General features: G+C 67.5%; 56 protein-coding genes (1 of these 56 cut by a window edge). 24 read left to right on the top strand and 32 right to left on the bottom strand.

Translation table 11 applies throughout. The features are described 5' to 3' along the window. On the top strand, positions 1-855 hold the 3' portion of the coding sequence (locus tag OCH239_RS14945; protein WP_037264351.1) for a tripartite tricarboxylate transporter permease. Its footprint begins 636 nt before the window's first position; the window shows 855 of its 1,491 coding nt (coding positions 637-1,491); the start codon falls outside the window, past its left edge; its stop codon occupies positions 853-855. Further along, positions 852-2,051, top strand: a complete 1,200-nt coding sequence (gene argE / locus OCH239_RS14940; protein ID WP_037264344.1) for an acetylornithine deacetylase — start codon at positions 852-854, stop codon at positions 2,049-2,051. The genes OCH239_RS14945 and argE overlap by 4 nt, the downstream gene beginning before the upstream one ends. Before the next feature lie 395 nt (positions 2,052-2,446). On the opposite strand, the gene OCH239_RS14935 is transcribed toward argE, so the two are convergent. From OCH239_RS14935 to mdoH, 8 genes are all read right to left on the bottom strand, one after another. Continuing rightward, on the bottom strand, positions 2,447-3,085 hold the full coding sequence (locus OCH239_RS14935) for a DUF1523 family protein (protein ID WP_037264343.1): 639 nt from the start codon (positions 3,083-3,085) through the stop codon (positions 2,447-2,449). Positions 3,086-3,151: 66 nt separating this feature from the next. After that, on the bottom strand, positions 3,152-3,595 hold the full coding sequence (locus OCH239_RS14930) for a MarR family winged helix-turn-helix transcriptional regulator (protein ID WP_037264342.1): 444 nt from the start codon (positions 3,593-3,595) through the stop codon (positions 3,152-3,154). Positions 3,596-3,746: 151 nt separating this feature from the next. Then, positions 3,747-4,391: an ATP-binding cassette domain-containing protein gene (locus OCH239_RS14925; RefSeq protein ID WP_037264340.1), complete on the bottom strand. Its 645-nt coding sequence runs from the start codon at positions 4,389-4,391 to the stop codon at positions 3,747-3,749. Continuing rightward, positions 4,384-6,027, bottom strand: a complete 1,644-nt coding sequence (locus OCH239_RS14920; protein WP_051489509.1) for an ABC transporter permease — start codon at positions 6,025-6,027, stop codon at positions 4,384-4,386. Before OCH239_RS14920 ends, OCH239_RS14925 begins: the two co-directional genes overlap by 8 nt. Positions 6,028-6,087: 60 nt before the next feature. Continuing rightward, positions 6,088-7,299, bottom strand: a complete 1,212-nt coding sequence (locus tag OCH239_RS14915; RefSeq protein ID WP_037264338.1) for an ABC transporter substrate-binding protein — start codon at positions 7,297-7,299, stop codon at positions 6,088-6,090. Further along, the gene (locus OCH239_RS14910) at positions 7,296-7,919 is read right to left on the bottom strand and encodes a CDP-alcohol phosphatidyltransferase family protein (RefSeq protein WP_037264335.1); all 624 of its coding nucleotides are present in this window, start codon (positions 7,917-7,919) and stop codon (positions 7,296-7,298) included. The genes OCH239_RS14915 and OCH239_RS14910 overlap by 4 nt, the downstream gene beginning before the upstream one ends. 104 nt (positions 7,920-8,023) lie before the next feature. Further along, positions 8,024-9,535 (bottom strand): OpgD/OpgG family glucan biosynthesis protein, encoded by a 1,512-nt coding sequence (locus OCH239_RS14905; protein ID WP_037264333.1) that lies wholly within the window; start codon positions 9,533-9,535, stop codon positions 8,024-8,026. Next, complete coding sequence (gene mdoH / locus OCH239_RS14900) at positions 9,514-11,127, bottom strand: glucans biosynthesis glucosyltransferase MdoH (protein ID WP_084782505.1); 1,614 nt, start codon at positions 11,125-11,127, stop codon at positions 9,514-9,516. The genes OCH239_RS14905 and mdoH overlap by 22 nt, the downstream gene beginning before the upstream one ends. A 325-nt stretch (positions 11,128-11,452) precedes the next feature. On the opposite strand from mdoH, the gene OCH239_RS14895 reads away from it, so the two are divergent. Further along, entirely contained in the window at positions 11,453-12,415 is a 963-nt protein-coding gene (locus OCH239_RS14895) for a lysylphosphatidylglycerol synthase transmembrane domain-containing protein (protein WP_051489507.1), read from the top strand. On the opposite strand, the gene OCH239_RS14890 is transcribed toward OCH239_RS14895, so the two are convergent. Next, on the bottom strand, positions 12,412-12,987 hold the full coding sequence (locus OCH239_RS14890) for an HD domain-containing protein (protein ID WP_037264331.1): 576 nt from the start codon (positions 12,985-12,987) through the stop codon (positions 12,412-12,414). The two genes, OCH239_RS14895 and OCH239_RS14890, sit on opposite strands and share 4 nt — an antisense overlap. 223 nt (positions 12,988-13,210) lie before the next feature. On the opposite strand from OCH239_RS14890, the gene OCH239_RS14885 reads away from it, so the two are divergent. Together OCH239_RS14885 and OCH239_RS14880 are read left to right on the top strand one after the other, a co-directional pair. Then, positions 13,211-14,449 carry an aromatic ring-hydroxylating oxygenase subunit alpha gene (locus OCH239_RS14885; RefSeq protein WP_037264329.1) on the top strand — a complete coding sequence of 413 codons (1,239 nt, stop codon included), beginning with the start codon at positions 13,211-13,213 and terminating at the stop codon, positions 14,447-14,449. Between the two features lie 120 nt (positions 14,450-14,569). Next, positions 14,570-15,634 (top strand): FAD-binding oxidoreductase, encoded by a 1,065-nt coding sequence (locus tag OCH239_RS14880; protein WP_211241991.1) that lies wholly within the window; start codon positions 14,570-14,572, stop codon positions 15,632-15,634. A 3-nt stretch (positions 15,635-15,637) separates the two neighbouring features. On the opposite strand, the gene OCH239_RS14875 is transcribed toward OCH239_RS14880, so the two are convergent. Continuing rightward, positions 15,638-16,279: a TetR/AcrR family transcriptional regulator gene (locus OCH239_RS14875; protein WP_051489506.1), complete on the bottom strand. Its 642-nt coding sequence runs from the start codon at positions 16,277-16,279 to the stop codon at positions 15,638-15,640. Between the two features lie 159 nt (positions 16,280-16,438). Between OCH239_RS14875 and OCH239_RS14870 the strand changes: the two genes are divergently transcribed. The 7 genes from OCH239_RS14870 (at position 16,439) to OCH239_RS14840 (ending at position 24,531) form a co-directional block, all read left to right on the top strand. Next, a complete protein-coding gene (locus tag OCH239_RS14870; RefSeq protein ID WP_244430363.1) occupies positions 16,439-17,842 on the top strand; it encodes an alkaline phosphatase D family protein in 1,404 nt (467 codons plus the stop codon). Continuing rightward, positions 17,827-18,540 (top strand): 4'-phosphopantetheinyl transferase family protein, encoded by a 714-nt coding sequence (locus tag OCH239_RS14865; RefSeq protein WP_051489505.1) that lies wholly within the window; start codon positions 17,827-17,829, stop codon positions 18,538-18,540. Before OCH239_RS14870 ends, OCH239_RS14865 begins: the two co-directional genes overlap by 16 nt. Positions 18,541-18,638: 98 nt before the next feature. Continuing rightward, complete coding sequence (locus OCH239_RS14860; RefSeq protein WP_037264323.1) at positions 18,639-19,781, top strand: lytic murein transglycosylase; 1,143 nt, start codon at positions 18,639-18,641, stop codon at positions 19,779-19,781. A 91-nt stretch (positions 19,782-19,872) separates the two neighbouring features. Next, the gene (gpmI, locus tag OCH239_RS14855) at positions 19,873-21,384 is read left to right on the top strand and encodes a 2,3-bisphosphoglycerate-independent phosphoglycerate mutase (protein WP_037264321.1); all 1,512 of its coding nucleotides are present in this window, start codon (positions 19,873-19,875) and stop codon (positions 21,382-21,384) included. Continuing rightward, positions 21,381-22,496 (top strand): murein hydrolase activator EnvC family protein, encoded by a 1,116-nt coding sequence (locus OCH239_RS14850; protein ID WP_037264319.1) that lies wholly within the window; start codon positions 21,381-21,383, stop codon positions 22,494-22,496. Before gpmI ends, OCH239_RS14850 begins: the two co-directional genes overlap by 4 nt. Before the next feature lie 7 nt (positions 22,497-22,503). After that, positions 22,504-23,922: a S41 family peptidase gene (locus tag OCH239_RS14845; protein ID WP_051489504.1), complete on the top strand. Its 1,419-nt coding sequence runs from the start codon at positions 22,504-22,506 to the stop codon at positions 23,920-23,922. 126 nt (positions 23,923-24,048) lie between these two features. Then, the gene (locus OCH239_RS14840) at positions 24,049-24,531 is read left to right on the top strand and encodes an RNA pyrophosphohydrolase (protein ID WP_037264315.1); all 483 of its coding nucleotides are present in this window, start codon (positions 24,049-24,051) and stop codon (positions 24,529-24,531) included. Positions 24,532-24,662: 131 nt separating this feature from the next. On the opposite strand, the gene OCH239_RS14835 is transcribed toward OCH239_RS14840, so the two are convergent. The 7 genes from OCH239_RS14835 to dapD form a co-directional block, all read right to left on the bottom strand. After that, positions 24,663-25,949, bottom strand: a complete 1,287-nt coding sequence (locus OCH239_RS14835; protein WP_037264312.1) for a lytic murein transglycosylase — start codon at positions 25,947-25,949, stop codon at positions 24,663-24,665. Positions 25,950-26,080: 131 nt separating this feature from the next. Next, positions 26,081-28,390: a ribonuclease R gene (gene rnr / locus OCH239_RS14830; RefSeq protein WP_037264363.1), complete on the bottom strand. Its 2,310-nt coding sequence runs from the start codon at positions 28,388-28,390 to the stop codon at positions 26,081-26,083. Positions 28,391-28,460: 70 nt separating this feature from the next. Beyond that, positions 28,461-29,606 carry a succinyl-diaminopimelate desuccinylase gene (gene dapE / locus OCH239_RS14825; protein WP_037264309.1) on the bottom strand — a complete coding sequence of 382 codons (1,146 nt, stop codon included), beginning with the start codon at positions 29,604-29,606 and terminating at the stop codon, positions 28,461-28,463. Between the two features lie 82 nt (positions 29,607-29,688). After that, entirely contained in the window at positions 29,689-30,021 is a 333-nt protein-coding gene (locus tag OCH239_RS14820; RefSeq protein WP_051489503.1) for a hypothetical protein, read from the bottom strand. A gap of 121 nt (positions 30,022-30,142) precedes the next feature. Further along, entirely contained in the window at positions 30,143-30,385 is a 243-nt protein-coding gene (locus OCH239_RS14815) for a GlsB/YeaQ/YmgE family stress response membrane protein (RefSeq protein ID WP_037264304.1), read from the bottom strand. Between the two features lie 74 nt (positions 30,386-30,459). Further along, the gene (locus OCH239_RS14810) at positions 30,460-31,488 is read right to left on the bottom strand and encodes a sodium:calcium antiporter (RefSeq protein WP_037264300.1); all 1,029 of its coding nucleotides are present in this window, start codon (positions 31,486-31,488) and stop codon (positions 30,460-30,462) included. Positions 31,489-31,754: 266 nt separating this feature from the next. Beyond that, the gene (gene dapD / locus OCH239_RS14805) at positions 31,755-32,582 is read right to left on the bottom strand and encodes a 2,3,4,5-tetrahydropyridine-2,6-dicarboxylate N-succinyltransferase (protein WP_037264297.1); all 828 of its coding nucleotides are present in this window, start codon (positions 32,580-32,582) and stop codon (positions 31,755-31,757) included. A gap of 129 nt (positions 32,583-32,711) precedes the next feature. Here dapD and OCH239_RS14800 point away from each other — a divergent pair, with 129 nt between their 5' ends. Both OCH239_RS14800 and OCH239_RS14795 read left to right on the top strand, forming a co-directional pair. Then, positions 32,712-33,554 carry an LOG family protein gene (locus OCH239_RS14800; protein WP_037264294.1) on the top strand — a complete coding sequence of 281 codons (843 nt, stop codon included), beginning with the start codon at positions 32,712-32,714 and terminating at the stop codon, positions 33,552-33,554. Between the two features lie 85 nt (positions 33,555-33,639). Next, complete coding sequence (locus OCH239_RS14795) at positions 33,640-34,239, top strand: exopolysaccharide biosynthesis protein (RefSeq protein ID WP_037264291.1); 600 nt, start codon at positions 33,640-33,642, stop codon at positions 34,237-34,239. A 10-nt stretch (positions 34,240-34,249) separates the two neighbouring features. Here the strand turns inward: OCH239_RS14795 and OCH239_RS14790 are convergent, their stop codons facing one another. After that, positions 34,250-36,130, bottom strand: a complete 1,881-nt coding sequence (locus OCH239_RS14790) for a nucleoside-diphosphate sugar epimerase/dehydratase (protein ID WP_037264360.1) — start codon at positions 36,128-36,130, stop codon at positions 34,250-34,252. Between the two features lie 383 nt (positions 36,131-36,513). Between OCH239_RS14790 and OCH239_RS14785 the strand changes: the two genes are divergently transcribed. The 3 genes from OCH239_RS14785 to OCH239_RS14775 all read left to right on the top strand — a co-directional run bounded on the left by OCH239_RS14785 (position 36,514) and on the right by OCH239_RS14775 (position 38,348). Next, the gene (locus tag OCH239_RS14785; protein WP_037264288.1) at positions 36,514-37,536 is read left to right on the top strand and encodes an aspartate-semialdehyde dehydrogenase; all 1,023 of its coding nucleotides are present in this window, start codon (positions 36,514-36,516) and stop codon (positions 37,534-37,536) included. Between the two features lie 204 nt (positions 37,537-37,740). Continuing rightward, positions 37,741-37,926 (top strand): hypothetical protein, encoded by a 186-nt coding sequence (locus OCH239_RS14780; RefSeq protein ID WP_037264285.1) that lies wholly within the window; start codon positions 37,741-37,743, stop codon positions 37,924-37,926. Positions 37,927-38,048: 122 nt separating this feature from the next. Beyond that, a complete protein-coding gene (locus OCH239_RS14775) occupies positions 38,049-38,348 on the top strand; it encodes a hypothetical protein (protein ID WP_037264282.1) in 300 nt (99 codons plus the stop codon). 4 nt (positions 38,349-38,352) lie between these two features. Here the strand turns inward: OCH239_RS14775 and OCH239_RS14770 are convergent, their stop codons facing one another. Beyond that, positions 38,353-39,006: a carbonic anhydrase gene (locus OCH239_RS14770; protein WP_037264279.1), complete on the bottom strand. Its 654-nt coding sequence runs from the start codon at positions 39,004-39,006 to the stop codon at positions 38,353-38,355. Positions 39,007-39,158: 152 nt separating this feature from the next. On the opposite strand from OCH239_RS14770, the gene OCH239_RS14765 reads away from it, so the two are divergent. The 3 genes from OCH239_RS14765 (at position 39,159) to OCH239_RS14755 (ending at position 41,850) form a co-directional block, all read left to right on the top strand. Further along, on the top strand, positions 39,159-39,542 hold the full coding sequence (locus tag OCH239_RS14765; RefSeq protein ID WP_037264277.1) for a hypothetical protein: 384 nt from the start codon (positions 39,159-39,161) through the stop codon (positions 39,540-39,542). Between the two features lie 95 nt (positions 39,543-39,637). Continuing rightward, entirely contained in the window at positions 39,638-41,023 is a 1,386-nt protein-coding gene (locus OCH239_RS14760) for a leucyl aminopeptidase family protein (RefSeq protein ID WP_037264274.1), read from the top strand. Continuing rightward, complete coding sequence (locus OCH239_RS14755; protein ID WP_244430364.1) at positions 41,020-41,850, top strand: C40 family peptidase; 831 nt, start codon at positions 41,020-41,022, stop codon at positions 41,848-41,850. The genes OCH239_RS14760 and OCH239_RS14755 overlap by 4 nt, the downstream gene beginning before the upstream one ends. Before the next feature lie 6 nt (positions 41,851-41,856). Here the strand turns inward: OCH239_RS14755 and OCH239_RS14750 are convergent, their stop codons facing one another. From OCH239_RS14750 to OCH239_RS14740, 3 genes are all read right to left on the bottom strand, one after another. Next, complete coding sequence (locus OCH239_RS14750; protein WP_051489502.1) at positions 41,857-42,195, bottom strand: DUF2794 domain-containing protein; 339 nt, start codon at positions 42,193-42,195, stop codon at positions 41,857-41,859. A 51-nt stretch (positions 42,196-42,246) separates the two neighbouring features. Then, on the bottom strand, positions 42,247-43,905 hold the full coding sequence (locus OCH239_RS14745) for a Y-family DNA polymerase (protein ID WP_037264265.1): 1,659 nt from the start codon (positions 43,903-43,905) through the stop codon (positions 42,247-42,249). Positions 43,906-44,038: 133 nt separating this feature from the next. Continuing rightward, the gene (locus OCH239_RS14740) at positions 44,039-44,449 is read right to left on the bottom strand and encodes a DUF4864 domain-containing protein (RefSeq protein ID WP_037264263.1); all 411 of its coding nucleotides are present in this window, start codon (positions 44,447-44,449) and stop codon (positions 44,039-44,041) included. 102 nt (positions 44,450-44,551) lie between these two features. Here OCH239_RS14740 and OCH239_RS14735 point away from each other — a divergent pair, with 102 nt between their 5' ends. Further along, complete coding sequence (locus OCH239_RS14735; protein WP_037264260.1) at positions 44,552-45,448, top strand: CHAD domain-containing protein; 897 nt, start codon at positions 44,552-44,554, stop codon at positions 45,446-45,448. Between the two features lie 111 nt (positions 45,449-45,559). On the opposite strand, the gene OCH239_RS14730 is transcribed toward OCH239_RS14735, so the two are convergent. Then, a complete protein-coding gene (locus tag OCH239_RS14730; protein ID WP_037264259.1) occupies positions 45,560-47,137 on the bottom strand; it encodes a lysine--tRNA ligase in 1,578 nt (525 codons plus the stop codon). Between the two features lie 128 nt (positions 47,138-47,265). On the opposite strand from OCH239_RS14730, the gene OCH239_RS14725 reads away from it, so the two are divergent. Further along, complete coding sequence (locus OCH239_RS14725; protein ID WP_037264257.1) at positions 47,266-47,691, top strand: tellurite resistance TerB family protein; 426 nt, start codon at positions 47,266-47,268, stop codon at positions 47,689-47,691. A gap of 85 nt (positions 47,692-47,776) precedes the next feature. Here the strand turns inward: OCH239_RS14725 and OCH239_RS14720 are convergent, their stop codons facing one another. The 5 genes from OCH239_RS14720 to mbfA form a co-directional block, all read right to left on the bottom strand. Continuing rightward, a complete protein-coding gene (locus OCH239_RS14720) occupies positions 47,777-48,397 on the bottom strand; it encodes an HAD family hydrolase (RefSeq protein ID WP_037264254.1) in 621 nt (206 codons plus the stop codon). Further along, positions 48,394-48,864: a YaiI/YqxD family protein gene (locus tag OCH239_RS14715; RefSeq protein WP_037264251.1), complete on the bottom strand. Its 471-nt coding sequence runs from the start codon at positions 48,862-48,864 to the stop codon at positions 48,394-48,396. The genes OCH239_RS14720 and OCH239_RS14715 overlap by 4 nt, the downstream gene beginning before the upstream one ends. Further along, complete coding sequence (gene fghA / locus OCH239_RS14710; protein ID WP_037264248.1) at positions 48,861-49,691, bottom strand: S-formylglutathione hydrolase; 831 nt, start codon at positions 49,689-49,691, stop codon at positions 48,861-48,863. Before fghA ends, OCH239_RS14715 begins: the two co-directional genes overlap by 4 nt. Before the next feature lie 62 nt (positions 49,692-49,753). Then, complete coding sequence (locus tag OCH239_RS14705; RefSeq protein WP_037264244.1) at positions 49,754-50,680, bottom strand: AEC family transporter; 927 nt, start codon at positions 50,678-50,680, stop codon at positions 49,754-49,756. Between the two features lie 113 nt (positions 50,681-50,793). After that, positions 50,794-51,768, bottom strand: a complete 975-nt coding sequence (mbfA, locus tag OCH239_RS14700; protein WP_037264243.1) for an iron exporter MbfA — start codon at positions 51,766-51,768, stop codon at positions 50,794-50,796. A 167-nt stretch (positions 51,769-51,935) separates the two neighbouring features. On the opposite strand from mbfA, the gene OCH239_RS22720 reads away from it, so the two are divergent. Then, positions 51,936-52,094 carry a hypothetical protein gene (locus tag OCH239_RS22720; protein ID WP_157577884.1) on the top strand — a complete coding sequence of 53 codons (159 nt, stop codon included), beginning with the start codon at positions 51,936-51,938 and terminating at the stop codon, positions 52,092-52,094. A 65-nt stretch (positions 52,095-52,159) separates the two neighbouring features. Then, positions 52,160-52,777: a TetR/AcrR family transcriptional regulator gene (locus tag OCH239_RS14695; RefSeq protein WP_037264242.1), complete on the top strand. Its 618-nt coding sequence runs from the start codon at positions 52,160-52,162 to the stop codon at positions 52,775-52,777. Between the two features lie 13 nt (positions 52,778-52,790). On the opposite strand, the gene OCH239_RS14690 is transcribed toward OCH239_RS14695, so the two are convergent. From OCH239_RS14690 to OCH239_RS14675, 4 genes are all read right to left on the bottom strand, one after another. After that, positions 52,791-53,504 carry an NYN domain-containing protein gene (locus OCH239_RS14690; protein WP_037264241.1) on the bottom strand — a complete coding sequence of 238 codons (714 nt, stop codon included), beginning with the start codon at positions 53,502-53,504 and terminating at the stop codon, positions 52,791-52,793. A 15-nt stretch (positions 53,505-53,519) separates the two neighbouring features. After that, complete coding sequence (locus tag OCH239_RS14685) at positions 53,520-54,011, bottom strand: GNAT family N-acetyltransferase (protein WP_037264240.1); 492 nt, start codon at positions 54,009-54,011, stop codon at positions 53,520-53,522. Further along, positions 54,004-54,405, bottom strand: a complete 402-nt coding sequence (locus OCH239_RS14680) for an ACT domain-containing protein (RefSeq protein ID WP_037264239.1) — start codon at positions 54,403-54,405, stop codon at positions 54,004-54,006. Before OCH239_RS14680 ends, OCH239_RS14685 begins: the two co-directional genes overlap by 8 nt. A gap of 4 nt (positions 54,406-54,409) precedes the next feature. Further along, positions 54,410-54,883, bottom strand: a 474-nt coding sequence (locus tag OCH239_RS14675; RefSeq protein WP_037264238.1) for a zinc-binding dehydrogenase, incomplete at its 5' end; no start/stop codon positions are given.

Here is a 54,883-nt window from a genome sequence, read left to right as displayed (position 1 = left end):
CCCGAACTCATCAAGCTGATCGTTTTCCGCAACCCGCCTAAGGCGCGCGCGATGGCGCTCGGTGACGACCGGGTCAGCGGAAAGGAATTCCGCGGCGTCGCGAAAACGCTCTTCCGCGGCAGCTTCATCGGGGTGATCCTCGGTGCGATCCCCGGCATCGGCCCCTCGGCCGCCGCGTTCTTCTCCTACGGCTCGGCGCAGCGCTCCTCGCCGCGGGGGCAGAATTTCGGCAAGGGAGAGATCGAGGGCGTCGCGGCCTCGGAATCGGCCAATAACGGCGCCTGCGGCGCGACGATGATCCCGCTTCTCGCGCTCGGCGTGCCCGGCGACGTGATCACCGGCGTGATGCTCGGGGCGTTCATGATCCAGGGACTGACGCCCGGACCGCTCCTTTTCGAGACGAACATCCACGAGGTCTACATGCTGTTCATCGGCATGCTGCTGTCCTCGGTGCTGCTGCTGTTTGCGGGCAAGTTCACGATGCGGATCTTCACCACCATCGCGAAGATCCCGCCGACGCTGCTCAGCCCCGTGGTGCTGCTCCTCTGCCTCTTCGGCATCTATGCCATCGGCAACAGCATGTTCGACGTGGTGGTGCTGCTCGCGCTCGGGCTCGTCGGCTTCGGCATGTACCTTCTCGACATCCCCACCGCGCCGTTCCTGATCGCGTTCATCCTCGGCCCGATGATCGAGGAGAACCTGCGGCGGGCGCTGGCGACCTCCCGCGGCGATCCGATGGTGCTGCTCTCCTCGCCCATCACCTGGATCTTCGCGGCCCTCATCCTCTTCGTGGTCGCGCTCACCGCGCGGCGCGAGATCGGCAAGGCAAATCAAAGAAAGGCGGAAGCCCAATGAAGGACGCATCGAGCAGAGACACCGCCCATGCGCGGCTCGGCGATGCCAAGGCGCATCTGAAGGACCTGATCGCGTTCGACACGGTCAGCAAGAACTCGAACCGCGCCCTGATCGACCACATGGCTGCGCATTTCGAGGCTCTGGGCGGTGAGATCACCGTCCTGCCGGACGAGACCGGCGAGAAGGCGAACCTCGTCGCGCGCTTCGGGCCGGCGGACAAGCCGGGCGTCGTGCTCTCGGGCCATACCGACGTCGTCCCGGCGCGGCCTCAGAACTGGTCGACCCCGCCCTTTGCCATGGACGAGCGCGAGGGCCGTCTCTACGGGCGCGGCAGCTGCGACATGAAGGGGTTTGCCGCCTGCGTGATGGCGGCGATGCGGGACATTGGATCGGTGGATCTCAAGCGCCCGCTCTACCTCTGCTTCTCCTACGACGAGGAGGTCGGCTGCCTTGGCGCTCCTGCCATCGCCCGGCATCTCGCGGCGCTCGACGTGCCGCCGGCCCTCGCCATCATCGGCGAGCCGAGCGACATGACCCTCGTCACCGGGCAGAAGGGCAAGATCGCGATGCGCGCCACCGTGCAGGGCACGAGCGGACATTCCTCCTTCGCCCCGAACCACGTCAACGCGGTCCACTACGCCTCCCGCGCCATCGCGATGATCGAGGACCGCGCCCGCCGCTACGAGGCCGAGGGCCCGTTCGACCGCGACTTCACGGTGCCGCATGCCACGACCCTCGTCACGATGATCGAGGGCGGCGTCGCGACCAACGTGACCCCCGATCGCTGCAGCTTCACCTTCGAGTTGCGGTCGATAGACGAGGCGGCGGCGCGCACGGATATCGAGGCGCTTCTCGCGGAGATCACGCAGGGGCTCGAGCCGAAGATGAAGGACAGGCATCCCGAGGCCGGCATCACCTTCGAGCGCATCTTCGCCTACCCGGCGATGGGGGATGCGAGCGGAACCGAGGCCTTCGCCGGGCTGCGCGGCATCATGCCGGAATGGTCGGGCAAGGTCTCCTACGGCTCGGAAGGCGGGGTCTTCGAGGTCGAGGGCGGCATTCCCTCCGTCATCGTCGGGCCCGGCTCGATCAGGCAGGCTCACAAGGCCGACGAGTTCGTCGAGATCGACCAGATCGACGCCTGCTTGGGCTTTCTCGATCGTCTCTTCGATGAGGTCGGTGTCCAGACCGACTGAGGCCTGCCGGCCGTCTGTCCCGGTTCGAATTCGGCGCACTGTCGCTCTATACCGCGTCTGTGGAGCGGCATGGGCTCCGGCCGGGATGATCGGGCGGCACCCGCTGATCGGCCGAGTCCCGTGAGGTTGCCTGAAAACTGCCTTCCGCTTTGCGGCGCGGAAGGCAGGCACTCGCAAACATCACCGGATCCATAATTTACCCGGGGCACACTCACTGATCACGCCTGGCGCCTCTGCGCCAGGACGTGATGTATTATAACGATTGAATATGGCAAGTATTTGGCGCCGACCCGAGCCAGGTTTGGCGGCCCGATACTCAGGAGCAACGTTTCTGGAGCGCGAGCGAACGCATTGCGAACCGCTCGTCGCGGCATCCGGCGGCGCGCTGGACGGCGTCAGCTGCCGCCGCCCCGCCACCAGCTCGACAGGCGCTTGCGGCGGCGGGAAAGGCCCTGGCTCGCGCCGTCGAAGCTGTCGCCCACATCCTCGAGCATCGGATCGATCCGGCGGGCGCGGAAGCGGCGCCAGCGCACCCAGAGCGCCCAGACGATCGCGGCGAGCAGGACGAGGATGACGATCGAGGTCCACGGGATGAGTCGCACGTCCGGTCCCTCGACCGGCCGGATCGACATGACGTTGGGATAGATCGACATGAACTCGATCCGCCAGCCGTAATGCGTGACGGCGACCCAGCGCGGGTTGTCGGCGGTCGAGCTGAGGTCCGAAGCGATCGCCTGCACGTTCGAGCTGTCGAACTTGAAATAGGGCGGCCAGCCCCAGCCGGTATCCTCGTTGCGATAGACCATGACGTCGCCATCGGGCTGGCGGGTCTGTACGAAGAACACGTCGCGGGTCGCCGGGGTCGCGTCGGAGCCGTCCGCCCCGGTCCAGAACCAGCGGTTCGCGCCGAAATCGACGCGCTTCTCGTAAGTGTCGGTGATCCGTGCGAGATCGTTCTGCGGCAACGTGTAATGCAGGAAGGCCAGCACAACGATCCAGAAGAGCGCCACAAGCACCGGTTTCACGTATCGCATCGCCGTCTCCTCGTCCCGCGCAGACCCGAGATAATGGATCGGGGTGCCCGCGGAAAGGCCCGAGGTCTAGGAGACTGCGGTGATCGAGGCGGTCAGGCGCCGGAGCCGCTCCTGCAGCTCACGGATCTCGGGGGCCGACAGCCCGGTCGCAGCGGCGATCCTGTTCGGAATGTCCCGGGCCTCGGCTTCGAGGGCCGCCCCCGCCTCGGTCAGTGTCACCACGACGCGCCGCTCGTCGACCGGGTCGCGGGACCGGCTGACGCGGCCCTGCGCCTCGAGCCGCTTGAGGAGCGGGGTCAGCGTGTTGGTCTCGAGCTTGAGGCGCTTGCCGATCTCTCCGACGCTCTGCGGTGCGCCGGCCCAGAGCGTCCGCATGACGAGATATTGCGGGTAGGTCAGGTCGAGCGGTCCGAGCAACGGCTTGTAGAGCCGCCCGAAGGCATGCTGCGCCGCATAAAGGTCGAAGCACAGCAACTCTTCGAGCGCGGGATCGCTTTGGGTCTCGGTCATTGGTTGCGGGATACATGCTGCGTCGGGATGTCGCAATGGTGCTGAACGCGGTGGGCGCAGACTCGCGGCAGAGACGTCAACCTCGCTGCTTGCTTAAGCGTAGCGGGATGGGGCCCCGAGCTGTCGGGAGCATGTCAGGACCGTCCGGGTCTCAGCCAGCGTAGCGCTCGAGCTCGTAGACGGGGCCGCCCGCGGCGCACGCGTCCTCGGCGTCGTGGGTGACCATGACGACCGGCAATCCGCGGGCGCGGGCGCGGCCGAAGACGAGATCGCGGATCTGCTGGCGGAGCGCTGCGTCGAGGCCCGAGAATGCCTCGTCGAGAAGGAGTGCCCGTGGCTCCGAGAGGAGCATGCGCACGAGCGAGACGCGGGCCTTCTGGCCGCCCGAGAGCGTCGCGGGGTCACGATCCTCGAAGTCCGCGAGGCCGACATCGGCAAGAGCCTCGGCGACGCGGTCCCGGCGGGCTGCCCGGGATCCGCCGGGGTCGAGGCCAAAGGCGGCGTTCCCGCCGACGCTCATGTGAGGAAAGAGCAGATCGTTCTGGAAGAGGATCCCCATCCGGCGCATGTGGGGCGGGGCGTCGGTCACGTCCTCGTCTCCGAGGATGATGCGTCCCATCCCGGAAAATCCGCGGGGCAGCGTGCCAGTGAGGAAGGCCAGCAGCGTCGACTTGCCGACGCCCGAAGGACCCATGACGGTGAGCACCTCTCCCGGGGCGATGCTCCGGTCCACCTCGATGAGCGGCATGCCCTCCTTGAGGATGCACACGTCCCTCAGGGTAAGTGTCTCAGCCATGAAGGCCCCTCCGGTTCCGGAATGCCCATGCCGGGACGATCAGCGCGACGGCGAAGGGCAGGATGATGGCCGCGGTCTGCGCGAGGCTCCAGACGCCGATTGCGCGACGGTCGCCGCCGGAGGCGAGCGCGACGGCCTCGGTCGTCAGCGTCTCCACCCGCCCGCCGCCGACGATGAGCGTTGGCAGGTATTGCCCGATGCTGACGGCGGCGCCCACCGCCGCCGCGGTGAGGACCGGGCGCAGAAGCATCGGCAGGCGTACCGCGCGCATCGTCCGCCCGGGATCCGCGCCGAGCGCGGCGGCGATTGTCGCGTAGCGCGGCTCCCACGCCCGCCACGGATCCCCGAGGGAGAGGAAGACGTAAGGCAGAACGAAGACGACATGGGCGAGGATCACGACGCCGATCCCGCTGCTCAGCCCAATGGTGAGCAGAAGCGTCTGCAGGCCGGGCAGGAACGCCGTCTGGGGTACGAGAAGCGGCAGGTAGATGAGCCAGAGCCCGCGCCGGGAGAGCGGCCTGCGGCGGCGATGCTCCGCCTCGAGACAGCCGATCACCAGCGCGAGGGAGATCGCCGTGGCCGCGAGCGCGATGAGCGCGGTCTGCGCGACTGCCCCGCCGCCGCTGGCGGCGAAGCGCATCCAGCTGCGGAAATCGACGCCCTGCGGCAGAGGATCGGGAAAGCCCCAGAAGCCCGCGACCGACCAGATGCCAAGTGTCGCGAGGCCGAGGAGGACGCTGAGCGCGGCGGTCGCCGCAGCGCCGAGGGCGAGGGGCCGCGCGAGAGTGTCGATGCGCGCGCCGCGGGAACCAGAGGCGATCCAGCGCGCGCCGAGCCGCGCGGCGAAGATCTCGCCGATCCGCCAGAAGACGAGCGCCCCGGCGACCAGCGCGAGCTGCAGGAGCGCCGCCGCCGCGGCGGTCAGGCGCATGGCGAGGTCGGGATCGCCCATCCATTTCACGATCTGCACCGAGAGCGTCGGTGGCGTCGACGGTCCGAGGATCAGAGCGACGTCCACGACCGACATGGAATAGGCGAGCACCACGTAGACCGGCAGCCGGATCTGGGCGTAGACGGCGGGAAAGACGGTCTTGAGCCAGCCGCCTATGCGCCCGTAGCCGAGGGCTGTCGCAACCCGCATCCTGTGCGTGCCGTCGACTTGTCCGAGCGCCGCGAGGCTCATGAGCAGCAGGAAGGGCATCTCCTTGACGGTGAGGCCCGCGGCCATGGCGAGGCCCCACGGATCGCCGACGATGGCGATGTCGGGCGGGCGCTCCCATCCCGTCGCCCAGGGAGAGAGAAGTCGCGAGAGCCAGCCCGAGGGGGCGATCAGGAAGGCGAGGCCGAACGCCGTCGCTGCGTGCGGAACGGAGAGGAGGGGAGAGAGCAGGCGCTCGAGCAGCCGGAAGGCGCGTGTGCCGGACCAGCCCGCGAGGAACAGCACGACGATGGCCAGCGCGCCCGCTGTCGAGACGAGGCCCGTGGTCAGCGAGAGGCGGATGGCCGAGGCGAGCCCCGGCCAGTCCCCGAGATCGCGGAAGGGGTCGAGCGTCAGAGACGTCATGCCCGCTGCGGGGTAGATCCCGAAGGCGGGCAGGAGCGTTCCGCCGAGGCCCGCCGCCACCGGCCCGAGCATCGCCAGAAGGGTCAGCGGCGGCAGCAGCCTCAGCCAGAGCGGCAGGCGTGCGGGCGGCACTTACTGCCCGGCGCCGTAACGCTCGGTCCAGGTGTCCGCGATGCGGGTCATCCACGAGGGATGCGGCTCGGGTCGGACCTCGCCCAGCTCCTGCGGCGAGAGCGTCGCGACGCCGAGATCGAGCGCCTCGAAGGCCGCGCGCTGCTCCTCGGGGAGGTCCGCGACGTCGAGCACCGTGCCGTAGCCCAGAACGTCCGGATCCTGCGCGTGGACCTGCGCCTCGGGCGACATCAGGTAGTTGGCGACGACCATCGCGCCGGCCTTGGAGCCCGAATTGTAGGGGATCGCGACGAAGCTGGCGTTGCCGAGCGTGCCGTCCTCGAGCACGAAGGTCCGCACCGAGGAGGGCAGGCGATTGTCGGCAATGGCGGTCGAGGCCTCGCCGGGGCTGAAGGAGATCGCGAGGTCGATCTCGTCGTCCGCCATCAGGCGCAGCTGGTCGGGCCCGGTCTGCGGATAGCTGCGCCCCTGCCGCCAGAGGTTCGGCGTCAGCGCGTCGAGATAGTCCCAGAGCGGCGCGACGACCGCGTCGAAATCGGCCTCGTCCGCCGGCTTCTGCAGCACCTCGTCGTCCTCCGTCACCTCGATGAGGGTCTGCTTGAGAAAGGTCGTGCCGAGGAAGTCGGGCGGTTGGGGGTAGGTGAAGCGGCCCGGATTTTCTTTTGTCCACTCGAGGATCGCCTCGGCCGAGGGCAGCGGGTCGGGCAGATCCTCGGTGTCGTGCATGAAGACGACTTGCGCCATGGCCCAGGGTGCCTCGTAGCCCTCGGTCGGCACGGTGAAGTCGGTCCGCACCGTCTTGCCGTCGACGTCGACATAGTCCCAGTTCGGGAGGTCCTCGGCGAAGGGACCGTAGAGCAGGTCCTGCTCCTTCATCGAGGCGAAGTTCGGGCCGTTGAGCCAGATGAGATCGACCGCGCCGCCTTCGTCCTCGCCCGCCTGCTTTTCGGACAGGACGCGGGTCACGGCGTCGGCGGTGTCGGCGAGCTTCACGTGCTCGAGCGTGACGCCGTAGTCCTCGCTCACCTGCTCTCCGACCCAGGCGATGAAGTCGTTCGTGGCGGTGGAGCCGCCCCAGGCATGCCAGTAGACGGTCTGGCCCTCGGCCGCCTCCAGCACCGCCTCCCAGTCGGCGGGGTCGATCGGGTCCTGGGACTGGGCGAGGGCGGGCGCGGCGAGCAGGGCGAAGGCCGCAAGTGTCGTTCGGATCATCGTTTGTCCTCGGTCAGGGAAAAGACGCGGGCGGCGCCGTAAAGCCGCAGCGCCCCCGTGGCAAAACAGAGCGCGCCGAAGGTCCAGGCGAGCGGAGCGAAGAGATGCGGGACGAGGCAGAGCAGGACGAAGAACAGGATTGTCTCCGTCCCCTCGAGAATGCCGTTGGAATAATAGAGCGATTTCACGCCCTGCGCGGCGGTTTCCATGTCGTGCTTCTCGGCGAGGATGGCGTAGCCGAGAAAGCTCGAGCCGTTGAAGTAGAACGAGGTCAGAAGGAAAGCCGCGGCGAGGCCGTTCGCGGCGGGGTCGAAGATGGCGAAGGCGAAGGGGAAGGCGCCGTAGAAGAGAAAATCGCAGGTGATGTCGAGATAGCCGCCGTAATCGCTTTTAGCCGTCGCGCGCGCCAGCGCACCGTCGAGCCCGTCGAGGAGCCGCGAGAGGATCAGCAGCGCAAAGGCCGCGGCGAAGGCGCCTGCCGCGGCACAGCCGGCAGCGACGAGCCCGGTCGCGAGGCCGGCAAGCGTGATCTGATTGGGGGTGATGCCGTTCCCCGCGAGACGCCGGCCCGCCGCGTCGAGCGGCGGGTCGATCAGACGTCTGGCGAAGGTGTCGAGCATGGGGCGCGGTCTTTCGTCACTCGCGCCACAAGATGCACGGGTGCGCCGCTCCCGCAATCGCCCTGACGGGAACGTGACGGATCTGTCACGTTCCCGCCGCGGGATCAGACGCCGCCGTCGCGGCCGGGCGTCCAGCGGTGGAGCCACACCGGCGCCGCGGCCTGGCCGTCCGGATCGCGCAGGCTCAGACGAAGCTCGACCGCTTCGGACTCGCCCGGGTCGAGGTGGAAGCTCACCCGGTGCCGCTCGGTGTGCTCGGGCAGGGGAAAGATTACGACGTCCGACACCTTTCCCGCGTTCGCCTTGAGCTCTGGCGTCAGTACTTCTGGGTTGCCGGAGACGTCGATGACGAAGGTGCGCACCCCCGGCTCGTCGTGTTTGCGTCCCGATCGGGTCTCGACGATCTGCACCGGGAAGTCCTGAGCCGGATCCTGACGCGTCCAGACGACGTCGTAGTCGAAATCGTACTCGCCACCCGCCTCGAGCGGCGCATCCGGGCGCCAGAACGCGACGATGTTGTCCATGAACTCCGTGTCCGTGGCGATCTCCACAAGCTGGACCGATCCCGGGCCCCAATCGCCGCGCGGCTCGATCCGGGCGGAGGGGCGGTCGTGGTAATGCGCCTCGTTGTCCTCGAAATCGGTGAACTTCCTGTCTGTCTGATAGAGGCCGAAGCTGCGCGGTGCCATGTCCGAAAAGGTCGAGGTCTGGTGGGCGGAGGGGTTGGTGATTGGCCGCCACAGCGTCTCGCCCGAGCCGTTCTCGATCATCAGCACGTCGGAGTCGTGCACGCGCGGGCGGTAATCGTCCGCCGCGGCGTCACGGACCGGGCCCTTGAGGAACATCGATGTCAGCGGGGCGATCCCCACATTGGCGATCTCCTTCCTCGGGAAGAGACTGACCTTGGCGCGAGTCACCGTCTCTTCGGACGCATTTGCGTAGAGATCGAGATAGCCGGTGAGGGACGGGCCGTCGATCAGGGCCTCAAGGCGCACGATGCCCTCCTGGGCGGGGGTGTGCAGCCGCACGAGGGTGAAGCGGGGGAACTCCTCCTCACCGGGCTCGCCGGTGCCGATGGCGACCGCGCGGGTCGAGAGGCCGTAGACCATCTTCTGTCCGATGGCGCGGAAATAGGTGCCGCCCTGCAGGACGAGGAACTCGTCCATCACCTCACGACTGTTGACCTCGGTGCGCAGGCGCAGGCCGGTGAAGCCGGCGCCGGGCGCCTCGTCCGGGATCTCGTCGAAATAGGTGGTGTCGTAAGAGAAGAGGTCGGGCGAGAACTTCTTTACCTCGACCTCGTCGTTCCGGACGAACTCGATCTGCACTGGATTCGGAAAATAGAGGCCGGGCGGCAGGAGATCGACCGAATAGCGCGGCCCGAGGTCGAGGAACGCCGCCTGACCGGGCAGCGGTCGGATCGCACGGTATGCGTCGTAATCGAGATCGTCGTAGGGTGGAGGCAGATCGCCGGAGGGGGCCTGGTAGGGCTCCCGGGCCATTTGCCGAGCCCTCTCACGAAGCGACGGCGCAGATTGCGCCGTCGCGGTCAGTGGGGTCATGGCTGTGCCGGCCAGCAGGCCGAGACTGGTGGTCACGAAGGTGCGGCGATGCATTTGCAGGGGGCCTCCATGAAGCGAATGAACGCAGGCGCGCAAACAAGTGGCAGCGCGACAGGGAGAACCCAGCCGATCGCCACGGGATTGACGAGGGCCACGAACCCCAGAATGCCTGCGCCCGCAAGCGCTTCGAGACCGCCGTCCGGCAGCTTTATACCGCTACCGGCGGGTTTCTTCCAACCGCAGTCCTGACCTGCGCAAACACTTGCCACATCCTTCACGTGGTGGACCATCACGATCGGAGCGAGGATCGAAGACAGGATCGTCTCGAAGAGTGCGCTCCGCAACACGACGCCCTTGGCGCGCCACCCCTTCACCTGCGCCATCAGGCGCCCCGCTCCGCAGATCTTGGGAGCTAGAAGCAGCGATGCGATGGCCAGCAGCACCCAGCCCGCGGCAAGGTTCACCGCGCCGGACGCGAGCAGCAGAAGGGTCGCGAGCCAGAGCGGCGCCGAGAGATAACCCATCACTCCGACGGCCATGTGCAGTCGCGAGATCGGATGCAGACCCGGCGAGGCGATGAGGCGCAGATGCTGCAGGTTGCCCTGGCACCAGCGGCGGTCGCGCTTGTGGTATTCAGACAGAGTCTGCGGGCCATCCTCGGCGGAGGCGCGGGTGTCAGCGTCGATCTCGATCTTCCAGCCTGCGCGGCGCATCCACGCCGCTTCGACGAAGTCGTGGCTGAGCACGTCGCCGCCCATCGGCGCATTGCCCGAAAGCTTCGGCAGCGGGACCGCGTCGCGGAAGGCGGCGACGCGGATGAGCGCGTTGTGCCCCCAGTAGTTCGCGGCGTCCCCGGTCCAGGCCGAAAAGCCTTCGAGGAAGGTCGGACCCATAATCCGCTGTGCCGAGCGCTGAAGCTGGCCGAACCGGGTCTCCGCCGGCAGCAGACGCATCCCCGATTGCAGAAGGCCGGTCGACGGTGACCGCTCTATCCGGTGGATGAGGTGGCCGATCCGGCGTGCGCTCATGCGGCTGTCCGCGTCGAGCGGCAGCATGAAATCGTAGTCCTGGCCCCAACGGTCGAGCCAGTCGGAGATGTTTCCGGGTTTGCGCCCCACGTTTTTCTCACGGCGGCGGTAGACGATCTTGCCGGCACCGATGAGCGGAGCGAGCGCCGTCGCCTCGGCCTCTGCCTTGTCGTCCCGCGTGTCGGAGATCACGAAAATCCGCGTGTTACGGCCGAGCCCCGTGGCAGCGAGGTCGTCCGCAAGGTTCTCGAGCATCCGGGCAGGGCCGCGGGGCTCCTCGCCACAGAGCGTCAGGAGGATCGCGGTCTGGGTCGAGGGAACCCAGGTGGAGGAGGGCCGTGCAGGCGCGCGCATAGGATAGAACAGTCCGATGACCGCCGTCGACGCTCCAAGCGCGAGTGTCATCGTAGTCATGACGATCAAGGCAAGAGCCAGTAGGGACCAGATCGACCACACTTCCATGGTCAGGACGAATCCCGCTGTCACAATGGCGGTGAGCGCCACAGTCAGCGCCGTCACGCCGTAGAGCGGACCGCGATCTCGCGAGATCTCCGCCTTCGACACGCGGCTAAGTGCGATAGCGGCTTCGAACCGGCTATCGGGAATGTGAACAGTCATGATTTCCGTCTCTTCAGGTGGCGAGCAGTTCAGTATCGAAACAGCAATGCGCCAAAAACGGTTTGGTTCACTCCGGGCATTGGCCGCGCCGGGTTTCGCCGAACTAAATAAGCACTCTGCGCGAAATTCCGCCGCGCTGCAGTGTGATTCGCCTCAAAATGACGCTACGTGCCGACGAAGGCGGCACATTTGTGACCCACTCAAGAAGTGATCCCGCTCCTTTGGCGTTGCCACGAGGTCGCCGGGCGCACATATCCGGGCGCGTGAGATTCGGTCCCGCGACAGCCCTCGCGTGTGGACGGTATATAGCAGGAAGGATCGTAGGATGGCGTGGCCGGTGCGCTTGTCGCGCGCGCAGATGCGGATTCTCCAGATCGCGACAAGCATCACGCTTCTCGCGATCCTGTGGCATGCCATGGACGGGGCCGAGGCTCTGCGCATCCTGTCGCGCGCCGATCCGGTCTTTCTGGGGCTCGCCTGGGTAGCACTGAGCATCCAGACGGTCCTGTCCGCGCTGCGCTGGAAGGTCACCGCCGGCCAGCTCGGTCAGTCCTTCTCGCCCGGAAAGGCGATCTCGGAATACTATCTGGCCCAGATCGTGAACCAGTCGCTTCCCGGAGGCATGGTCGGCGACGCAGGCCGCGCGGTCCGCGCTCGGCACCAGGCGGGCCTTCTCCGCGCCAGCCAGGCCGTGGTGTTCGAGCGGCTCGCCGGCCAGGTCGTGGTCTTTGCGGTCATGACGCTGGCCTTCGTCTGGACCTATCTCGCGCCCGGCGGCCTCCGCTGGCCGCTCTGGCTGCTGTCGGTTCAGGTTCCGATCATCCTCGGCGGTCTCTGCGTTCCGATCGTCTTCTGGTTGACCTGGCTGCTGCCCGGCCCGCAGAAGCGCGCGCTTGACGATCTCTGGTACGCGATCTCCGCCTCGCTGCTGGCGCGGCGCGTGATCCCTTGGCAGGTGCTTCTCAGCATCGCGACCACGATCTGCAATCTCGGCGCCTTCGCGCTCTGCGCCCGCGCGACCGGCACGGATCTGTCCTTCGCCGCCATCTGCGCGCTCGTGCCCCTGATCCTCTTCACGATGCTGATCCCCGTCTCGATCTCCGGCTGGGGCCTGCGCGAGGGCGCGGCGGCGACGCTGTTTCCGGTCGCGGGCTTTTCCGGCTCGTCGGGGCTCGCGGCGTCGGTAGCGTTCGGCCTCGTCTTCGTCGCGGCGGTTCTGCCCGGGATCGTTCCGATCCTGCGCCGCCGCGGCGCTCCGAAGGCGCGAACCGCGGCCTCCAAAGGCTAGTCCCGCTGCATGCGCGCCCGTGTGGCCGCATCGGCCCGGGCTCGAAGCGCCTCGAGCAGGGGGTCTCCGGACGTGCGGGCGCGCCCGTAATCGAGGTTGAACGCGTAATCGAAATCCTCGGGATTCCGGCCCGCTGCGTGCTGCAGGATGGTCTCGATCTTGTCGAGACCCTTGGCCATACGTGCCTCCGGGGTCGCGGCGCCCGCATACTCGTCCCAGAACTCTGCCATCCGCGCCCGCAGGTCCTCCGGCAGGGCCGCACAGAGCGTTGCGAAATCCGCCCGCTCCCGCGCCTCTCTGCCGTCATCCGGCGCCTGGTGCGTCGCCGGCACGTCGCCCGAGATCGCCTCGCCGAGATCGTGGATCAGACACAGGGCCATCAGCCGCTTGACGTCGATCCCGCCGAGATCGTCTTCGAGGAGAAATGCGAGCAACGTCAGCCGCCAGCTGTGCTCGGCGACGCTCTCGGGACGGCCCTGCCCGGTATGACCACTGCGCAACGTATCCTTCAGCGCCTCCGCGCTCTGCAGGAACGTCACGATGCGGTCGAGGCGGTCATCGGAAATGCTCATGCGGTCGTCCTAGCATGCCCCGCGGGCGAGGTCTCTTCGAAGCTGAAGAGGGCCAAGAGCCGCGGCATTCGATACGGTCCTCGCCTGGGCGGGGCCATCGCAACGGCTCGAACGCCGCATGTCTCGGACGGCGGCAAAAGTGACGCTTTTGTCTCAGCGTCCCGTTCCACGCATCTTCAAGAGAGGGCTCAGGAACAGCAGAGTCCTTCCCACAGGTGCGCCCATGCTTCGCGATGCCGACGTTCTTTCCCTCCTCCTCCAGCGCCAGCCGCGCCATTCGCTCGCCCGCGCGTTCTATACGGATCCCGGCCTATTCCAGGTGGATCTCGAGCGGATCTGGTACCGCGACTGGCTGATGACCGCCGTCTCGGCAGAGCTGCCGAAGACCGGCAACTATGTCACCCGCCAGATCGGCGACTATTCCGTGATCGTGGTGCGCGGCGCCGACGGCATCGCCCGCGCCTTCCACAATTCCTGCCGCCACCGCGGCAGCCGGATCTGCTCGGCTGCCAAGGGCTCCAACCCCAAGCTCGTCTGCCCCTACCATCAGTGGACCTACGAGCTCGACGGGTGCCTGCTCTGGGCGCGCGAGATGGGCGACGATTTCGACGCCTCGAAGCACGGTCTGAAGCCCGTGCATTGCGAGGAGGTCGCCGGCCTCATCATGATCTGCCTTGCCGAGACGCCCCCCGATTTCGCGCCTTTCCGGGCCGAGGCCGAGGCCTATGCCGGCCCGCACGGGCTCAAGGACCTCAAGATCGCGCATCAGTCGACCATCACCGAGCAGGGCAACTGGAAGCTCGTGATGGAGAACAACCGCGAATGCTACCATTGCGCCGGCTCGCACCCGTCGCTCTGCCGCACCTTCCCGGAGGATCCGAAAGTCTTCGGCACCAATCCCGCGGAGCAGGCACCGGTCCTGCGCGACCACATCGCGAAGTGCGAAGCGGCCGGCCTGCCCTCGAAATTCTCCGCCGCCGGTGATGCGCAATGGCGCTTCATCCGCATTCCCTTCCTCGGAAGCGCCGCGTCCTACACGCTCGACGGCAAGCCCGCCGTCTCGAAGCGCGTCGGCCGCGTCCCCTTCGACGATGCGGGCTCGTGCCTCGCCTACCATTACCCGTCGAGCTGGAACCACTTCCTGTCGGACCAGGGCCTCGTCTTCCGCATGAACCCGATCTCGCCGACCGAAACCGAGGTCACGACCACCTGGCTCGTGCACAAGGATGCGGTCGAAGGGGTCGATTACGACTTCCAGCGCCTGACCGAGGTCTGGACGCACACCAACGACGAGGACCGTGCCATCGTGGAGGAGAACCAGCGCGGCGTGAACTCTCCCGCCTACGAGCCCGGGCCCTATTCGGTCCAGCACGAATCGGGCGTGATCCAGTTCGTCGACTGGTATGCGAGCACCCTGCAGGAGCGCCTCACCGGACGCCGCGCGATGATGGCCGCCGAGTAGCAAACCGTTCCCGCTTCTTCTTGACGGAAATATCCCGGGGTCCGGGGCGGAGCCCCGGTCCTGTCGCCTCAGCTCGGCGCACCGCAAACGACCCGCAACGAAAGGCCCGCCATGATCCCGATGCCGCGCGAGGATTCGCCCGTCTGGAGCGACGACGAGATCCTCGAATGCGTCGCCACCGTGCCCGAGGCGCCGAACGTCATGACCTTCGCCTTCCGCCCGCCCTCGGGGGCGCGGTTCTGGTTCCGGGCCGGGCAGTTCGTCACGCTCGATCTGCCGGTGCCGGGCGGCAACGTGCAGCGGACGTTCACGATCTCGTCCTCTCCAACAACGTCCGCCTTCATCACCGTGACCGTCAAGGCGCAGGCGGACAGCGTCGGCTCGCGCTGGATGCTGGACAATCTCCGCCCCGGAACGCGCATCAAGGCCTACGGGCCCGCGGGGCATTTCCACATGCCGCCGCAGCCCGACAGCAAGTACCTCTTCATCTCGGCCGGCTCCGGCGTCACCCCGATGATGTCGATGGCGTCGTTCCTGTGGGAGCGTGGCGAGGAGCCCGACATCGCCTTCGTGCATTGCGCGCAGAGTCCGCAGAACATCATCTTCCGCCAGAAGCTAGAATACATGGCGAGCCGCACATCGGGGCTGAAATTGCATTTCGTCGTCGGGCGCGACGATCCCTACACCGTCTGGACAGGTTATCGCGGCCGCCTCAGCGCGCTGATGCTGGGCCTGATGACGCAGGATTACCTCGAGCGCGAGGTCTATTGCTGCGGGCCCGAGAGCTTCATGGAGGGCGTGCGCGAGATGCTGATCTCGCTCGGCTACGACATGGAGAACTACCACCAGGAAAGCTACGCCGCGCCCGCCGAGAGCCGGCTGGAGCTCACCGAGTTCGACGATGTTGTCCCGGACGAGAGCGCCGCGGCGCAGATCCTGTTCTCGAATTCGGGCGTGACGGCAAGCTGCACCGAGACCGACACGGTTCTCGGCGTTGCGCGATCCTCGGGGCTCAACATTCCGTCGGGCTGCACCTTCGGTCTGTGCGGCACCTGCAAGATTCGCAAGCGCTCGGGCGAGGTGCACATGGTCCATAACGGCGGCATCTCGGACGAGGACATCGCCGAAGGATACATCCTCGCCTGCTGCTCGAACCCGATCGGCACCGTCGAGGTCGAGGTCTGATCCCTACGCGGCGCCGATGCCGCGCAGGAAGACCGAGAGCCCCAGTTCGAACCGCGCCTCCACGCGCGCCATGTCGGTGTCGCGGTCGGGCTCCACCAACCTGTCGAGCGGCGACGGTCGTGCCATGTCGGCGAGAAGTTCCGCCGCCCGCGCGGGGTCGTCCACCTCGGCCTCGCCGCGTTCGGCCGCGCGCCTTAACTCCCGCTCGATCGCCGCCCGCACCTTGGGCAGGCCGCTAGCGAAGATGCGCTCGGCCATGTCGGGGCGTTCGGGGGCCTCGGCGATGATCGTGCGCAAGATCGCGAAGGGCAGCGCGAGCGAGCGTGTCGCCTCGGACGGGGCCAGCAGGATGCGAAGCCGCTGCGCGAGCGGCAGCGCCTCTTCCTGCGGCGAAAGCTCGTGGACCGTACGTTCCATCTGGCGGGCCGTGAACGCCTCGAGGAGGGCGGCCCGGTCGTCGAAGGCCGCATAGAGCGTGCGTTTCGACATGCCAGCCTCGCGAGCCACCGCGGCCATGGTCACGCCGGACATACCCGTGCGGTCGAACACGTTCTGCAATGCGTCGAGGATGAGATCCCGCCGCTCCTGCGGCGCCAGGACCGGCGGGCGGCCACGGCGCGGCGGCGTATCGGTCTGCTCATCCATGACGTGCGTCGCCCCCGGGCATTGCGGAACCTCGCGGTTTTCTATGCGAGCGGTCGTAGAGGAGCAAGCCGCGGGCACCGGCGCGATTGAGCCGGCAGGCCGGGCGTCCTAAGTAGCGTCGGGCGGCCGTTTGCCGCCCTGACTTCCGGGAGCTTCGCATTGACCTTCGGCCCGATCCTGTTCCTCCGCGCCGTGGAGGACACCCGACTTCGTCTCGCCGCCCTTCTCTGCCGCGACGGCCCCGACGAACCCGGTGACCTCTGCGCGGACGACACCCGCCACCGGCCTAAGCGGCTGGGCGAGATCGCGGGCAAATCTTTGTGGCGCTACGACTTTTCTCTGCCCCGTGGCGGCGCCGCGGATTACAGCGTCGAGGGCGAGGGCTACACGGTCGCGACCGATCTCGACGGCGACCTGCGTATCGGGTTCGTGTCGTGCAACGGTGAGGAGGAGGGCGATCTCTCGCGCGACCCCGAGGAGCGCGATGCCATGTGGCGGCGGATGGCCGAGACCCACGCAGCGGCGCCGTACCACCTGCTCCTCCACGGCGGCGATCAGGTCTACGCGGATGAGGTCACGCGCGGCAATCCGCTCTCCGACGGATGGCCCGACGAGGTGCCGGACTCGCCGACCCCGGAGGCACTGGACAAACTGCGGCAGCATCTGCGGGAGGCCTTCCTGCACCGCTACTCTGTCACCTATGCCGGAGAAGGTTTCGCGCACCTTTCCGCGCGGGTGCCGTCGCTGATGATGTGGGACGATCACGACATCTGCGACGGCTGGGGATCGCTCGGTCTCGTCGAGAAGACCGCCGTGGGCGAGACTCTGTTCGACTGCGCCCGCGAAGCCTTCCTGCTCTACCAGCACGCGGCGACCGAGGACGATGTGCCCGCGCTCTTCTCCGATCCCTCCGGTACGTCCCTGTCATGGCGCCGCGATCTGCCGGGGGTCAGCGTACTCGCGCCGGATCTGCGCTCCGAACGGACGCTCGAGCGGATCATGGGGCCGAAGGGCTGGAAGGCATTCGGACGCGCCTGCGAGGGTCTGGAGCCCCGTGTCGTGATCGTGTCGAGCGTCCCGCTCCTCGGGCCGCGGCTGTCGCTGATCGAGCGGGCCATGCGGATCACGAGGCGCATGGAGAAATACGAGGACGATCTTCGCGACCAGTGGCAGAGCTATGCGCACCGAACCGAATGGCAGCGGATGCTGCGCTGCGTTCTGAAGCTCGAGGAGACGGGCCACCGGGTGACCGTTCTCTCGGGTGAGATCCACCTCGCGACGCGGGGCGAGCTCAGGAACGGCGATGCGCCAGTGCACCAGCTCGTCGCGTCGGGCATCTCGCATCGCGCGCCGCCGAAGCTCTGGGCGCATGTCCTCGGCACCCTCGCGCGCCTCGGCGAGGCCCCGATCCCGCAGCATCCGATCCGCATCCGTCCCCTGCCCGGCAAGCGCACCAACTACACCGCCGAGCGCAATTACCTGTCGCTCGAGCGCAAGGGGGCGGACTGGCGGGCGCGCTGGGCGCTCGAGGAGAGCGGCGAGACGCCTTGGCTCGAGATCTGAGCCGGACCGAGCTTCCGCTGTCGGTGCGCGGGGGCTTCCTGCGCGGGCTTGCGCGGATCGAAGCCTCCGACCCCACGCTTTCGCTCGTTCTGGCCGAGGTCGATCCGGACCGTTTCGAGGACGCCGAGTTCTCGGCTCACGGCTTTGCGCACCACGGCCGGCTGGACCGCGCCGTGACGCGACGGCGGGCGGGGTGGCTGTCGGGACGTATCGCGGCCCGGGCCGCCTGCGCGGAAATCGGACTGGAGCTCGTGGAGCTTTCCGCCGACGAGGAGGGTGTGCCGCTTTGGCCGAGCGGCGTCTCGGGCTCGATCAGCCATACGGACGGGCTCGCGTCGGCGCTGGTGGCATGCGGGGCACGCCGCCTCGGGGTCGATGTGGAGCACGTGCCGGACGGGCCGCGTCTGGCGGCTCTGCGATCCGCAACGCTCTCGGCGCCGGAGCGCCATCGTCTCGCCGAGCCGTGGCAGGCGACACTCGGTTTCTCGGCAAAGGAATGTCTCTACAAGGCGCTCTATCCCGAACTCCGCAGCTTTTTCGGGTTCGATGCCGCGGAGGTCACCGAGCTGGGCGGCGACACGGCCATTCTGACCCTGACGGTCGAGCTCTCTGCCGATCTGCGCTCGGGCCGCGCGTTTCGGGTCAATTTCCGCAGGTCGGGTGACACGGTGCTCACCTGGCTCTGCGCCGATCCATAAGCGCGCGGGCGCCGTTGCGGTTGAACGGGGCATCGGCCGACTTGCCCCATGCCGCACCTGTCGGCACACTCCCGGAAAAATCGGGCAGGAGACGCATCATGCTAATGTCGAGACGATGGATCACGCTCGCCGGAGCCGCGGCGCTGGTATCGGGATGCGGCGGAGGCGTTCGTCCGGCTTCGCTCGCACCAGCGGCCGATCCGACGCTGCAACCCGCCCCGAATCCGGGCTGGGACGCCTGGGTCGCAAGCTTCCGCCCGCGGGCTCAGGCTGCGGGCATCTCGGGCGGTGTGCTTGACCAGGGATTTCGCGGCGCCGGGTATCTGCCAGGCGTTGTCGAGCGCGACCGCGACCAGACCGAGTTCTCGCGCACGCTCGAGGATTACCTTGCCATTGTCGCCAACGAGGAGAAGGTCCGCACCGGCCGAGCGCGGCTCGCGCAGCGCGGGGCGCTCCTTTCGGAGATCGAGGCGCGCTACGGCGTGCCGGCCGAAGTGGTCGCGGCCGTCTGGGGCATGGAGAGCAATTACGGCGCGCGGCGGGGCGACATCCCGGTCGTCTCGGCAACCTCGACGCTGGCCTATGACGGACGCCGTGGTGCGTTCTTCGAGCAGCAGCTCCTAGCGGCGCTGCGCATCCTGCAGCGCGGGGACGTCGCTCCGGGCAGTCTCACCGGCTCATGGGCCGGGGCGATGGGACATACCCAGTTCATCCCGACGACGTACCAGGCCTATGCGGTCGATTTCCGCGGCGACGGGCGGCGCGACATCTGGTCCGAGGATCCGACCGACGGGCTGGCATCGGCGGCGTCATACCTCGCCTCCTCCGGCTGGCGGCGGGGCGAGCCCTGGGGGCAGGAGATCACGAGCGCGAATCCCGGGAGCGGCGGCCGCGTGATCCAGCCCGAACCGGGAGGTCCTCAATTCCGCGTCTTCCGCAATTTCGATGTGATCAAGCGCTACAACAACTCGACGAACTACGCGATCGGAGTCGGGCACCTGTCCGACCGTCTCGCCGGCGCGGGTCCCCTGAGCGGCTCCTTCGGTCCCGACCGCTTCGGGCTTAGCATTGAGGACCGCAAGGAGATCCAGCGCCGCCTGACCGCGCAGGGCTTCGATGCCGGTGACCCGGACGGCGTGCTCGGATCGCAGACCGAAGCCGCGATAGAGGCTTACCAGCGCAGCGCCGGTCTGCCGGTGACCGGACAGCCGTCGCGCGACCTCCTGGCGCGCCTGCGCTAGGCCCATCGGAACGGCACCTGCGGCGCGGTTCCTTTTCACCGGCGGGGTGAGCCTGTAAGCCGTGGCAAACGGTTGAAGCGAGGCGTGACCCATGGCGAAACCCGTAGTTCTGACGATCCTCGACGGCTGGGGCCTCTCGGACAGCCGCGAGGGGAACGCGCCGGCGCTGGCCAAGACGCCGAACATGGACCGGCTGATGGCCGAGTGCCCGAACGCGACGCTCGTCACCCATGGGCCCGATGTGGGGCTGCCGCGCGGTCAGATGGGCAATTCCGAGGTCGGGCACACCAATATCGGCGCGGGCCGGGTGGTGGCGATGGATCTCGGCCAGATCGACCTCGCCATCGAAGAGGGAAGCTTCTTCGAGAACGAGGCGATCCTCGGATTTGCGGAGACGGTGAAGGATGTGGGCGGCCGCGCGCATCTCTTCGGAGTGGTGTCGGACGGCGGCGTTCACGGCCATCTCGACCACATCGCCGCGGCGGCGCGGCTGCTGGCGGACAAGGGGCTCGACGTGATCGTTCACGCGATCACCGACGGGCGGGACGTGGCCCCGAAATCCGCCGACGCGTTCGTCCCGGACCTCGAGGCGAAGCTGCCCGGTGCGGCAGGGATCGGAACGGTGATCGGGCGTTACTTCGCCATGGACCGCGACAACCGGTGGGACAGGGTGAAGACCGCCTACGACGCGATCGTCTCGGGGCAGGGCGAGCGCGCGGAGAGCGCCGGGGCCGCAGTCGCGCAGGCCTATGAGGCGGGCAAGTCGGACGAGTTCATCCCCGCGACCGTGATCGGGGACTATGCCGGGCTCGCCAAGGGCGACGGGCTCTTCTGCCTCAACTTCCGCGCCGACCGCGCGCGCGAGATTCTCGCCGCTCTCGGTGCGCCGGACTTCGACGGGTTCGAGCGGGACAGGCCGGAGCTGTCCGCCCTCCTCGGCATGGTCGAGTATTCGCAGGCCCATGCCAATTACATGACGACGGCCTACCCCAAACGCGAGATCGTCAACACGCTCGGCGAATGGGTGGCCAAACACGGGCTCACCCAGTTCCGGCTCGCGGAGACCGAGAAATACCCGCATGTCACCTTCTTCCTCAACGGCGGCAAGGAGGCCCCGGAGGAAGGTGAGGACCGCAACATGCCGAAATCGCCGGATGTCGCGACCTACGATCTGCAGCCCGAGATGAGCGCACCGGAGGTGACCAGGTCCTTCGTCGACGCGATCGGGAAGGGCTACGACCTCATCGTCGTGAATTACGCGAATCCCGACATGGTCGGGCATACCGGCGATCTCGATGCCGCGATCGCGGCCTGCGAAGAGGTCGACCGCGGGCTGGGCGAGGTCCTCGCGGCTCTGAAGACGGCGGGCGGAGCGATGATCGTCACCGCAGACCACGGCAATTGCGACGTGATGGTGGATCCCGCGACCGGCGGCGCGCACACCGCGCACACGCTGAACCCGGTTCCGGTGATCCTCGTGGGCGGCCCCGAGGGGGCGCGGCTTAGCGACGGACGGCTCGCCGACCTCGCGCCGACGCTTCTCGAGCTCATGGGGCTCGACCAACCCGGGGAAATGACGGGGCGGAGCCTCATCGCGCGATGATCCGTGCGGCGCTTCTCTCGCTCCTTCTCGCGGGGCCGGCGGCGGCGCAGGATGCCGGCGCCGCCGCAGCGGTGCGGGCTGCCGCGGAGGAGCTCGAGAGAGCGCAGCTCCGGCTCGAACGGGCCGAGGGTGCAGGGGACCGCGTCAAGGCGCTGACGGCGACGGTGCGCGCCTTCGAGGCGGGGCTCGCGGGCGTGCGCGACAGCCTCCGCACGGCTTCGGGTCGCGAGGCGCAGATCTCGCGCAGATTGGCGGCACGCGAAGGCGAGGTGGCGCGGCTCCTCGGCGTTCTGCAGACGCTCTCGCGCGCGGAAACCCCGCAGCAGCTCCTTCATCCGGGTGGACCGATGGGCGCGGCGCGGGCGGGCATGCTCGTCTCCGCGGTCACTCCGGCCCTGGCGGAGGAGGCCGAGGTGCTCAGGCGCGACCTCGAAGAAGCAGAGACGATCAGGGCGCTCCAGCGGAGCGCGGAAGCGCGACTGACCGAGGGCCTTGCGGGCGTGCAGGCGGCGCGGGCCGAGCTCAGTCGGGCGATCGCGGACCGGACCGACCTGCCGAAGCGCTTCACCGAAGATCCCGTTAAGACCGCAATCCTGATCGGCGCGAGCGAGACGCTGACGGCTTTCGCAAGCGGCCTCGGCAACATTCCCAAGGGCGACGAGGCGCCGACCGACGTCGATATCCGTCATCTGAAGGGTGAGCTGGCGCTGCCGGTCCCGGGGCGGATCCTGCGCGAGGCGGGGGAGGCCGATGCGGCGGGGATCGAGCGCCCGGGCATCGTCATCGAGACACCTCCGCAGGCTCTGGTCACGACGCCGGTGCCGGCGACTTTGCGTTATCGGGGGCCGCTGCTCGACCTGGGTCTGGTGTCGATCCTCGAGCCGCAGCCGGATCTGCTCTTCGTCTTCGCCGGCCTTGGAACGGTGTACGGCGAGATCGGCGAGGTGATGCCGCAAGGAGCGCCGGTCGGGCTCATGGACGGACAAGAGCCCGCGCCGTCACCTTCGGGTGATGGGGCTTTATCTCCGGCTTCGGACACGCTTTACATGGAAGTCAGAGAAGGACAGCGCCCCGTCGATCCGCTGACGTGGTTCGCAACCGACAAGGGATGATATCTCAATGAAACGTTTCCTCATGGCCGCGGTTGGCGGAACGCTCGCCGGCGCGGTCGCGACTACCCAGTTCGTGGGCCCGCTGCTTGCGCAGGAAAGCGACAGTTCCTCGAGCGTCTACCAGCAGCTCGATCTCTTTGGCGACATCTTCGAACGCATCCGCGCCGATTACGTCGAGCAGGTGGACGAGAAAGAGCTGATCGAGGCGGCGATCAACGGGATGCTGACCTCGCTGGACCCGCATTCCTCCTACCTCTCTCCCGACGACGCGCAGGCCATGCGGGTCCAGACGCGCGGCGAATTCGGCGGCCTCGGCATCGAGGTCACGCAGGAGGACGGTTTCGTGAAGGTGGTCTCGCCCATCGACGGAACGCCCGCTGCCGAGGCCGGGATCGAGGCCGGTGACTTCATCACCCATGTGGACGGCGAGTCGGTCCTGGGCCTGAATCTTGACGAGGCCGTCGATCTGATGCGCGGGCCGGTCGGTTCCGAGATCGTCATCACCGTCGTGCGCGAAGGCGAGGAAGAGCCCTTCGACGTGACCATCACCCGCGACACGATCACGCTGACCGCGGTGCGGGCGCGGACCGAAGGCGACACCGTGGTGCTGCGCGTGACGACCTTCAACGACCAGACCTTCCCCAATCTCGAGGAGGGGCTCGCCGAGCAGGTCGAGGCCGCGGGCGGCATGGAGAACGTCAACGGCATCGTGCTCGATCTGCGCAACAACCCGGGCGGATTGCTCACGCAGGCGATCAAGGTGTCGGACGGCTTCCTCGACGCGGGCGAGATCGTCTCGACCCGGTCGCGCGATCCGCAGATGGGAGAGCGCTTCAATGCCACCGAAGGCGATCTCGCCGACGGCAAGCCGATCGTCGTTCTGGTCAACGGAGGCTCCGCCTCGGCTTCCGAGATCGTGGCGGGCGCGCTGCAGGACCACCGCCGGGCGATCGTCGTCGGCACCAAGACCTTCGGCAAGGGCTCCGTCCAGACGGTGATGCCGCTGCGCGGGGACGGCGCGATGCGCCTGACGACGGCGCGCTACTACACCCCGTCCGGCCGCTCGATCCAGGCGTTGGGGGTCTCGCCCGACATCATCGTCGCGCAGCCGCGACAGCCGCAGAACGAGGAGGCCGAGGGCGAGGAGGAAGACGGTCCCGCCAGCCTCCCGAGCCGCACCGAGGCGGATCTTCGCGGTGCGCTCGACAACGATTCGCTATCCGAAGACGAGATCCGGCAGATCGAGGAGGATCGCGCCCGGGCCGAAGAGGCGGCGGCGCTCCGCGAGGAGGATTACCAGCTCGCCTACGCGATCGATATCCTCAAGGGCCTCGCGGCGCTTGGCCCCGAGGCCGCCCGCGCGGCGATGGAAGCGCAGGCCAATGCCGGCGTCGGCTCGGAGGACGAGTCGACCACCGAGAACTGAGGCTTCGGTGCATTCTTAATGAACGCCCTGCCGGACCCCGGCAGGGCGTTTTTTCGTGCGATCCGGCTGGATGGCAGGTCTCGCGCGGGATAGGTCCGCGTTCAGGTCACCAGACGGAGCTCCGCGATGACGCCAGAGGAAATCGAAGCGCTGCCCTATCGCCCCTGCGTTGGCGTGATGCTCGTGAATGACGAAGGACATGTCTTCGTCGGGCAGCGGCGGGACATGGAAGGCCGCGCCTGGCAGATGCCGCAGGGCGGCGTCGATCCGGGCGAGAGCCCGCGCGAGGCGGCCCTAAGGGAGCTTCGGGAAGAGACGGGTGTGACGGCGGATCTGGTCGAAATCGAAGCCGAGACCGGGGAGTGGATCACCTACGATCTTCCCCACGACCTCGTGCCGCGGATCTGGAAGGGCCGGTTCCGCGGGCAGGAGCAGAAATGGTTCCTGCTGCGCTTCCGGGGGGCCGACGATCAGATCGACATCAACACCGAACATCCCGAGTTCTCGGAATGGCGGTGGCTGCCGGTCGACCGGTTGGAGGCTGAAATCGTGCCCTTCAAGCGCGAAGTCTACGCGCAGGTGGTGGCCGCGTTCCGCGACCGGATCTGAGCCGCGCGCCGCGAAGGTCGGAGCCTCCGGCGGGGATATTTTCGTCAAGAAGAAGAGCCCGACCTTAGTGCGGACGGCCGCGCATTAACCTTGATGGGCGTCAAGGTTAACGCGATGTTCGGCATCCGGTATCAGCGCAGGCGGTCGAGCAGGGAGAGCGAGGCGTAGCCGTCGGGGGCGAGGCCGCTGGCGCGCTGGAAGTCCCGCAGGGCCGCGACGGTGCGCGGGCCGATCCTGCCGTCGACGCCTGCCGTGTCGAAGCCGCGGGCACTCAGTCGGCGCTGCAGCTCCTGCCGTTCGGCGAAGGTCAGGCCGCGCTCGTCGGCGGGCCATTCGCTTCGAATCGGACCCTTTCCGGCAATGCGGTCGGCGAGATGCCCGACCCCCATCGCATAGGCGTCGGAGGGGTTGTAGCGCTTGATGACGTCGAAATTCTTGAAGGTCAGGAACGCCGCGCCGCCCGATCCGGCAGGCAGGAAGAGCGAGGCCGAGCCGAAATCGCGCACCGGCTCTCCGTCGATCCCGACCACGCCGAGCCCGGCCCAGTCGGACGGCATCTTGCGTGTGTCGCGCCCTGCGAGCTCGAAATCGAAGCCCTGCGGCAGCTGCACCTCGACGCCCCACGGCATTCCGGGGATCCATCCGTGATGCGAGAGATAGGCCGCGGTGGAGGCGAGCGCATCGGTCGGATCGTCCGACCAGATGTCGCGGCGTCCGTCGCCGGTGAAATCGACGGCGAGCGACTGGTAGGAGGTAGGCATGAACTGGGTGTGGCCCATGGCTCCGGCCCAGGAGCCCGTCATCGCATCGGGCGTGGTGTCGCCTGAGGCGAGGATCTCGAGCGCGGCGATCAGCTGCGCCTCGAAGAAGTCGCCGCGGCGGCCGTCATAGGCGAGCGTCGCGAGCGCGCTCACGATCGGCGTGTCGCCCCGGTAGGATCCGTATGCGCTCTCCATGCCCCAGATCGCCAGCACCGCTTCGCGGTCGACATCGTAACGCGCTTCGATGCTAGCAAGCGTGTCGGAATGCGCGGCGAGCTTGGCCTGGCCGGTCTCGATCCGGCTGTCGGAGACGGCACTGCCGAGATATTGCCAGATGGTCTTGGTAAATTCCGACTGGCGGCGGTCCTTCTCGATCACGTCCGGGAGGTAGCTCGCGGTGGCAAGGGCGGCATCGAGGGTTGCCGCGGGGATGCCCGCGGCACGCGCCCGTTCGCGGAAGCCGTCGGTCCAGACCGCGAAGCCCGGATGCGCCGCCTCTTGGGTCACGGGCGTTTCGGAGAGGGTCACAGCGCTGCGCGTCACCAGCTCGTCTTCGGGGCGGATCTCGGGACGCAGGGAGCGGTCCAGAACCTGGGCATGGGCGGCCTCTGTGAGAAGTACGGACGCGAGAGCGCCGAGGGTCAGTCGGACGATCATGGGAATACCTGCTGCTCTGCTCGTTTTGAGGCAGAGTAGCAAAGGGATCGCAACCTCGGAAGCACAGGTTTCGCTTGACAGGCGAAGCTGTACTTTACGTGAACGCAACGCGTGCGCGTCCGGTTCCCCCGTCAGGTCCGCGCGCTGCGTTTCCGTTTGGTCGCGGTCTTGGCGTCCTTGCGCTTGGTCCGCACGAGCTTGCGGCGCTCGGGCGCCTTGCCCTTGGGACCTTTGCCTTTCGGGACATGCTGGCCGGGCTTGCCGCGACGCTGCGTCCGGCGCGGGCCGCGATCGATGTCCGCCTCCTCCAGGGTCAGAAGCTCGAGGCCGATGCCCCCTGTGACGGGTGCCGCCTCCACAAGCTTCACCGTCGCCCTCATGCCGGGCATGACGATCGTGCCGGTATTGGCACCCATCAGCGTCCCGGCGTCACGGTCGAAATGGAAGAATTCGTTGCCGAGGTTTCGGATCGGCACGAGCCCGTCGGCGCCGGTCTCGTCGAGCTTCACGAAGACGCCGAACTTGGCGACGCCCGAGATGCGGCCGGTGAACTCCGCGCCGATCCGCTCTGACAGATACGACGCAAGGTAGCGGTCGGTGGTGTCGCGCTCTGCAGTCATCGAGCGGCGCTCGGTTTCCGAGATATGGGTCGCGGTCGCGTCGAGCTTCTCTATCTCCTGTTCGGAGAGGCCGTCCTCGCCCCAGCCATGCGCCGTGACCAGCGCGCGGTGCACGACGAGGTCGGCGTAGCGGCGGATCGGCGAGGTGAAATGCGCGTAGTTGCGCAGGGCGAGACCGAAATGGCCGAAATTCTTCGGGCTGTAATAGGCCTGCGTCATCGCGCGGAGCGTGGCGAGGTTGATGAGCTCGCTCTCGTCCCGACCCGCGGCTTCGTGCAGGAGGCGGTTGAGATGCGCAGTCTCGAGCACCTGTCCCTTGGCGAGCGTGAGGCCCGCAGCGTCGGCGGTGTCGCGCAAGGATTCGAGCTTGTCCTGCGGCGGCTCCTCGTGGACGCGGAAGAGGAGCGGGGTCTTCTTCTCGATCAGCTTCTCCGCTGTGGCGACGTTGGCGAGGATCATAAACTCCTCGATCAGGCGGTGCGCGTCGAGCCGTTCGGTGAAGTTGACGCTTTCCACGACACCGTCCTCGCCGAGCCGGATGCGCCGTTCGGGCAGGTCGAGGTCGAGCGGCTGGCGCCGCTCGCGCGCCGACTTGAGCGCGGCATAGGCGGCATAGAGCGGCTCGATCACCGTCTCGACGAAGGGCGCGGTCTTTTCGTCCGGATTGCCGTCCTTGGCAGCCTGCGCCTGCTGGTAGGTCAGCGAGGCGGGCGAGCGCATCAGGCCGCGCACGAAGCGGGCCGATTTCTTCTCGCCCGAGGCGTCGATCACGATGCGGGCGGCGATGCAGGCGCGCGGCACTCCCTCGTGCAGCGAGCAGAGATCGCCCGAGAGGCGGTCCGGCAGCATGGGCACGACCCGGTCGGGAAAATAGCTCGAATTGCCGCGGCGGCGGGCCTCGCGGTCGAGTTCCGAGCCCGGGGTCACGTAATGGGCGACATCGGCGATGGCGACCCAGATGACATGGCCGCCCTCGTTCTTCGGGTCGGTGTCGGGTTCGGCGAATACCGCGTCGTCGTGGTCGCGGGCATCCTCGGGGTCGATCGTGACGAGCGGCAGATCGCGCAGATCCTCGCGGCCGCTGAGCCCCGCAGGCTTCATGCGGTCGGCCTCGGCCAGCACCTCTTCGGGAAAATCGTCGGGGATGCCGTGCTGATGGATCGCGATGAGCGAGACGGCCTTGGGTTCGGTCGGATCGCCGATGCGCGCCGTGATGCGGGCGCGGGGCAGGCCGAGGCGGCCCTTGGGACCGGCCTGCTCGGCTTCCACGAGCTCGCCCTCCTTCGCGCCGCCGGTTGCATCAGGGGCGACGGTCCATTCCGTCGCGGCGCCCTTGTCGATGGGCAGGATGCGGCCGCTTTCGGAATCCTTGCGGAAGATGCCCACCACTTTGCGGGGGCTCGAGCCGATGCGGCGGATGACCCGCGCCTCGTAATTGTGCCCGTCGCCGTGCACCGCCGTGAGCCGCGCGAGGATGCGGTCGCCCTCGCCGAGCGCGGGGTCGGAGGCCCGCGTGATCACCAGCACCACCGGCTCCACCCCTGCGCCGTGCCATTCGAGCGGCTGGGCGTAGAGATCGCCGTCGCGGCTCGGTGCGCGCACCTGCAGCACCGAGACCGGCGGCAGACGGTCGGGATCGCGGTAGGTCTTCTTGCGCTTCTCGAGATGCCCTTCGGCCTCGAGCTCCTTCAGGATGCGCTTGAGGTCGATGCGGTCGGCACCCTTGATGTCGAACGCCTTGGCGATGTCGCGCTTGGCGGTCAGGGTCGGGTTCTCGGAGATCCAGTCGAGGATCTGCGCCTTGGTGGGAAGCTGGCTCATGGCCCGCAGGTAGCACGCGGAGCGGGGGTCGTCATCCGGGAAGGTGTAACGGTCCGGGCGGACGGCGCCCTCAGGCGAAAAAGTCGCGCAGGATCCGCGCATAGACCGCCTTTAGGCGGCGGATGTCCTCGGTCGCGACGCGTTCGTCGACCTGGTGCATGGTCTGGCCGACGAGGCCGAACTCGACCACCGGGCAGTGATCCTTGACGAAGCGCGCATCCGAGGTGCCGCCGGTGGTCGAAAGCGCGGGGGTGACGCCGGTTTCGGCTTCGACCGCCTTCGTGACGAGATCGGAGAGCGGGCCGGGCGGGGTCAGGAAGCTCTCGCCCGAGATCCGGGCGGTGACCTCGGTCGCGGTGCCGAACTCGACGTCGATCTCGGCCGCAACGGTCTCGACCCAATCGACGAGCGAGGCGCCGGTATGAAGGTCGTTGAAGCGGATGTTGACGCTCGCGCGGGCTTCGGCCGGGATCACGTTGGTCGCCGGGTTGCCGGTATCGATGGTCACCGGGGCGAGCGTCGAGGGGTCGAAATGGTCGGTGCCCTCGTCGAGCCTGCGGGACGAGAGCCGGTCGATCAGCCGCGCCATGGCGGGCAGCGGGTTCAGCGCCCGGTGGGGATAGGCGGAATGCCCCTGCGTGCCCCGCACGGTCAGATGCGCGGTCAGAGAGCCCCGGCGGCCGATCTTGATCATCTCGCCGAAGGTCTCGGGGCAGGTCGGCTCGCCGACGAGGCAGGCGGACATGCGCTCGCCCTCCGCCTCCATCCAGTCGAGAAGGGCGCGAGTGCCGTCAATCGAGGGGCCCTCCTCGTCGCCGGTGACCGCGAGGATCAGAGCGCCGTCCGGCGGCGTGTCGGTGACGAAATCTATGGCGGCGGCGGCGAAGGCGGCGACGCCCGATTTCATGTCCGTCGCGCCGCGGCCCCAGATCTGGCCGTCGGTCTCGATACCCGAGAACGGATCGTGCGACCACGAGGCGGGATCGCCCACCGGAACGACATCGGTATGGCCGTTGAAGCCGAAGCTGCGGTCGTGACCCTTCTCGCCCCAGCGCGCGAAGAGGTTGCAGACCCCGCCCCGGTCGACACGGATGCAGGTGAAGCCGGCGGCGCTCAGATGAGACGCGAGCAAGGTGAGGGCGCCACCCTCCTCGGGCGTGACCGAGGGACAGCGGATGAGGTCCTGCGTCAGGGCGACGGGATCTGTGGCGGACATGGGGGCCTCCGGGGTGGAACCAGAGCGCCCTATCGTGGATCGCCGGGACCCGCAAATATTGGCGCGGTCCGGTCCTTGGAGGTCAGTCGTCGCCCGGGAAGAAGGGCGTCACCTGCGCGACGATGACGGAATTCTCGGCGAGCGCGCGGGCCATGAGCTCGGCCTCGTCCGCCTCGATCTCGTGGCCGGCCTTGCGGCGCTCCTCTTCGGTGCCGTAGCCAGTCACGTCGAGCGGGGCCATGTCGGCCTGCTTGAGGATCGCGACGGTCTCGCGAACCGCTTCGGCCTCGTCGACGCCCGATGCGTAGCACATGAGCGCGGCGCCGGTCGCGGCATCGGGCAGGCCGTCGCCGGCCTTGCGTCCGACCTCGACCACGAGGGTGTAGACCTGCTGGGTGCGTGGGGATTTCGCCATGTCCGTCCCATGGACGGAGCGGGCGGGCCTGTCAATCGACGGGCGCGCGCGCGGCGCTGTGGGTCAGAAATTCTTTCGAAAGGTCGGGCGGACCGATCCGGACCGGTCCGCCCGTTGACGATCAGCTCTTTACCGCGCGCCAGGCGGCGATGAGACCGCACGCGCCGATGATCGCGACGATCAGGTAGGCGATCCAGTTCGACGGCTCGTAGGCGCCGAAGAGAACGCTGAGAATGAAGTTCAGGACGGCAGCGCCGACGATGCCGAGAATGATGTTCGTGAGCAGACCGTGGTCGGCTCCCATGATCTTCTCCGCGATCCAGCCGGCGAGCCCGCCGAGAATGATTGTGATGATCCAGCCCATATCGATGTCCCTCTTTATCGGTGGTTAACAAATCCCCCGGCCAACCGTTTGGCAGCCGGGGCGGTTCCCTCTTTTCAGCCAGTGACTTCGACGGTCAGCGCGGCAAGATAGACGGCCATCATCAGGACACTCTCGATGCCGATCCGGGCGGGCCCCTCGCGCTGGCGCAGGATCAGCCCGGCCAGCAGGATCGCGGTCATCAGCAGACCCGTGCCGAGCCAGTAGACGTCGTTCAGTTCGATCGCGTGATAGAGCGAGCCGTCTCGATAGGCCACGTCGCCGGCCAGCAGGAACAACGTGTCGAACGTGTTGCCGCCGATGATGCCACCGATCGCCAGCTGCAGCGCCCCGCGCCGCACCGCGACGAGCGTCGTGACGAATTCGGGCAGCGAGGTCACCACGGCGGTGATCAACGAGCCCACCAGAGAGGAGGACATCGAGAAGCGTTCGATGAACTGCCCGCCGGCCTGGCTGATGAACCAGCCGCCGACGCCCATGATCACCACGAGGCCGACGAAGCTGAGCGCCGGACCGCGAACGGACTTGTTGGGCTCGTCGCCGTCTTCGGGCTCGTCCCGGCGGGTGTCCGAGGTGCGGACCGGCCGCCACATCGGGTTTTCCTTCACCGTCGTCGAGAGTTTGACGCCGTAGAGATAGACGACGAACAGGATCACCGAGACCGGGTGGATGCCGAAATAGGCGATGTCCGGGCCGGCGATCGCGCAGAGCGGCACGCTGAGCAGAATGATCAGCATGACGGCCTGGAAGAGGTTCGCGGGCTCTGCGGCCGCGTGTTCGAGGTTGGCGCGCTTGTGCAGAACGTCGGCGATGGCGAGGAACAGCGTCTGCGCGGCGATCCCGCCGACCGCGTTCGAGAAAGCGTAGGAGGCGTCCCCCGAAAGGGCCGCATCCACCGAGACCACCACACCGGCGAGCGATGTCGCGGCGCCGAGGATGAGGCCGCCGGCCATCGCTTCGCCCATCTTGGTGCGGTCGGCGATGATGTCGGCGAGGGCGGTTGCGCGGATGGAAGCCAGAACGACCGCGAGACCCGCGATGGCAAAGACGGCGAAGAGGAGCGGTATCGAAAGGTTTGTCAGCATGTCCCACGCTTTTCGGTCACGCCGTCCAACGGGGGTACATGGCATTTAGTTTCATGAATGTTTTCGCAGGCTTCGGCCTGCCGCCCCATGCGGCATGGACGCGGCGCGATTGGACTCGCCCGCCCGGGACGTCCGGAGCCCCACAAAATGGGCTTTGCGATTGGAATGCGCTTCTCGCCGTTTACCCGCTGTTTTGCGTCGAGGGTCTGCCAGCAAGGCGATGGCCCTGGGCCCGCACCACACGCGGCGCGGGCCCAGGCACGAGGTCAATCGCGGAGCAGCTCGTTGATGCCGACCTTCGAGCGGGTCTGTGCGTCGACGCGCTTCACGATCACCGCGCAATAGAGGTTGAGGTTGTTCTTGGTCGGCATCGAGCCCGACACGACCACCGAATAGGGTGGCACCTCACCCGTGAAGACCTCGCCGGTCTCACGGTCGACGATCTTGGTGGACTTGCCGATATAAACGCCCATGCCGAGGACGGCGCCCTCGCGGATGATGCAGCCCTCGACGACCTCTGAGCGGGCGCCGATGAAGCAATTGTCCTCGATGATCGTCGGCTCCGCCTGAAGCGGCTCCAGCACGCCGCCGATTCCGACGCCCCCCGAGAGGTGCACGCCCTTGCCGATCTGGGCGCAGGAGCCGACCGTCGCCCAGGTGTCGACCATCGTGCCCTCGTCGACATAGGCGCCGAGGTTGACGAAGGACGGCATCAGCACGACGCCCTTAGCGATATGGGCGGACTTGCGCACCACCGCGTTCGGCACCGCGCGGAAGCCTGCCTCGCGCCAGCGGGTCTCGTCCCAGCCGGCGAACTTGCTGTCGACCTTGTCGAACCAGCCGCCGCCCTGCGGACCGCCCGGATGGACTTCCATGTCCTTGATGCGGAAGCCGAGCAGGACTGCCTTCTTGGCCCACTGGTTCACGACCCAGTCGCCGCCCTCGGGCTTCTCGGCGACGCGCAGCTCGCCGCGGTCAAGCGCCTCGAGCGTTTCCTCGATCGCCTCGCGGGTCTCGCCGCCGGTCACGGGGGTGATGTCGGCGCGGTTGTCCCACGCCGCCTCGATGGCGCTCTCAAGGGCCTTGGTGTCCATGGGTGTCCCTCCGGTGTCTGTGTCGAGCGCCTCATATCTCGCGCCTCGGCCCGTGGAAACCCTGACGGCGGCTGGTGCATTCTCGGCAGGCGAGCTAGCTGTGATGAAGCCCCGAGTTCCGGAGAGAGAATGACTGACGAGGACAAGAGCCAGTTCCGCCACGCCGATACCGACTGGGAAACCGCGCGGGCCGTCCCGGATACGCCGCAGACGCGGTCGCCGGCCTACCGCCTGGCCTTCGGCGACGAGGATTTCCTGCTGCGGCGCGAATTGCGCCCGGTGCGGCTGCAGCTCGAGCTGATGAAATTCGACCTGCTGCTCGACGAGGCGGAGATCGATTCGACCGTGGTGCTGTTCGGCGGTGCGCGGATCAAGCGCCCCGAGGAGAAGCATTCGGCCAAGACGCCTGCGCTCGCCGAGATGAGTCGCTTCTACGACGAGGCGCAAACCTTCGCGCGGATCATGACCGAGAAGTCGCTGGCGCGCGGCGGTCGGGAATTCGTCATCGCGACGGGCGGCGGCCCGGGCGTGATGGAGGCCGGCAATCGCGGCGCGCACGAGGCGGGCGGGCGCTCGCTCGGGCTCAACATCGTCCTGCCGCACGAACAGGCGCCGAACGAATACGTGACGCCCGATCTCGCCTTCAACTTCCACTATTTCGCCATCCGGAAGATGCATTTCCTGATGCGGGCGCGGGCGGTCTGCGCGTTCCCCGGCGGCTTCGGAACGATGGACGAGCTCTTCGAGACGCTCACCCTCGTGCAGACGGGGCGGATGAAACAGGTCCCGATCCTGCTCTTCGGTCGCGAATTCTGGGAGAAGGTGGTGAACTGGGACGCCTTCGTCGAGGCCGGAACCATCGCCGAGGCGGATCTCGACCTCTTCCGCTATGTCGAGAGCGCCGAGGAGGCGATCGAGATCATCGAGAATTGGGGTGTCCGCGGTCCGCGCGAGAAGATTCCGGACAGGTAGATTATCGGAAGCGGTCAGCGCGATCGGGCGGAACAGAGCCGCCCGGTTCTTGTTGGGACCGCAACATCAAAATCGGAGGTCGGCAATGCCGAGTGACAATTCCAGCCTCGGTGAAGTGGTCGGCGAACTGAGAGAGGCCTCCCGCGACTCGGGTGGCGATCGGGTCTGCGTCGGGGATCTTGTGGATGCGCTGGACGAGCGCGGCTTCGGCGCAGCGATGGCGATCCTGCCGCTGCTCGAGCTTTCCCCCATCGGTGGTATTCCCGGCTTCCCGACGCTCCTCGCGCTGACCCTCGGCGCGATAACGGTGAGACTTCTGCTGGGCTACGAACATCTCTGGGTGCCGGGTTGGATCCGTAAGCGCTCGCTCAGCTCCGCACGTGTCGAGAAGACGCTGGAATGGCTGACCCCGGTGGCCTCCCGCATCGACAAGCGGTTGCAGGAAAGGCTCACGAGGCTCGCGGGTCCGACGGGACAACGTGCGGCGTGCATCGTGATCCTCTGCTTGCTGGTGATCGTTCCGCCGCTCGAGGTCATTCCGTTCGCGACCTCCGCGCCGATGATCGTCATCGCGTTCTTCGGTCTCGGGCTGTTGTTCCGCGACGGTCTTCTGATGGCGATCGCGTTTGCCGGGTCGGTCGCTGCGGGGGCCTTCGCCGGCTGGCTGGTGCTCGGACCCGAGTGAGTCCGAAAAGTCAGCGGGACGCGGACTCCCGCGCATCGTGCGCGTCGTCCTCGGCGCGCTCGACCCAGCGCAGGATCACGTCGCGGGCCAGTTTCTCGTCGAGCGTGGCGATCGCATGCCGCAGGTCCTTCATTGCGGTCGCCATCTCGATCTCTGACAGGTAGCCCTCCTGGGCGCGCAGGATCTTGGGATGCGGCGTTGTGAGCATGTCCGAAGAGATCAGAAGCTCCTCGTGCAGTTTCTCGCCGGGCCGCAGGCCCGTGACCTTGATCTCGATGTCTCCGTCGGGATTCTGGTCGTCCTTGACCGAATGGCCGGCCCCCTCGATCATCTGGCGCGCAAGGCGCTTGATCGGCACGGGCTTTCCCATGTCGAGAACGAAGACGTCGCCACCGCGCGCAAAGGATCCCGCCAGGCAGACGAGCCGCGCGGCCTCGGAAATCGTCATGAAATACCGGGTGACGTTCGGATCGGTGAGGGTGACGGGACCGCCGCGCTCGATCTGCTCCTTAAAGAGCGGGATGACCGATCCCGAAGAGCCGAGAACGTTGCCGAAGCGCACCATGGAAAAGCGGGTATGTTCGGATCGCGTCGCGAGATCCTGGATCACCAGCTCCGCCAGCCGCTTGGACGCTCCCATGACGTTGGTGGGGCGGACGGCCTTGTCGGAGGAGACGAGAATGAAGCGCTCGACGCCGCCGTCGCGCGCCGCCTCACCCATGATCCGCGTTCCGAGCACGTTGTTCTTGAGGCCGGGCAGGGCGTTGCATTCGACGAGAGGCACGTGCTTGTAGGCCGCCGCGTGCAGGATGACGTCGATGCCGTTCTCGGCGATGACGCGGCGCACGGTTTCGTCGTCGAGGACCGATCCCAGGATCGGCACGATCTTGGGGCCTCGCGAAATCTCCCGCAGCTCCTTCTCGATCGTGTAGAGCGCATGTTCCGAGTGGTCGAGCAGCACCACGCAATGCGGTTTGCAGGCGATGATCTGACGGCAGAGCTCCGATCCGATGGACCCGCCCGCGCCGGTGACGAGGATACGGCGGTCGGAATAGGCGTGGCTGACGCCGGGGAGCTCGCTCTCGAGCCGGTTGCGGCCGAGGAGATCGTCGAGCGAGACGGTCTTCGGGCGCTCGCGCATTCCACCCTTGCCCACGAGCTCGGCGAAAGAGGGCAGGGCGTGCACCTCGCAGCCGATCTGGCGGAGGCTGTGGGCGATCTGCGCGAGTTTGGGCTGGCTGATTGACGGCATCGCGAGGATCACCCGGTCGATCCTCTTTTCCGCGACGAGGTTCTTGATCTGGGACGATGCGTAGACCGGCAGACCCGAGATACGTAGCGACTGGAGCGTCGGATTGTCGTCGATGAAGGCGACGGGATGGGCGTCGTAATCGCTCTTGAGCGCAGCGACAAGCTGCTGGCCCGTGCGGCCGGCTCCGTAGACCAGGAGGCGGATGTGCTGGTGCCCGCGGCGATAGATGTCGAGCAGCCATTGCCGCAGCAGGATCCGCCAGCCCGCGCAAAAGACGAGGTAGAGGAACGTGAATATCACGAAGACCTCGACCGGTACCGGGCGCCCCGCGACAAGGTCGATGGCGGCGCCGCTCGCACCGACCATTACGGCAAAAAACGCCGTCAGCACGATGCCTCGTGTCTCGTAGGCGTTGAGCTTGATCTTGGGAAGGCCCATGACGATCGAAAGCCCGGCGCCGACGATGAGCATTGCCCCGGCCACGGGAGCCGCCTCGATGACGACCGCAGGCGCGAGACGCACGTCGCCGTTAAGCGCCAGCGACAGCATGAAAGCGCCGACCGCCACAAAAAGATCAAGGCTTAGGAAGATCGCTTCCTTCTGGGGTCGTGTCAGGACTGTGACGAAGCGGAAGAGCATCGGAGACTCGAAGGCAGAACGAGGTTCGATTTTCGCCATGATCCGTCCGTGTCCCACATTCCGCTGCCCCCTGCGACATCGGCAGGCCGGGTGTTCGACACGCACATATTTCGCGCCGGCCCCGGGTATTATTCTTTCTGGCTATACGAGGCAGGGGGATAGCCAAACAAGTTCCCGCAAAGCGATTAGGGTGAAGCGTTGCATTTTGGGCGATACCTCGCCGACGCTCCTTGGCGTCAACGCCTGTTTTTTAGGCGATAGGCGCGCAATTAGTGCGCAAGAGGCTCTTTCCGGTAGGATGTCGACGGGATACATCCCCTTGGAATTCTTCAGGCGAGGCTATCAACGCCGACGCCGTCAGGTCATCCAAGGAGAGACCCGCCATGGGCTACAAGGTCGTCGTCGCCGGTGCCACCGGAAATGTGGGCCGCGAAATGCTCAACATTCTTGCCGAACGGGAATTCCCCGTGGACGAGATCGCCGCACTCGCGTCGCGCCGGTCTCTCGGAACCGAAGTGAGCTTCGGAGACAGGACGCTCAAGACGCAGGACATCGAGCAGTTCGATTTCAGCGGCTGGGACATGGCTCTGTTTGCCATCGGCTCGGACGCCACGAAGACCTACGCTCCGCGCGCGGCCGAGGCCGGATGCATCGTGATCGACAATTCCTCGCTCTACCGCTACGATCCCGACGTCCCGCTGGTGGTTCCGGAAGTGAACCCCGAGGCCGTCGACGGCTATTCCAAGAAAAACATCATCGCCAACCCCAACTGCTCGACCGCGCAGATGGTGGTGGCGCTGAAGCCGCTGCACGACCGAGCGAAGATCAAGCGCGTCGTGGTGTCGACCTACCAGGCGACTTCCGGTGCCGGCAAGGAGGGCGTCGACGAGCTCTGGGATCAGACCAAGGCGATCTACAACCCGACCGACGATGTGCCGCCGAAGAAATTCCAGAAGCAGATCGCCTTCAACGTCATTCCGCATATCGACGTCTTCATGGAGGACGGCTCCACCAAGGAAGAGTGGAAGATGGTGACGGAGACGAAGAAGATCATCGACAAGTCGATCAAGGTCACCGCGACCTGCGTGCGGGTGCCGGTCTTCGTCGGCCATGCCGAGTCGATCAACATCGAGTTCGAGGATCATCTCGACGAGGCCGAGGCGCGCGACATCCTGCGGGAGGCGCCCGGGATCATGGTGATCGACAAGCGCGAGGACGGTGGCTACGTCACGCCGGTCGAGTGCGTCGGCGATTTCGCGACCTTCATCAGCCGCATCCGTCAGGACAGCACGATCGATAACGGCATCAACCTCTGGTGCGTTTCGGACAATCTCCGCAAGGGCGCCGCGCTGAACGCCGTTCAGATTGCCGAGACTCTGGGCAAGCGGGTCCTGCAGAAGGGCTGAACTCTCGCTTCGAGAACCGAATTGCGCGGCGGCACGGACAATGATCCGCGCCGCCGCGTTTCGTTCCGGCATTCTCTTCTCTTGCCGCGGAAAAGCCGCTCTTCCGCCGGCGGTTCGCAGACGAGCGGCCAAAATGCGGACATGACTGCCCTGTAATGCTCGGCAGACGTCTCAGAGGAGGCGCGCCACGCCGGAGGAGGCCGCATGAACAACGATTTGTCCGATATTGCCCGGGGCCGACGTATCAGCGCGGTGACTGCGCGCGAGCTGGACCTCATCGCACATCATGCCCGCCCCGCCCCGAGCTCGCAGGTCCCCGCCGAGAAGCCGGCAACATTGCGCGAGGCGCTGCGCATGTTCTTGTCGCGCGTGACTCGGTGGATCGGCTGACGAGATTGGGCAGCGGCGTCGCGGCCACATCCCGCGGCGAATTTAGGCTCGCTCCGGACCTTTGTAGGCCGGTTGCTAACGCCAGTGCATATTACTCAAAACAGACGCGACGGAGGCAGAGCATGTCGCAATCCCCGACCCTTCCCGCACGCCGGGAAACCGAAACCCGTCTCCAGCTCGCGCGCGTTTTGCGGCCGTTGCTCGACGCCGCGACAGATTGGACGGGACTGGCCTCGGCGCTCGCTGCGCGCGGCTATTGCGTATCGTTCGCCGACGGCCGGCTGATGCTCTGGGATACCGTGGCGGACGCTCCGGTCTGCCTTGGCAGCGACATCGAGTGCCCACTTTCCTCCCTCGTGCCGCGCCTCGGTCGTCCCCGCTTGCGACTCGGGCGCGACGGCCGCAGCGCGGCGCTGGTCTGACGGATCAGACCGGCAGGAACCGGTCGGCGCCGGTGTCGTAGTATTCGAGGTCGCCCTCGCCGATCTCGGTCCAGAGCCCGTGCAAGGTCAGCTGCTGGGTGTCCACGGCCTCTTTCACGAAGGGGAAGGTCATCAGATTCTCGAGGCTCACGAGCACCGCTTCGCGTTCCAGCGCGCCGGGCTGCTCCGCTTCGGGAAGCTCCCGGGCGCTGACCCGGTCGTAGCCGGGACGCAGGAGGTCCATCCAGCGGCCGACAAAGCTCGACTTCTCCTCGAGCTCCGGCGCCCGGCCCGAGCACATGTCGAGGCAACCCTGCACCCCGCCGCACCGCGAATGGCCGAGAACGATCAGGTGCGAGACCTTGAGAGCGGTCACTGCGAACTCGATCGCGGCCGATGTGCCGTGCTGCGCTCCGTCGGGTTCGTAGGGCGGAACGAGGCTGGCGATGTTGCGATGAATGAAGAACTCTCCGGTATCGGCGCCGAAGATCGAGGTCACGTGCACGCGGCTGTCGCAGCAGGAGATCACCATCGCCTTCGGTCGCTGCCCCTCGGTGGCCAGACGCCGGTACCAGGCCGCGTTCTCGGCATGGGTCGTCGCTTTCCAACCGTGATAACGCTGGACAAGGAGCTTCGGGAGCGGCTTGGCGTGCTGCATCAGGGGCCTCCGTGAAGATGTGTCCGGATCGCGATACTGCGCTTTCGCGCTGAATTCGAGGGAAAAGCCTCTTGCCGGGAAACCTTTCGGGAAGGGGAGTTGGGGCATGGTCGATGTCGGGTTTGGGTAAGGTGGGTAGAGGAGAAACGGACATGATGCCCGAGACGCTCGTGATCCGAGACGAGGTCGTCACGCTCGATCTGGACCGGCTCGGAGCGTTACGCCCCGCGCCGGGTGATGCCGAGACCGAGGCACGGCTCGCCGCAGCGCTCGAGGCGCTCGCAGCGACGCTGGCGGACGTGGAATCCTGCTGGCGGCGCGACGATCCCGCGCAGATGCTTCGGGCGATCAGCGCGGCGCAAGGCCTCGCCGAACCGCTCGGCATGGTGAAACTCGAGGTCACCCTGCGCGCGGTCCGGGGCTGCCTCGTCTCCGGAGACGCAGTCGCGCTGGCCGCGACATTGGCGCGGATGCTGCGGGTGGGCGAACGCTCCCTGGCCGCGATCTGGGACCGGCATGGCATGCTCCTGCTCTGACGCGCGGTCGGTCGTCGAGACTTGCGCGGTCACCCCCTTGCGCGCCGGAGCGCGGGCCATAGTGTTGCGGCCGACACCGAAACCGAGAGAGCCCGATGCCCCTGACCTTCGCCGCTGATACTGACGATGCCCTGCCGCTCCACGTGATCGAGGAAGGCGGGCGTGACGCCTGGCTCGAAGACGCGCCGGACCGGGTGAAGGCCTGGGTGAGCGCCTCCGCGTTCACCGGCGGCATCGGGCAGGCGCTGCTCGTACCGGGCGAAACCGGCGCGCCGGAGGCGGCGCTTGCCGGCTACGGCACTGCCGCCCAACGTGCGCGCCTGCGCTTTCCACTTGCGGCGGCCCTGCCGGGGCTCGGAACCCAGACCTACCGGATCGCGTCCGGCCTGCCCGCCGATGCGGTCGAGCGCGAGACGCTGGGCTGGCTGTTCTCCGGGTACGGGTTCTCGCGTTACCGCGACCAGACGCCGAAGGGACCGTCGCTCGTCGCGCCGGAGGGCATCGACGCTGAACGGCTGGAGGTGCTGGGCGCGGCCGAGACGCTGATCCGGGATCTCGTCAACACGCCGGCTTCGGATATGGGGCCCGAGGCGCTGGAACGCGCCGCACGCGAACAGGCGGACCTCTTCGGCGCGTCGATCGAGGTCACGACCGGCGCGGCGCTTCTGGAGAAGAATTTCCCGATGATCCACGCGGTCGGGCGCGCCGCGGCGCAGGAGCCCCGCCTCATCGACATGAGCTGGGGCAGCGAGGGTCCGCGGCTCACGCTCGTCGGCAAGGGCGTGTGTTTCGACACGGGCGGGCTGAACCTCAAGCCAGGCAGTTCCATGGGCCTCATGAAGAAGGACATGGGCGGCTCCGCCAACGTCCTCGGTCTCGCGCATGCGATCATGGCGCTGGGGCTCAAGCTGCGGCTGCGGGTGCTGATCCCGGCGGTGGAGAACTCGGTTTCGGCCGACAGCTTCCGTCCGCAGGACATCCTGACCTCTCGCAAGGGCCTGACGGTCGAGATCAACAACACCGATGCCGAGGGGCGGCTGGTCCTCGCTGATGCGCTGGCGCTTGCCGACGAGGCCAAGCCGGACCTCATCCTGTCGATGGCGACGCTCACCGGCGCGGCGCGCGTGGCGGTGGGCCCCGATCTCGCGCCGTTCTATGCCACGGAGGACAGGATCGCCGAGGCGATCACGGCGGCGTCCGGACCCGCGGCCGATCCGGTCTGGCGGATGCCCTACCACGAGCCCTACGAGGCGATGATCGAGCCCGGGATCGCCGATCTCGACAACGCGCCGTCGGGCGGTTTCGCGGGTTCGATCACCGCGGCGCTGTTCCTGCGCCGCTTCGTGACCGAGACGCCCGCCTACGCGCATTTCGACATCTTTTCCTGGCAGCAGACCTCTGTGCCCGGGCGCTCGAAGGGTGGCTTCGGACAGGGACCGCGCGCGATCCTCGGGGCGCTGCCGGACCTTCTGGGGCTCTGATGGACCGCCGCACCACGCCCGCCAATGCACGCGTCGCCGCCGCTTATCTGCGCGGCAAACTGGCCGCGATGTCCTATGTCGAAGGCACTCCGGCGCGGGTGACGGCGCCGGTGGCCGATCTCGATTATTCGCCCGAGGGCCCGCGGGACCGTCAGGTTCTCATGGGGGCCGCTCTCACGATATACGAGCGGGTCGGGCGACACGCCTTCGTGCAGGCGGAGGCAGACGAGTACGTCGGCTACGTCCGTGCCGACGCGATCGGCGTGTCGCCAGCCCCGACGCACCGCGTCAGCGCACGGGCGACGCATGTCTATCCCGAGCCGGATATGAAGGTCACCGAGCGGATGAGCCTGTCGCTCGGCAGCCTCGTGACGATGACGGGCGAGCGGAAGCGCTTTGCCGAGACGCCGCTCGGCTTCATCCCCCTCCAGCACCTGCGGGCGGCGGACGACTTTGAGACCGATCCGGTAACCGTGGCGGAGCGGCTGATCGGAACGCCCTATCTCTGGGGCGGCAACTCGGCTTTCGGGATCGACTGCTCGGGGCTCGTCCAGATCGGGTGCCAGGCCTGCGGGATCCCTTGCCCGGGCGACAGCGATCTGCAGGAGGCCGCGATGGGCGAGGCGCTGGATGCTGAGGCCGAACTCAGGCGGGGCGACCTTCTGTTCTGGAAGGGCCATGTCGGCTGGATGGCCGATGGCAAGACGCTGCTTCACGCCAATGCCCATGCCATGGCTGTCGCCTACGAGCCGGTCGAGGGTGCGATCGAACGGATCCGCACGCAGGGGGACGGGCCGGTCACCCGGCGGGCGCGGCTCGCGCTCTGACGCTGCTCAGTCGACCGCGCGGATCAGCTTGCGTTCGAGCACGCGCAGCACCATCCGCAGGTCGTGCCCCCGCTTGAGGATCTGGCCGTCCATGCCGACGACCACGTATTGCCCCTGCCGATTGCGCAGCTTGGGGCGCTTTTCGATCCGGTAGAGCGGCTGCTCGGCCGCGCGGCGGAAGATCGAGAAGACCGCGGCATCCCTGAGCGCGGAGATGGCGTAGTCGCGCCATTCGCCGGCGGCGACCATGCGGCCGTAGAGCGAGAGGATCTGGTTCAGCTCCGGACGCTGGAACATCACCGTGTCGGGGCCGGGCGTGGCGGGAAATGGGGTAAGCGACGTCATTGCTCCAAGAATTGCGCGCGTGGGGCCCTGAAATCAAGTAACGCGCGGCGCTCAGGCAAAGGCGCCGTGGCAGAACCAGCCGGGCGACATCGCGGCGCCGTGGGCGTAGTAGAGCCAGAGCCGGTCGCCTGCATCTGTCTGCACCCGCCAGTAGTCGCGCTGGCCGCTGCGCCAGTCGGGGTCGTCGAGCCACCATTCGGGCGCGATCCGCTCGGGGCCTTCCCCCCAGGCGAGCGCGAGATCGCGGCCGCGCCAGCGGATGCGTCGCGGTAGGGCCGGGCTGTCGCCTGTGCCGATGAGCGGTTCGGGCCGCCAGAGCATCAGAGGCCTTGGGCGAGGGCGCCGGGGCCAGAAAATGGCGGGATCGGACCAGGCGGCGGCCAGCACCGTCGCCCCCTTTTCGGGAATGTGGCTCTCGGCGGGGTGGACGCGGGTGATCGCCTCCATCCCGAGCCGTGCGCCGAGCCGCCCGATCAGGTCGTCGATCCCGCCCCCGGCTCTCAGCCGCTCGGCGACGGCGCGGCCCGCCTCGAGATGGCCAATCTTGTCGCGCAGCTGCAGCGGCTCGTGCACCAGCGCTTCGAGTCGGAGCATGTCGATGCCGAAGCCCGCGTCGATCTCGGCCGCCTTCATGGCGAGAAGCGTGCGCAGCCGGTCCTCGGCCGCCGAAGGACGCGCGAGGCCGACATGCCGCCATTCCATGCTCTGGTCGGTGCGGTGCGCTTCGAGCCGCAGGGTGCGCGCGCCGCGCCCGGCGCGCTCGAGCCGCTGGCAGAGGCGGGGGAGCATGCACGAGAGCGCCGCCATCACGTCCTCCTCGAGGCCGATCGGATCCGGGAGCGTCATCCGCACGGCGAAGCGCTCAGGCGCGGTGGCGGGCGAGATGGGCTCGGGCGCGGCCCCGGTCGCCTGGTCGAGCCGGAGCACGAGACCGGTGCCGAAGCGGCGTGCGAGCGTGGCGCGGGGCTGGCCGGTCAGATCGCCGATGCGCCGCAGGCCGAGCCGGGCGAGCGCCTCCACCGTCTCGGGCGGCAGACGCAGGGCGGCGACGGGAAGGGGACCCAGCGCGGACCGGGCGGTGCCCGGCGCGGCGATGCGCGCGGCCGCAGCCCGGGAGCCTGTATGCACCGGGGTCGCTCCGCCCCGCTCCCAGTGCCGCCGCTTGCCGGCCCGCGCCCGGGTCGCCCGCGCCTCCTGGTCGATCGCGTCGCCAGAGCGGTGCGAGGCTGCGCCGCTTCCGGCATAGCGCGCCAGCGCCCAGGCGGCGCCGAGCGTGTCGGCGATCCCGGCGCGCACGGTCAGGTGTAGATCGGCGCAATCCTGTTCGACCTGCGCGAGCAGCGCCGTCTCGCCGCCGAAGAGATGCGCGCAGCCGGTGAGGTCGATCACCAGCGCCTCGGGCGCCTCCGGGGCGACCCAGGGAGAGAACTTGCCCGCCCAGCGGTGCAGGGTGTTCAGGAACGCCGCGATGCGGTGCGGGGCCTCGGGGCGGGTGACCAGATCGGCGCAGACCGCATGGGCGTCGCGCAGCGGCTGGCCGCGGTAGAGCCCCGCCTCGGAGGCGGCGAGGGACAGCGACGAGAGGAACTGCGCGTTGCCCTCCTCGCGCACGAGCGCGAAGGGCACGCTTTCGAGGCCGGGATCGAGGCGCATGGCCTGTTCGGCCCCAAGGCGCGGAAACCAGAGGGAGAGGATGCGGCGGTTGGTCATGTCGGATCAAAGTGGCAGCTTTGTTCACCCTGTGTTCTAGCTTGCCACCATCGCGGAGTCGACCCGCGATCAGCCGGAAGGACCGTCATCACCTGCGAGAAAGAGCGCCGATCACGAACCGGCGTGGTCGGGATCAGGCGGCGAAGCCCTGCTGATCGAGGATGCGAACGCCACCGATGCGCCAGGCGCCGTCCACCTCGCGCATCTCGTAGTCGAGCACATGGACGATGCCGCGGGAATCCTGCACGAGCACCTCCTGCCAGAGCTGGCCGGCCTCTTCGCGCAGTTCGCCGAAGCTCACCTGGCCCGGCCGCCAGACCATCGGGTAGCCCTGTTCGACCATGGTTCCGAAGTTCTGGGGCGTGCGGAAGAGCGACTGGATGCCCGGTGCGGCGAAATCGAAGGCGCTTTCCACATCGCTGTCGCGGAAGGCCTGCATCTGGCCGGAGATCACGGCCTCGATCTCGGGATCGGTGGCGCGCTCCTGCGCGAAGGACAGGCCGGGCACGGCCAGCGCTATGCAGAATATGAGGGGGCGGAGCATGGCGGGACCTCCCTTGTCGTTGCGTCACCCTGTGGGCAAGATGACGCGCGTGGGCGATCCGGCAAGGGAACGCGGCCCAGGGAGACGCGGTTTGAGGTGATCATGGGGTACAAGCTCAAGACAGACGATCCAGATCTCGCGCAGGGTCTCCGCCGGGTGGCGGCAGAGCAGCTCGACGGGGCGCTCGACGCTCTCGAAGGCCGGGGCGATCCCGACGTGCACGAGGCGGTGCACGACGCGCGCAAGCGCTGCAAGAAGCTGCGCGGGCTGATCCGGCTCTATCGCGGGGCCTTCCCGGGCTACAAACCCGAGAACAAGGCCCTCCGCGACGCCGCGCGCCACCTGTCGGATCTGCGCGACAAGACGGCGATGATCGAGACCTACGACCGCATCATGGAGCGCTATGGCGACACGCTGAACCGGTCCGCCTTTGCCCCGCTCCGGGCCGGGTTCACCCGCGACCGTACGGCGGCCGGGGAGGGGGGCGATCTGGCGGACCGCCGGGCCGCGATGGCCGAGGCGCTGCGGGCAGTGCGCGGCCGCGTCGACCTCTGGGAGCTGGACGAGGCCGGGTTCGACGCGATCAGGGAGGGCATCTTCGCGAGCTACGCCCGGGCGCGGGACGCGATGGCGCCCGCCGAGGAGAGCCGCGATCCCGAGCGGCTGCACGAGTGGCGCAAGCGGGTGAAGTACCACTGGTACCACATGCGCCTTCTGTCCGAGGCGAAGTCCGAGACGGTGAAGACGCGGGAGGCCTCGACCGACGAGCTCTCCGACATCCTCGGCGACCATCACGACCTCGTGGAGTTCGCAGCCCGGCTCGACGGCGCGGCGCTCGGCGACAGGCCGGCTCGCGTCATGCGGGGGCTCGTGCGCGAGGAGACGGCGCGGCTCGAGGAGGAGGCGTTCACCCTCGGACGCGCGCTCTTCGCCCGGAAGCCGAAGAAGGTCGCGAAGGACCTGCGCAAGGCGGTCACCACGTCCTACGCCGCGGCGTGACGGGCGTCGGGGCACGCGGGCGCCACCGCCGCCGTGCGGGGATCCGCCGGAACGAGGACGCGCCACCCCGGAGGGGCGGCGCGTCGATGTCGTGACGGCGCGGCCCGGCGGTCAGCCGAGTTCCCCGTTCAGTCCGCGTTCGATCAGCGCCACGGTCTCGTCGATGCCGTAGAGCGCTACGAACCCGCCGAAGCGCGGGCCCTGGCTCGCGCCGAGCAGCACCTCGTAGAGCGCCTTGAACCAGTCGCGCAGCGGATCGAAGCCGTGCTCCTTGCCGACGGCGAACACGATGGTCTGCAGCGTCTCGTCGTCCTGCGAGCCCTCGTGCGCCTGCAGCCGCGCGGCGAGATCGCGCATCGCCGCCGCCTCCTTCTCGTCGGGCTCCCGGAAAACCTTGTGGGGCTTCACGAAATCCTCGTAGTAGCGGACCGCGAAGCCGGCCGCGGCGTCGAGATCTGGATTGCCCTCGGGCGAGGCATCGGGCGCATAGCGGATGATGAAGCCCCAGAGCGTCTCCTTATCCTCGGCGCCCGACACGCTCGCGAGGTTCAGCAGCATCGCGAAGGACACGACCATCGTGGAGGCGGGCACGTTGTGGCCGTGGACGTGGTAGACCGGATTGGCGAGGCGCTTCTCCGCGTCCTGATCCGCGTAGGCGCGCAGCTGCTGGTGGTACTCGTCGACGGTCTTGGGGATCACGTCCCAGGACAGGCGCTTGGCCGTCTTGGGCTTCTGGTACATGTAATAGCCGAGGCTCTCGGTCGAGGCGTAGGTCAGCCATTCGTCGATCGTCAGGCCATTGCCCTTTGACTTCGAGATCTTCTCGCCCTTCTCGTCGAGGAAAAGCTCGTAGGTGAAGTGCTCGGGCTTGCGGCCGCCGAGGATCTCGCAGATCCGGTCGTAGATCGGCGTGTTGGTCGAGTGATCCTTGCCGTACATCTCGAAATCGACGTCAAGCGCGGCCCAACGGGCGCCGAAATCGGGCTTCCACTGCAGCTTCACGTTGCCCCCGGTCACGGGCAGTGTCCATTCGCGCCCCGACTCGTCGTCGAAGGTGACGGTGCCCTCCTTGGCGTCCACGTGCTTGATCGGGACGTAGAGCACGCGGCCCGTCTCGGGATGGATAGGCAGGAAGATCGAGTAGGTCTGCTGGCGCTCCTCGCGCAGCGACTTAAGCATGACCTCCATCAACGCATCGTAGCGCTCGGCGGCGCGCAGCAGCGTCTCGTCGAACCGGCCCGAGCGATAGTAATCGGTGGCCGAGACAAATTCGTACTCGAAGTCGAACGCGTCGAGGAAGGCACGCAGACGCGCGTTGTTATGGTGGCCGAAGCTCTCGTGCGTGCCAAAGGGGTCGGGCACGTCGGTCAGGGGCTTCTGCAGATGCGCCTTCAGGCCCTCGGGATCGGGCACGTTGTCGGGCACCTTGCGCATCCCGTCCATGTCGTCCGAAAAGCAGATCAGCCGCGTCGGGATGTCCGAGATCACCTCGAAGGCGCGGCGGATCATCGTCGTGCGCGCGACCTCGCCAAAGGTGCCGATATGCGGCAGGCCAGAGGGGCCGTAGCCCGTCTCGAACAGCACGTGGCCCTTCTCGGGCGGACCGCTCTCGTAGCGTTTGAGCACCCGGCGCGCCTCTTCGAACGGCCAGGCCTTCGAATTCATCGCCGCATCGCGCAGATCGGACATTGCACCAAGGCTCCTGTCAGGGTCGGAAACGCGGCTCTCCGCCGCACGGGGCTCCCTATTGCGGGGGGTGTTCCGGGTCAATAACGTCGCCCGCGACAGATGACAGCCAAACCGGAGATCCGAGCCCCATGACCGACAGCATCGAACATGCTATGAGCCCGCAGGATTGCCTCGTCGCCCTCATGATCGCGGTGTCGGCCTCGGACGAGAACATCCGCACGACGGAGCTTCTGAAGATCGAATCCGCGGTGGCCATCCTGCCGATCTTCGACGGCTACGACACAGACCGGATCAAGGCGATGTCGACGCTGATCTTCGACCTCTTCGACCAGGAGGACGGGCTCGACGCGCTCTTCGGCCTACTGCGCGCGCATCTGCCCGAGCGGCTGAACGAGACCGCCTACGCGCTCGCCTGCGACGTGGCCGCTGCCGACGGCTCGCTGGCCGACACCGAGATCCGCCTGCTCGAGGAGATCCGCGACGAGCTGTCGCTCGACCGCCTGCACGCGGCGGCGATCGAACGGGGCGCGCGGGCGCGGCATCTGCGCGCGTAAAAGCCCGGCCGGAGCGCGAGTTGCGATCTGCGGAGCCTCCGGCGGGGATATTTCGATCAAGAAGAAGGCGGATCGCGTCCGGGGATCAGCGGGCGGCCGCTTCGGTCAGCAGGCCTTCGGCGACGAGGCGCCGCGCCCAGCCTTCGGGGCCGTCGAAGTGGTGGGTCTGCCAGCCGCGCGCCGCGGCGGTGGCGATGTTGTCGGTGCGGTCGTCGGTGAAGAGCAGGGCGCCCGGAGCGATGCCGCAATCGGCCTCCATCGCGGCGAAAATGTCGGCATCGGGCTTGGCCAGTCCCATGTGGCCCGAGATGTAGCGGCGGTCGAACTCGCCAAGGAAAGGCCATTGTGGCTCGGCGAGCGCGAAGGTTCCGATGCCGAAGTTCGAGAGCGCGAAGACCGGCGTGCCGCCCGAACGGAGCGCGCGCAGGAGGCGTACGGAATGCGGGATCTCGGGGCCCGCGAGCTTGAGCCATGAATCGTGCCAAAGGCGGATCTCGTCGGACCAGTCCGGATAGGCTCCGGCGGTCTCGTAGACCATGGCGCGGAAGTCGTGCCCACGGTCTATACGGTCGTTCATGTCGTGCAGGTCGACCTCGGCGAAGAGCCGCTCGCGCGCCTCGCGGCCGATGACCGCGTCGAAATGGCGCTCGGGCTGCCATTCGATCAGCACGTTTCCGATGTCGAAGACGACGGCTTCGATGCTCATTTTGCGCCTCCTGCGCGGGACCGCAGCGCCGCGCGCATCTCGCGTTCGAGCGCGTCGAGAAAGCGCGAGCGGTCCGCCTTGGTAAAGCCCGGGCCGCCGCCCTGGCGGAACGGGTCGGCGGCGCGCAGGTCGGTCATGAGATCGCGCGTGGCGAGCGCCTGACCAACATTGCGCGCATCGAGCGCGTCTCCGTTCGGTTTGAGGACGCGGGCGCCCCCCTCGACGCAGCGCGCGGCAAGGGGGATGTCCTGCGTCACCACGATGTCGCTCTCCCCCGCGCGTTCGGCGATCCACATGTCGGCGGCGTCGGGGCCCTCGGGCACGACGACCATCTCGACCAGCGGATTGCTCGAGGGGCGGATGCCGCCGTTCGAGACCATGCGCACCGGCACCTTGTGGCGCGTCGCCACGCGCTCGGCCTCGGCCTTCACCGGGCAGGCATCGGCGTCGATGTAGAGCACCGTCACCCGTGGAGCGCCTCGGCATGGAAGGCGACGTGCTCCTCCATGAAGGTCGACATGAAGAAGTAGCTGTGATCGTAGCCCTTCTGCAGCCGGAGCTGGCCGGGCTGGCGGCGGGCGGCCATCGCCTCGGCAAGCGCCTCGGGCTTCAGGAGATCGACGAAGTTGTCGTCGGTGCCCTGATCGATCAGCACCGGGCCGTTAAATCCGCGCTCGCGCATCAGGAGCGTCGCATCGTGCTCCTTCCAGGTGGCCTCGTCCTCGCCGAGATAGGCTTTGAACTGCTTGCGGCCCCAGTCGCTTGTGGTCGGGTGCGCGATCGGGGCGAAGGCCGAGACCGACTGGAAGCGGCCCGGAAGGCGCATCGCGGCGGTGAGCGCGCCGTGCCCGCCCATGGAATGGCCGGTGATCGACTGGCGGTCCGCATCGACCGGGAAGTGCTCGGCGAGGAGGGCGGGCAACTCGTCGGTCACGTAGTCCCACATGCGGAAATGCGGGGCCCAGGGGTCCTGCGTGGCGTTCACGTAGAAGCCCGCGCCCTTGCCGAGATCGAAGGCGTCGTCGTCGGCGACGCCCTCGCCGCGCGGGGAGGTGTCGGGAAAGCAGATCGCGATGCCGGCCTCGGCGCACCAGGCCTGCGCGCCGGCCTTGGTCATGGCGTTCTCGTGCGTGCAGGTGAGGCCCGAGAGATACCACAGGAGCGGCACCGTGCCGAACTGCGCCTTCTCCGGCAGGAAGAGCGCGAAGGTCATCTCGCAATTGGTGGACGATGCGGCGTGGCGGTAGACGCCCTGCGTGCCGCCGAAGACGCGGTTTTCCGAAACGGTTTCCATGGCGTTTCCCCTGTGGCGCTTGCGGACATAGCCGTGACGCATGGCGCGCGGCGGCGCAAGTCTCAGACAGAGACCAATGCGATGACGCCCGAGACGGTCAGGATCGACGCGGCCGTCGAGATGAGGATCGCCGCCGAGACACGCTGCGGCGCGACGCCGTAATGCTGGGCGAGGATGAAGACGTTGCCCGCGACCGGCAGCGCGGCGGCCGAGATCACGACGGATGCGTCATAGGCGCTGACCGGGAAGAGCAGCAGCGCTCCCGCGGCGACGAGAGCGGGGTGCAGCACCAGCTTGGCGAAGGACAGCCAGCCAGAGACGGCCAGCCGTTCGGCGGATTTCGACGCGAGCGAGGCGCCGATGGCGAAGAGCGCGCCGGGTGTCGCGGCATTGCCGAGGATGGTGAGGAAATCCTCGACCACGACGGGCATGGGCAGCGCGGCGGCGGAAACGCCGAGCCCGAGAACGATGGAGACGATCATGGGGTTCTTCAGAAGACCCAGGCCGACCGTGCGCAGCACGCCCGCGGACATCCGTCCGTCGCGCGATCCGGTGACGAGGATCACGAGGAGCGAGGAGAACACGATGAGGTCGATCGCGAGGACGAGGATGATTGGTCCGACCGCCTCCTGCCCGAGGAGGACCGCGAGCATCGGCACGCCGAGAAAGCCGGTATTCCCGATGGCCGCGCATTGCGCTTCGATCGCCGCGACCTCGACGCTCTGGCGCCGCCAGAACGCGACCCCGAGCGCGATGGCGTAGACGAAGGCTGTGCCCCAGAGATAGGCGGCGGCGAGATGCGCGTCGAAGATGTCGGAAAAGCTCAACGTCGCCGAGAACCGGAAGAGCATCGCCGACAGGGCGAAGTAGAACACGAACTTGGTGAGGTAGGCCGTGGCCTCCTGCGTGAAGAAGTTCGTGCGCCCGGCGCCGTAGCCGAGCGCGATCAAACCGAAGAAGGGCAATGTCTTGAGGAGGATCTCGAGCATGCCGGTTTTGGTAGCAACCTTTTCCGGAGGGTCAATCGCGGTTGGCTCCGGGTCGCGATGCCCCTCGAGACTCGGTTGCGGGCCATTCTTCCTGCCGGTTGATCACTGCGTCGTTATCCGCTTCCGATCAGCGCACCCGCGGCGAAAACCAGCGCCCCGCCCAGCACCACCTGAAAGGTCGCGCGCAGGAACGGTGTGTCCATGAAGCGGTTCTGGATCCATGCGATCGCCCAGAGCTCGACGAACACCACGACGAAGGCGGTGATCGTCGCCGTCCAGAAGTGCGGGATTAGATAGGGCAGGGCGTGCCCGAGCCCGCCCACGGCCGTCATCACCCCCGAAGCGATGCCGCGCTTGACCGGAGATCCGCGGCCCGACAACTGGCCGTCGTCTGAGGCGGCTTCGGTGAAGCCCATCGAGATGCCTGCGCCGACGCTCGCCGCGAGACCGACGAGAAACGTCGTCCAGGTGTCCTGCGTCGCGAAGGCTGTGGCGAAGATCGGTGCGAGGGTCGACACCGAACCGTCCATTAGCCCGGCAAGGCCCGGCTGCACCCAGGTGAGCAGGAATTGCCGCTTTTCGGCGTGGTCCTCCGACGCGCGGGCATCGTAGTCGAGATGCGCCTCGCTCAGGTCGGTGGCGCGGCGTTCGTGGCCCGCCTCGGCCGCGGCCAGATCCCCCAGCAGCTTGCGGGTCTCGGCATCCTGCGCGTGCGCGGCGGCTTCGCGGTAAAAGCGTTCGGCATCGGCTTCCATGCTTGCGGCCTGCTCGCGGATGCGGTCGAGCCCGAGGTTCTCCGTCAGCCAGACGGGCCGGCGGGCGTAGAAGCCCGCAACATGTTCGCGGCGGATGAGCGGAATCGTCTCTCCGAAGCGGGACTTGTGAAGGTCGATGAGGGCGCGGCGGTGCGCATCCTCTTCGGCGGCCATGCCGTCGAAGATGCGCGCACTGCTGTCGAAATCGGGGCGCAGACGCTCGGCGAAGGATCGGTAGATCCGGGCGTCATCCTCTTCCGAAGAAATCGCGAGGGCAAGAATCTCCCGCTCGCTCAGATCCTTGAAACGGCGCCGTTGGGGAAGGAAGTGCATGGCCGTACATCCGTTTTAGAACGATTCTAATCTTAGATGCCTCACGCCGTTATGCAAGCGCCTCGGCGGATGGGGCTTGCAATGTAAACCGAACTGTTTAGTTTAGTTAAAGTCGAGCGCACCGCCCGGCGCGCTTCTTACCTCACTACCGCATGGAGAACTCTATAATGCGCAGGATTATCAGCACAGCTCTCGTGGCCGCCATGCTCGCAGGCCCGGCCGCAGCGGGCGGCATCATCATCGATCTGCCCTACATGACCTTCCCCAAGACGCCGCCCAAGGCACCGCAAGCGGACACCGTAACGCGCGACAGCCAAGCGTCCTGACCCGGGGTGCCTTGCGACCCGGTCGATGCGCGCCCATAGTCGGCTCTCGACTTGAGGAGAGCTCGATGGGCGTTGACGCCGGGAAGGTCCGGAAGGGCCGGAAATACGACCAGGTGATCGGCGGCGCCCGCGATATCTTTCTCCGCGAGGGATTCGAGGGCGCCAGTGTGGACGACATCGCGCGCGCCGCCGGCGTCTCCAAGGCGACGCTCTACAACTACTTCCCGGACAAGCGGCTTCTGTTCATGGAAGTCGCCACGGGCCAGTGCCATGCGCAGGCCCACGCCGTCCTGGCCCAGGTCGATCTGGCACGCCCGCCGCGCGAGGTCCTGCCGGTCGCGGCCAAAGCCTATATGCGCTTCGCGCTCTCGCCCCTGGGGACCGCCATGTTCCGGGTCGCAGTGTCCGAAGCCGCGCGCTTTCCGGAGGTCGGCGAGGAGTTCTACCGCTGCGGGCTCGGCATGGTGCGCACCTATCTCGTGGACTACCTGCAGGGCGCTGCGGAGCGCGGTGAGGTGCGGATCGACGATTTCGAGATCGCCGCGGAACAATTCGCCATGCTCTGCAAGGCGGGGCTCTGGACGCGCCGGCTCTTCGGTCTCGACCGGGACGTTCCCGACGCAGAGGTCGACCGGGTGATCGACGAGGCAGTCGAGACCTTCATGGCGCGCTTCGGCGTCTGAGCGTCGCGGCGGATCAGTCGACCCGCCGGACGAGCAACTGGTTGCCCTGCGAGCGCTTGGTCTCGAATACCTTCATCTCGGCGATGAGATCCGACAGTTTGCGCTTGCCGTAGGTCCGGGTGTCGAAATCGGGGTTCGACGCGGTGATGAACTGCCCGAGCTGGCCCAGCGGCACCCATTCGTCGTCCTGATCGATCGAATCCATCGCCTTGAAGACGAGGTTGCGCGCCTCCTCGAGGTTTCCGGTCTGCCGCGTCTCGCCCTTCGGCCGGTTGGTGTTCTCCGGCGCGCCGTCCATGTTCTCGAGGAAGATGAAACGCTTGCAGGCCTTCCGGAACGCCTCGGGGGTCTTCTGCATACCGATCCCGTAAACGTCGAGACCCTGCTCGCGCAGGCGGCTCGCGAGGCGCGTGAAGTCGCTGTCGGACGAGACGAGGCAGAAGCCGTCGAAGCGGCCCGAATGCATCAGGTCCATCGCGTCGATCACCAGCGCGATGTCGGAGGCGTTCTTGCCGACCGTGTTGGCCGGCTGGTGCGTCGGCACGAGGCCGAACTCGGCGGTGACCTTGGACCAGCCCGACATCTGGTTGCTCGAGAAATCGCCGTAGCAGCGCCGTACGCTCGCTTCGCCGAGACCCGCGATCTCGTCGAAGAGCGCCTTGGCGTATTTCGGCGAGGTGTTGTCGGCGTCGATCAGGACGGCGAGGAGCTTGGTGTCGTCGGGCATCGGGGCCTCCCGGGCCTAGAGTGGGCGGTGCATCACCAGCGCGTCCACCTCGCCGTGCACCGGATGGCGGAAGGCGCCGGGCAGACGGCCGACCACCGCAAAGCCGGCGCGTTCCCACGTGGCGACGGCGCGCGCGTTGGTTGCAACGACGAAGTTGAACTGCATCGCGCGGTATCCTTCGGCGCGGCCGGTGTCCAGCGCGTGCGCCAGCATGGTCCGCGCCACGCCCCGACCTTGCGCCACTGCGGCGGTGAGAAAGGAGGCGTTGCAGACATGATCACCACCGCCCTGCTGGTTGGCGCGCAGGATGTATGTCCCGATCACCTTGCCCCGGTCCTCGGCCACGAAGACGCGGTGGGCTGGCGAGGTCCAGTAGGCCAGCGCGTCCTCGCGGCTGATGTCGCGGGGCATCGTGTAGGTCTCGCCCGCGCGGAAGACCGGCTCCATGATCGCCCAGAGGGAGACCTCGTCCGCTGCCATGGCGGGGCGGATCGCGAGCTCAGTCATCGGCCTTGCGCTGCAGTGTCTCGAGCACCGCAAGGGCGTCCTGAGCGCGGTCGGCAGGCACGAAGATGTGGTCGTGGTGGAACGCCGCCACGACGTTGCAGGGGATCCCGTACCGGGCGAGTGCCTCGGCCACGGCGGCGGTGAGCCCGACCCCGTTAAGCGCCGATTCGACTGCAAGCGTGATCTGCCGCATCGGCAGGTCGGTTGCGAGCCCCGCGTCGCGCGCCGAGGCTTCCGGAACGATCAGGGTCAGACCCTCGTCCTCGTGAAAGAAGCCGCGGGCCTGCGCCGCGAGCTCGGGATCCTCCGACACCACGAAGACCCAGCGCCCGGGTCTCAGCTCCGGGCGAAGGTGTCGCAGCATCTCGTCGCGGTCGCGAAGAGCGTCGGCCATGGGCTCAGAACGTGACGACGGCGCGGATGGACTTTCCCTCGTGCATGAGGTCGAAGCCCTCGTTGATCTTCTCGAGCGGCAGGGTGTGGGTGATCATCGGATCGATCTCGATCTTGCCGTCCATGTACCAGTCGACGATCTTCGGAACGTCCGTGCGGCCCTTGGCGCCGCCGAAGGCCGTGCCCTTCCAGACCCGCCCCGTGACCAGCTGGAAGGGCCGCGTCGAGATCTCGGCCCCCGCCGGCGCGACGCCGATGATGATGCTCTCGCCCCAGCCCTTGTGGGCCGATTCCAGCGCCGTGCGCATGACGCCCACGTTGCCGGTCGCATCGAAGGTGTAGTCTCCGCCGCCGCCGGTCAGCTCGACGAGATGCGCCACGAGATCGCCCTCGACCTCCTTGGGGTTCACGAAATCGGTCATGCCGAAGCGCCGCGCCATCTCGACCTTCTCGGGGTTGAGATCGACGCCGACGATCTG

It is taken from the genome of Roseivivax halodurans JCM 10272 (assembly GCF_000521785.1).
Lineage (GTDB): Bacteria > Pseudomonadota > Alphaproteobacteria > Rhodobacterales > Rhodobacteraceae > Roseivivax > Roseivivax halodurans.
The sequence above is the reverse complement of the archived record's forward strand: the minus strand, read 5'-3'. Positions and strand labels throughout refer to the sequence as shown.

Excerpts from the sequence above, each read along its gene's own strand:
- argE (WP_037264344.1), top strand. The coding sequence starts at position 852 with ATGAAGGACGCATCGAGCAGAGACACCGCCCATGCGCGGCTCGGCGAT.
- OCH239_RS14935 (WP_037264343.1), bottom strand. The coding sequence starts at position 3,085 with ATGCGATACGTGAAACCGGTGCTTGTGGCGCTCTTCTGGATCGTTGTG.
- OCH239_RS14930 (WP_037264342.1), bottom strand. The coding sequence starts at position 3,595 with ATGACCGAGACCCAAAGCGATCCCGCGCTCGAAGAGTTGCTGTGCTTC.
- OCH239_RS14925 (WP_037264340.1), bottom strand. The coding sequence starts at position 4,391 with ATGGCTGAGACACTTACCCTGAGGGACGTGTGCATCCTCAAGGAGGGC.
- OCH239_RS14920 (WP_051489509.1), bottom strand. The coding sequence starts at position 6,027 with ATGCTCGGGCCGGTGGCGGCGGGCCTCGGCGGAACGCTCCTGCCCGCC.
- OCH239_RS14915 (WP_037264338.1), bottom strand. The coding sequence starts at position 7,299 with ATGATCCGAACGACACTTGCGGCCTTCGCCCTGCTCGCCGCGCCCGCC.
- OCH239_RS14910 (WP_037264335.1), bottom strand. The coding sequence starts at position 7,919 with ATGCTCGACACCTTCGCCAGACGTCTGATCGACCCGCCGCTCGACGCG.
- OCH239_RS14905 (WP_037264333.1), bottom strand. The coding sequence starts at position 9,535 with ATGCATCGCCGCACCTTCGTGACCACCAGTCTCGGCCTGCTGGCCGGC.
- mdoH (WP_084782505.1), bottom strand. The coding sequence starts at position 11,127 with ATGACTGTTCACATTCCCGATAGCCGGTTCGAAGCCGCTATCGCACTT.
- OCH239_RS14895 (WP_051489507.1), top strand. The coding sequence starts at position 11,453 with ATGGCGTGGCCGGTGCGCTTGTCGCGCGCGCAGATGCGGATTCTCCAG.
- OCH239_RS14890 (WP_037264331.1), bottom strand. The coding sequence starts at position 12,987 with ATGAGCATTTCCGATGACCGCCTCGACCGCATCGTGACGTTCCTGCAG.
- OCH239_RS14885 (WP_037264329.1), top strand. The coding sequence starts at position 13,211 with ATGCTTCGCGATGCCGACGTTCTTTCCCTCCTCCTCCAGCGCCAGCCG.
- OCH239_RS14880 (WP_211241991.1), top strand. The coding sequence starts at position 14,570 with ATGCCGCGCGAGGATTCGCCCGTCTGGAGCGACGACGAGATCCTCGAA.
- OCH239_RS14875 (WP_051489506.1), bottom strand. The coding sequence starts at position 16,279 with ATGGATGAGCAGACCGATACGCCGCCGCGCCGTGGCCGCCCGCCGGTC.
- OCH239_RS14860 (WP_037264323.1), top strand. The coding sequence starts at position 18,639 with ATGCTAATGTCGAGACGATGGATCACGCTCGCCGGAGCCGCGGCGCTG.
- gpmI (WP_037264321.1), top strand. The coding sequence starts at position 19,873 with ATGGCGAAACCCGTAGTTCTGACGATCCTCGACGGCTGGGGCCTCTCG.
- OCH239_RS14850 (WP_037264319.1), top strand. The coding sequence starts at position 21,381 with ATGATCCGTGCGGCGCTTCTCTCGCTCCTTCTCGCGGGGCCGGCGGCG.
- OCH239_RS14845 (WP_051489504.1), top strand. The coding sequence starts at position 22,504 with ATGAAACGTTTCCTCATGGCCGCGGTTGGCGGAACGCTCGCCGGCGCG.
- OCH239_RS14840 (WP_037264315.1), top strand. The coding sequence starts at position 24,049 with ATGACGCCAGAGGAAATCGAAGCGCTGCCCTATCGCCCCTGCGTTGGC.
- OCH239_RS14835 (WP_037264312.1), bottom strand. The coding sequence starts at position 25,949 with ATGATCGTCCGACTGACCCTCGGCGCTCTCGCGTCCGTACTTCTCACA.
- rnr (WP_037264363.1), bottom strand. The coding sequence starts at position 28,390 with ATGAGCCAGCTTCCCACCAAGGCGCAGATCCTCGACTGGATCTCCGAG.
- dapE (WP_037264309.1), bottom strand. The coding sequence starts at position 29,606 with ATGTCCGCCACAGATCCCGTCGCCCTGACGCAGGACCTCATCCGCTGT.
- OCH239_RS14820 (WP_051489503.1), bottom strand. The coding sequence starts at position 30,021 with ATGGCGAAATCCCCACGCACCCAGCAGGTCTACACCCTCGTGGTCGAG.
- OCH239_RS14815 (WP_037264304.1), bottom strand. The coding sequence starts at position 30,385 with ATGGGCTGGATCATCACAATCATTCTCGGCGGGCTCGCCGGCTGGATC.
- OCH239_RS14810 (WP_037264300.1), bottom strand. The coding sequence starts at position 31,488 with ATGCTGACAAACCTTTCGATACCGCTCCTCTTCGCCGTCTTTGCCATC.
- dapD (WP_037264297.1), bottom strand. The coding sequence starts at position 32,582 with ATGGACACCAAGGCCCTTGAGAGCGCCATCGAGGCGGCGTGGGACAAC.
- OCH239_RS14800 (WP_037264294.1), top strand. The coding sequence starts at position 32,712 with ATGACTGACGAGGACAAGAGCCAGTTCCGCCACGCCGATACCGACTGG.
- OCH239_RS14795 (WP_037264291.1), top strand. The coding sequence starts at position 33,640 with ATGCCGAGTGACAATTCCAGCCTCGGTGAAGTGGTCGGCGAACTGAGA.
- OCH239_RS14790 (WP_037264360.1), bottom strand. The coding sequence starts at position 36,130 with ATGCTCTTCCGCTTCGTCACAGTCCTGACACGACCCCAGAAGGAAGCG.
- OCH239_RS14785 (WP_037264288.1), top strand. The coding sequence starts at position 36,514 with ATGGGCTACAAGGTCGTCGTCGCCGGTGCCACCGGAAATGTGGGCCGC.
- OCH239_RS14780 (WP_037264285.1), top strand. The coding sequence starts at position 37,741 with ATGAACAACGATTTGTCCGATATTGCCCGGGGCCGACGTATCAGCGCG.
- OCH239_RS14775 (WP_037264282.1), top strand. The coding sequence starts at position 38,049 with ATGTCGCAATCCCCGACCCTTCCCGCACGCCGGGAAACCGAAACCCGT.
- OCH239_RS14770 (WP_037264279.1), bottom strand. The coding sequence starts at position 39,006 with ATGCAGCACGCCAAGCCGCTCCCGAAGCTCCTTGTCCAGCGTTATCAC.
- OCH239_RS14765 (WP_037264277.1), top strand. The coding sequence starts at position 39,159 with ATGATGCCCGAGACGCTCGTGATCCGAGACGAGGTCGTCACGCTCGAT.
- OCH239_RS14760 (WP_037264274.1), top strand. The coding sequence starts at position 39,638 with ATGCCCCTGACCTTCGCCGCTGATACTGACGATGCCCTGCCGCTCCAC.
- OCH239_RS14750 (WP_051489502.1), bottom strand. The coding sequence starts at position 42,195 with ATGACGTCGCTTACCCCATTTCCCGCCACGCCCGGCCCCGACACGGTG.
- OCH239_RS14745 (WP_037264265.1), bottom strand. The coding sequence starts at position 43,905 with ATGACCAACCGCCGCATCCTCTCCCTCTGGTTTCCGCGCCTTGGGGCC.
- OCH239_RS14740 (WP_037264263.1), bottom strand. The coding sequence starts at position 44,449 with ATGCTCCGCCCCCTCATATTCTGCATAGCGCTGGCCGTGCCCGGCCTG.
- OCH239_RS14735 (WP_037264260.1), top strand. The coding sequence starts at position 44,552 with ATGGGGTACAAGCTCAAGACAGACGATCCAGATCTCGCGCAGGGTCTC.
- OCH239_RS14730 (WP_037264259.1), bottom strand. The coding sequence starts at position 47,137 with ATGTCCGATCTGCGCGATGCGGCGATGAATTCGAAGGCCTGGCCGTTC.
- OCH239_RS14725 (WP_037264257.1), top strand. The coding sequence starts at position 47,266 with ATGACCGACAGCATCGAACATGCTATGAGCCCGCAGGATTGCCTCGTC.
- OCH239_RS14720 (WP_037264254.1), bottom strand. The coding sequence starts at position 48,397 with ATGAGCATCGAAGCCGTCGTCTTCGACATCGGAAACGTGCTGATCGAA.
- fghA (WP_037264248.1), bottom strand. The coding sequence starts at position 49,691 with ATGGAAACCGTTTCGGAAAACCGCGTCTTCGGCGGCACGCAGGGCGTC.
- OCH239_RS14705 (WP_037264244.1), bottom strand. The coding sequence starts at position 50,680 with ATGCTCGAGATCCTCCTCAAGACATTGCCCTTCTTCGGTTTGATCGCG.
- mbfA (WP_037264243.1), bottom strand. The coding sequence starts at position 51,768 with ATGCACTTCCTTCCCCAACGGCGCCGTTTCAAGGATCTGAGCGAGCGG.
- OCH239_RS22720 (WP_157577884.1), top strand. The coding sequence starts at position 51,936 with ATGCGCAGGATTATCAGCACAGCTCTCGTGGCCGCCATGCTCGCAGGC.
- OCH239_RS14695 (WP_037264242.1), top strand. The coding sequence starts at position 52,160 with ATGGGCGTTGACGCCGGGAAGGTCCGGAAGGGCCGGAAATACGACCAG.
- OCH239_RS14690 (WP_037264241.1), bottom strand. The coding sequence starts at position 53,504 with ATGCCCGACGACACCAAGCTCCTCGCCGTCCTGATCGACGCCGACAAC.
- OCH239_RS14685 (WP_037264240.1), bottom strand. The coding sequence starts at position 54,011 with ATGACTGAGCTCGCGATCCGCCCCGCCATGGCAGCGGACGAGGTCTCC.
- OCH239_RS14680 (WP_037264239.1), bottom strand. The coding sequence starts at position 54,405 with ATGGCCGACGCTCTTCGCGACCGCGACGAGATGCTGCGACACCTTCGC.